We start from the raw sequence: 55483 nt of genomic DNA, 5'->3' as shown, positions 1-55483 counted from the left end.
CGGACGCCACCGCGCCCGGCCAGGATCGACACCATGAACCGCGCACTCCTCGTCATCGACGTCCAAGATTCCTTCCGCCGCCGCCCCAACTGGGTCGCGGTCTCGGCGCCCGACATCGCCGCCCGCGCCGCGCGCCTGGCCGCCGCCGCCCGCGCCGCCGGCGACCTGGTCGTGTGGGTCCTGCACGCCGAACCCGGCACCGGCAACGCCTTCGACCCCGCACTCGGCCACGTCCGCCTCATGAACGGCCTGGCCCCCGCCGCCGGCGAACCCGTCATGACCAAGACCTCCCGCAACGCCTTCACCACCACCGGCCTGCAGCAGCTGCTCACCGAGCGCGGCGTCGGCGAGGTCGTGATCTGCGGCATCCAGACCGAGCAGTGCTGCGAGACCACCGCACGCCTGGCCGCCGACCTCGGCTACCGCGTCACCTTCGTCACCGACGCCACCGCCACCTTCCCCATCGAGCACCGCGACGCCCCGCCCGGCCGCCCCCTCGCCGAGATCCTCGCCGACCCCGCCACCCTGCCCACCGACCAGATCATCGCCCGCACCGAGTACGCCCTGGCGCGGCGGTTCGCCGAGATCGCCTCCCTCGACGACCTCGCCCCCGCCCCGGTAGGCTGACCGGATCGTGACCCGCGTCGTCTTCCTGCTCGTGCCCGGCCTGCACCTGCTCGACCTGGCCGGGCCCGCCCAGGTGTTCGGCACCGCCGCCGACGCCGGCCTGCCCTACCGGCTCGCCTACGTCGCCGACCTGCCCGCACCCGGCGGCGGGCAGGAGACCCGCCCCGCCGGCGCGCCCGTCACCGTGCCCACCGCGCAGGGCGTCCCCCTCCAGGCGCCCACCGCCTGGCCCGCCCTCACCGCGGACGACATCGTCCTGGTCCCCGGATGGCGCTGGGGCACCGGCGAACCCCACGCCCCGCCCGTCTCCGCCCACGCCGCCCGCCGCCTGGCGGGCCACCACGCCGCCGGCGGCACCGTCGCCTCCGTCTGCGCCGGAGCGTTCGCCCTCGCCCACGCCGGGCTGCTCGACGGGCGCCGCTGCACCACCCACCACGAACTCCAGGACGCCCTGGCCCGCCGCCACCCCCGCGCCACCGTCGTCCGCGACGTCCTGTACGTCACCGACGGCCGCGTCATCACCTCCGCCGGCATCGCCTCCGGCATCGACCTCGCCCTGCACCTGGTCGCCTCCCGGCACGGCCCCGGCGCCGCCGCCCGCACCGCCCGCGCCATGGTCGTGTACGCGCGCCGCAACGGCGACGAGCCCCAGGCCAGCGCGCTGCTCCGGCACCGCGCGCACGTCAGCGACGCCGTCCACCGCGCCCAGGACCTCATCGACGCCCGCTACACCCGCACCCTGCCCCTGCACGTCCTGGCCGCCGAGGCCGGCGTCAGCGAACGCACCCTCACCCGCCGCTTCACCGCCGCCACCGGCCTCACCCCGCTGCGCTACCAGCAGGAACTGCGCCTCGAACGCGCCGAGCACCTCATCGGGCAGGGCGCCACCACCGACGCCGCCGCCCGCGCCGTCGGCTTCACCGACGCCCGCATGCTCCGCCGCCTGCGCTCCCGCACCTGACCCACCCCACCCACGCCGCCCTGCCGCGGCGCGCGCCACCGGCCGCCTGCTCGCCCCGCGGCCCCGGCGGGCCGCCGCGTCCGCCGCCCACCGGACGACTCAGCCGCGCAGCGCCACATACGGTGCCAGCACCAGCAGGCTCACCACCAGCGCCGCCTTCAGCGCCCCCGCCGGCACCGCCCGGGCGATGACCCACCCCGCCAGCACCCCCGCCAGCTCCGGGACGCCCACCAGCGCCGCCAGCGGCCAGTCGACCGCGCCCGCCGCGACGTACCCGACCGTCCCGGCGCCGGCGATCACCACCGACTGGGCCTGCGCCGCCGCCAGCGCCGACAGCACCGGCACCCCCAGGCCCACCAGCAGCGGCACGCACAGCATCGGCCCCCCGACCCCGAACATCGCGCCCGCCGCCGCCACCCCCGCACCCGCCGCCGCGGTCACCGGCCACCCCGGCCCGCCCGCCGCGGACCCCCTCCCGCCCGGTCGCCGGACCAGCACCAGCACCGCCGTCACCGCGACCAGCGCCCCCAGCAGCACGCCGAACACCCGGCCCGTCACCAGCCCGTTCAGCACCACCCCCACCGGCGTCCCGGCGGCCGCGCCCGCGCACAGCAGCACCGCGGTCCGCCGCGTCCGCGGCTCGCGCAACTGCCCCGACCGCGTGTACACCGCCGTGCCCAGGACCCCCGTCGCGACGTTGGTGACCAGCGCCGTGCCCGCCACCTGCGCCGGAGACAGCGGCGTCAGCGCCACCAGCCCCGCGGTGACCAGCACCCCGCCCGGCCCCACCGCCGTGATCCCGACGCCCGCGGCCACCGCCAGCAGCACCAGCCCCGCCACCACCCCCGGATCCAGCCCCGTCACCGGCCCGCCCCCCGCAGCGCCGCCGACGCGCCCCGGCGCGCCCCGAACCCGTATGGAGTGCCCATCCTCGACATTCTGCGAGTTCCCGACCCCCGGTCAACGAACGGCGAACGCGGGCTTCGGCAGTTCACCGCCGGGGACGCTCAGGAGGTCACGGCCTACGCGGAGGTCGTACGGCGTGCTCGTCAGCAGGTCGATCGAGCGCAGCTCCGGATCGTTCGCGTGTGCCCGCCGGAGTGCCGCCGGCCGTTCGGCCGCCCGGGGGTCTCCTCCGGCGGCGCGGACGCGGAGGAGGGCGAGCGGAGGAGGAGGGCCGGTGCCGCGGGTCGAGGGCCCGCGGCACCGGCCGCGCCTCATGCACGCGTCAGCCGGCGGGGGCCAGTTCAGCGGCGTGGTCGGCCGCCCACTGCGCGAGCGTGCGCCCCTTCCTTCCCGTGACCTGCTCGAACACGGGCGAGACCGCCGGGGGCTCCTCGGCGTACTCGGCCTGGTAGCCCAGGATGAACTCGGCGACCTCCATCGGCATCCCGGCCGCGATGTAGGCCTGGCGGGCCTGCCCGTACGTCAGGGCCTCGAACGCGAGCGGACGGCCGAGGCCGGCGCCGATCGCCTCCGCCTGCTGCCGGTGGGTGAGCGGCTCCGGGCCGGTCAGCGAGTACGCCCGGCCCGCGTGGCCGTCCTCCAGCAGGGAGATCACGGCGACCTCGGCGATGTCGGCCTCGTGGACGGGCACGCCGACGCCGTCGGGGTAGGCGTTGCGGACCACGTTCTCCGTCCGGATGGACTCGCCCCAGACGTCGAGCTTGTTGACGGCGAACTCACCGGGCCGCACGTGGGTCCAGGCCGCCCCGGACTCCTCGACGACCTGTTCCACCGCGCGCAGCCTCTCGTAGCCTCGCCGGATCGTGACGGCGGCGCTGGTCATGGTCACGATCCGCGCGGCCCCGGCCGCCACGGCGCGACCGACGAAGTCCTCCGCGAGGACGGTCGTGCGCTCCGGGTCGAAGAGGCCGGCGATGAGGAACACGCTCCGCACCCCGTCGAACGCCAGGTCGCCCGGTCGGTTCAGGTCGCCCTTGACGACGTCGACGCCCTCGGGCAGCCCGGCGGCCTCCGGGGCGCGGGTGACCGCCCGGACGGAGCACCCGGCCGTGACGAGGCGATCGACCACGTGCCTGCCCACGGTGCCGGTCGCTCCGGTAACGAGGATGGTCATGGAGAACCTCTCTCTGTGAACGAAACGATCGATGCGGGCCCGCTGCCGAAGACGCTAGACAGGTCCGGCGGAGCTCGCACATGGAACGTTCCTACCTGGGCCTTTACCGCCGTTCGCGCGGAGGCTCGGCCGATGGGCGGCACGGCGTCGCCGGCACTCGCCGGTCCGGCGCCGACGGGACGGCCGCCGGTTCCGCGGGATCGCCTTCACCCGCGTATCGGCAGGGCCGGGGCGGGTCTGGGATGCTGCTGTGCGGACGGGCACCCGTCCGAGGACGACCCCGGTCAGCGGAGGAACCGTGCGCTACGTGCTGATGATCTGCAGCGACGAGACCGCCGGCACCGATCCCGAGCAGGCCGCCGCCACCGGCTGCGGCGGCTGGTCGCAGGAGATGGCGCGGCGCGGCGTCATCCGCGGCGGCGCCGGGCTCGCGCCCAGCGACCAGGCCACCACCGTCAAGGTCCGCGGGGACGAGGTCCTGCTGACCGACGGCCCGTTCGCCGAGACCAAGGACCAGATCGGCGGGTTCTCCCTGATCGAGTGCGGCGGTCTGGAGGAGGCCGTCGAGATCGCCGCCCGCCACCCGTGGGCCGCGCTCGGCCAGATCGAGATCCGGCCCGTCGAGGAACCCGGCCCCGAGACGACGTGACCGGCACGGCCCCCACACCTCCCGAGCCCCCGGCGTCCCCGGCGAGCGGCGCGGCCGGTGCGGCGGACGCCGCCGCGCGGGCCTTCCGCGCCGAATGGGGCCAGGTCGTGGCGACGCTGATCCGGGTGACCGGCGACTGGGACCTGGCCGAGGAGTGCGCGCAGGACGCCTTCACCGCGGCGCTGGAGCGCTGGCCGCGCGACGGCGTCCCGTCCCGGCCGGGGGCCTGGCTGACCACCACCGCCCGCAACCGCGCCGTGGACCGGCTGCGCCGCGACGCCGCCGGCGCCCGCAAGCTCGCCCAGGCCGCCCGCACCGCCGCACCGCCCCCGCCGCCCGAGCCGGACGCCTTCGGCGACGACAGGCTGCGGCTGATGTTCACCTGCTGCCACCCCGCGCTGCGGCTGGACGCCCGCGTCGCCCTCACCCTGCGGACGCTCGCCGGGCTCACCACCGGCGAGATCGCCCGCGCGTTCCTGGTCGAGGAGGCCGCGATGTCCAAGCGGATCACCCGCGCCAAGCGCAAGATCCGCGACGCGCGCATCCCCTACCGCGTCCCCCCGCCCGACCTGCTGCCCGAACGCACCACCGCCGTCCTCGGCGTGCTGTACCTGATGTTCAACGAGGGGTACGGCGCCGCCGGCGGCGAGCCGCAGCGCCGCGCGCTGTGCGGGGAGGCGATCCGGCTCGCCCGGCTGCTGGTGTCGCTGCTGCCCGGCGAGCCCGAGGCGCGCGGGCTGCTGGCCCTGATGCTGCTGCACGACGCCCGCGCCGGCACCCGCGTCGACGGCACCGGCGCGCTGGTCACCCTGGAGCACCAGGACCGCTCCCGCTGGGACGCCGCCGAGATCGCCGAGGGCGTCGCCGTGCTGGAGGACGCCCTGCGGCCCGTGCCCGGCAGGCCCCCGCCCGGCCCGTACCAGGTGCAGGCCGCCATCGCCGCCTGCCACGCCACCGCTCCCGACGCCGCCGCCACCGACTGGCCGCAGATCGCCGTGCTGTACGGGCGGCTCGCGGCGCTCGTCCCGTCCCCGGTGGTGCGGTTGAACCGGGCCGTGGCGGTCGGCATGGCCGACGGGCCCGCCGCCGGCCTGGAACTGGTCGAGGACCTGGAGCGCTCCGGCGGCCTGGACGGCTACCACCTGCTGCCCGCGACCCGCGCCGACCTGCTGCGCCGCCTGGGCCGCGACGCCGAGGCCGCCGCCGCCTACCGCCGCGCCCTGGACCTGGCCGCCAACGACGCCGAGCGCCGCTACCTGGCCCGGCGCCTCAGCGAGACCGCCCCGGACGGGCAAGCCTGAAAAGTCGTCCCCCGGGAGGTGTCCGTTCCGGCGCGGCGCGTTCGTCGGTTTGGGGAGAACGGCCGCACAAGGCCGGTCACCTGGGAAGGAAACCTTCATGGAAACCACGCACTCCAAGGACGGCACGAGCATCGCGGTCGAACGGACCGGCGAGGGGCCCGCCCTGGTCCATGTCGGCGGCGCCCTCAACGACCGCGGTTCCGGGGCCGCGCTCGCCGGGCTGCTGGCCCCGCACCACACCGTGTTCACCTACGACCGGCGGGGACGCGGCGACAGCGGCGACACCCCGCCCTACGCCGTCGAACGGGAGATCGAGGACCTGGCCGCCGTCATCGAGGCCGCCGGCGGGTCCGCCGCGGTGTACGGGATGTCGTCGGGCGCCGTCCTGGCGCTGCGCGCCGCCGCGCACGGGCTGCCCATCACCCGCCTCGCGCTGTTCGAACCGCCCTTCAACCCCGCCCACGACGAGCGGATCACCCACGCCCGCGCCTACAACACCGAGCTGACCGGCCTGCTGGCCGACGGGCGCCGCGGGGACGCCCTCGCCCTGTTCATGACCGCCGTCGGGATGCCGGAGGAGATGATCGGGCATATGCGGGGCGCGCCGATGTGGCCCGCGCTGGAGGCGCTGGCGCCCAGCCTCGCCTACGACTCGGCGGTCATGGACGACGCCGCGACGGGCGCCGTGCTGCCGGAGGACCTGCTCGGCCGCGTCACCGTCCCGGCCCTGGTGCTGGACGGCGGCGACAGCCCCTCCTGGATGCGCGACATCGCCCGCCGCACCGCCGCGCACCTGCCCGCCGGGACGCACCGCACCCTGGAGGGCCAGAACCACGACGTCGACCCGGCCGTGCTCGCTCCCGCCCTGGCCGAGTTCCTCAGCGGCTGAGCCGACGCTCCCGGCCGGCCGGCGCCGGGGCTCGGCCTGCCCCCGCCCCGCGGGCAGGGGTCCGCCGGGGGCATCGCGCCGGCGGGCCGGTCACGGGACGGGCACCTCGATGTGGCCGGGCGCGCCTCGCCGCACCGACGCGCGCCCGGCGGTGACCTCCGCGGCCCACGCCTCGAACGCCTCCAGCTCGGTGACGGGCACCGCCACGTCGGCCTCCACGCCCGTCCCGTAGCGGACGTCGCCGGGCTGGTGCCCGCGGGCGTGCAGGTCGCCCAGGAACCGCCCCGCCAACGCGTGGTCCACGGCGACGGTGAGCGTCACCACCGGGCGAAGCTCCACCACCCCGACGGCGTCGACGGCGTCGGCGACCGCCTGCCCGTAGGCGCGCACCAGCCCGCCCGCGCCGAGCTTGACCCCGCCGAAGTAGCGGGTGACGACCGCGGCCGTGCCGGTCAGCCCGCGCCGCAGCAGCACCTCCAGCATCGGGATCCCCGCCGTCCCGGCCGGCTCGCCGTCGTCGCTGCTCTTGGTGATCTCGCCGTGCTCGCCGACGACGTAGGCGGTGCAGTTGTGGGTGGCGTCGCGGTGCGCCCGCCGGTGCGCGGCGATGAACGCGGCCGCCTCGGCCTCGTCGGCTGCGCGGGCGAGCGTGCAGACGAACCGGGACCTGCGGATCTCCAGCTCAACCGAGCCGCCCTGTCTGATCGTGCGCATGGCGTCTGCGAGTCTACGGCCGCCCCGGGCCCGCCGCGCGGGACGCGGGGGCGCGGGGTGCCGGGGCGACCGGCGCGGTCAGACCAGGTCGATGAGGTCGGCGATGGACGGCACGACGCGGTGCGGGCGGAACGGGAACCGTGCGATCTCCTCCTTGCGGGTGACGCCGGTCAGCACCAGGACCGTCTCCAGCCCCGCCTCGACCCCGGCGACGATGTCGGTGTCCATGCGGTCGCCGATCATCGCGGTGCTCTCGCTGTGCCCGCCGACCACGTTCAGCGCCGTGCGCATCATCAGCGGGTTCGGCTTGCCGACGAAGTAGGGCTCCACCCCGGTCGCGCGGGTGATCATCGCGGCGACGGCGCCGCAGGCCGGCAGCGAGCCCTCCGGGGACGGGCCGATCGGGTCGGGGTTGGTCGCCACGAACCGGGCGCCGCCCTCGATCAGCCGGATCGCGCGGGTGATCTGGGAGAAGCTGTAGGTGCGGGTCTCGCCGAGCACCACATAGTCGGGGTCGATGTCGGTGAGGACGAAGTCCGCCTCGTGCAGCGCCGTCGTCAGGCCTGCCTCCCCGATCACGTAGGCCGAGCCCTCGGGCCGCTGGTCGGCCAGGAACCGGGCGGTGGCCAGCGCCGAGGTCCAGATCGCCTCCGCCGGCACGGCCAGCCCGGCCGCCGCCAGGCGGGCCGACAGGTCCCGCCGGGTGTAGATCGAGTTGTTGGTCAGGACGAGGAACGGTTTCCCCGACGCCGCCAGGCGGCGGATGAACTCCTCGGCCCCAGGGACGGGGCGGCCCTCGTGGACCAGGACGCCGTCCATGTCCGACAGCCAGTACTCGATCGGCTTGCGCTCGCTCATGTCCCCATTGTCGCAGGCAGGGATCTTCCTCCGGACCGTTCGGCCGGACCCGTTCCCCGAGGTCCGCGCGGCGCCGGGGCGTTGACCCGCGTGTGACGCGGGCCATACATTTTCCGGCACGGCGCACCGAATCGTGTTCGGCGGACGGCCCGCCCCGACGGTGCGCCGCCACCCCGCGGGAGGCGCGACGTGCAGGACCGGGATGTGCAGGACCGGGACGTGCAGGAGGCCGGGCGGCCGCTGCCGGGCATCGCCGAGGTCCGGGCGGCGATGACGGCGCCGGGGCAGCTGTTCGAGATGGAGGAGGTGCGGATCCGCGGCGTGCGGACCCGCGTCTGGAAGAACGCCCCGACCACCCTGCGCGACATCCTGGAGATCTCCCGCGCGCACGGCGGCAAGGACTTCCTGGTCTACGAGGACGACCGGCTCACCTTCGCCGGGCACTACGCGCGGGCGGCCGCGTTCGCGCGGCTGCTGGCCGACCGGTACGGGATCGCCAAGGGCGACCGGGTCGCGATCGCGATGCGCAACTACCCCGAGTGGTCGGTGGCGTTCTTCGGCGCGGCCGTCGCCGGCGCCGTCGTGGTCCCGCTGAACGCCTGGTGGAGCGCCGCGGAGCTGGAGTACGGGCTGGCCGACAGCGGCGCCAAGGTCCTGGTCGCCGACGCCGAGCGCGCCGAGCGGCTCGCCGGCGTGCTGCCGGAGCTGGGCGTGGCGTGCCTGGTCGCGCGGCCGGACGGCGCCGTTCCCGCGGGCATGGAGGCGTTCGAGGACGTCGTCGGCGACGGCGGCGACCCTGACGCCGCCTCCCTGCCCGGGGTGCCGCTCGACCCCGAGGACGAGGCGACGATCTTCTACACCTCCGGCACCACCGGCCGCCCCAAGGGCGCCCTCGGTACGCACCGCAACATCGCCGGCAACCCCGTCGGGCTCGCCTACGGGATCATGTCGGCAGGCGTGCGCGCCGGCCGCACGGTCGAGGATCTCGCCGCGCCGCAGCCGCGCGTGACGCTGCTGAGCGTCCCGTTCTTCCACGCCACCGGCTGCCACTCGGTGCTGGTGACCAGCGCCCTGCAGGGCGGCACCGTCGTGCTGATGTACCGGTGGGACGTCCGCACGGCGCTGGAGCTGATCGAGCGGGAGCGCGTCACCGGGTTCGGCGGCGTGCCGACGATGGCCTGGCAGGTGCTGACCTCCCCCGACTTCGGCGACTACGACACCTCCAGCCTGACCGGCGTCAGCTACGGCGGCGCGCCGGCCGCGCCCGCCCTCGTCGACAAGATCAAGGAGCGGCTGCCCGACCGGGTGCCCGGCAACGGGTACGGCCTGACCGAGACCTCCTCGGTCACCACCTACAACGGCGGCGTGAACTACCTGGAGCGGCCCGAGAGCGTCGGCCCGCCCGTCGCGGTCTGCGACGTGCGGGTCGTCGGGCCCGCCGGGGAGGACCTGCCGACCGGCGAGGTCGGCGAGCTGCTCATCAAGGGCCCCAACGTGATCAAGGGCTACTGGAACAGGCCCGAGGCGACCGCCGAGGCGTTCGTGGACGGCTGGTTCCACAGCGGCGACCTGGCCCGCCTGGACGCCGACGGGTTCGTCTACATCGTCGACCGCGCCAAGGACATGCTGATCCGCGGCGGCGAGAACATCTACTGCGCCGAGGTCGAGGCCGCCCTCTACGAGCACCCGGCCGTCGCCGACTGCGCCGTGATCGGCGTCCCGCACGAGGTCCTCGGCGAGGAGGTGGGCGCGGTGGTCGTGCCGCGGCCCGGCGCCGCGCTGACCGGCCGGGAGCTCCAGGAGTTCCTGGACGGGCGGATCGCCGCGTTCAAGGTCCCCGCGCACTTCTGGTTCCGCGCGGACGGCCTGCCCCGCAACCCCGGCGGCAAGATCCTCAAGACCCGGCTGCGCGAGGAGCTGCTCGCCCGCCCGCCGGTATCGTGATCTTGTGATGAGCGACGAACCGCGCCCCGCCAACCGCCAGATCGACGCGCCGGGCCTCGCGCCGGGCCCCGGATACAGCCACGCCGTCTCCGTCGACGTGCCCGGCCGGCTGGTGGTGGTGAGCGGCCAGATCGCGCTGGACTCGGCCGGGAACCTGGTCGGCCCCGGCGACCTGGAGGCCCAGACCCGTCAGGTGTTCGCCAACCTGGAGACCGCGCTCACCGCCGCCGGCGCCCGCTGGGAGCACGTCGTGCGGCTCGGGTACTTCCTGCGGGACGTGAGCGGCGTCGGGGTCGTGCGGGCCGTGCGCGCCGAGTTCGTCCCCGAGCACGTCGCGCCCGCCGCGTCGCTGGTCGAGGTGTCGCGCCTGGTCCGCGACGACCTGCTCGTGGAGATCGAGGCCCTCGCCGTCGTCCCCGCCCGCTGACCCGCCCGCCCCGCCCCTCCGGCAGGACGTGAAAGGGGCGCCCCCGCGATGGGGGCGCCCCTTTTCACGTGCGGGCAGATCAGACGTTGACCCCGAAGTCGGAGGCGATGCCCGACAGGCCCGAGGCGTAGCCCTGGCCCACCGCGCGGAACTTCCACTCGGCGCCGTTGCGGTACAGCTCGCCGAACACCATCGCGGTCTCGGTCGAGGCGTCCTCCGAGAGGTCGTAGCGCGCGATCTCGCTGTTGTCGGACTGGTTCACCACGCGGATGAAGGCGTTGCGGACCTGCCCGAAGCTCTGCTGGCGGCTGTCGGCGTCGTAGATCGACACCGGGAACACGATCTTGGCGACCTCGGCCGGCACGGCCGTCAGGTTCACCTTGATCGCCTCGTCGTCGCCCTCGCCCTCGCCGGTGAGGTTGTCGCCGGTGTGCTCGACCGACCCGTCGGGGCTCTTGAGGTTGTTGAAGAACACGAAGTGCTGGTCCGACAGGACCTTGTTCTCCGCCGAGCACAGCAGGGCGCTGGCGTCGAGGTCGAAGTCGGTACCGGTCGTGGTCCGCACGTCCCACCCGAGTCCGACCACGACGGCGGTCAGTCCGGGGGCCTCCTTGGTCAGCGAGACGTTGCCGCCCTTGCTCAGACTGACTCCCACTGTGTCTACCTCCGTATCGGCTGCGGGCGCCATCACCCGCGTTCGGTCTGTCTAACGAGAACGGTAGCCACCTTGCGCTGGTTCCCCCGCCTCCTTCGCGAATTAGGGGCGTGGCGTGCCGTTTCTTCCCGCGCCGGGGGCTTTCAGACCAGGAACGCGGCGGGCGCGGTGACGGGGGCGGGCAGCTCGAACGCGGCGGCCAGCTCCGCCGCGCGCGGCGCCAGCTCGTCGCAGGTGCGGCGCCGCGCGGCCCACACCTCGTCCAGGAACCCGGGCGGGACGACCCCCTCGTTGAGCAGGCCGGCCGCGCGGCGCTCCAGCCGGTCCAGGGCGTGCAGGCGCAGGACGGGCCCGAGCGCGCGCGGCCCGGCGCCGTCGGCCGCGGCGAGGATCTCCAGGATGACCCGGTCGGCGCAGGCGGTGGCGGTCCGCGCGGCCAGCGCCAGGTTGCCGTTCCAGGCGGTGAAGGCGTCCTCGCCGCCGCGCAGGGCCGCCTCGACCCGGCCCGCGAGCCGGTCGCGCATCCGGCGCTCGGCGTCGCGGGCCAGGAACAGCCACACGCGCGGGGAGTCCAGGTCGCCGTCGTCGGGCGGCCCGAGCCCGGGTTCGGGCGGGACGTAGCGGTCGAGGTCGGCCATCGCGCGGGCGGTGTCGTAGAGGATCAGCTCGTTGTCGCCGCCGGCGTTCTGGTAGGCGTGCGTGAGGCCCCGGTAGGCGTTGAGGCGCTCCACGGCTGCGAAGCCGGGGGCGCCGCTGTGCACCCGGCATGCCGACACCGTCTCCTGCGCCTGGACGGTCGCGGCCGCCTTCAGCAGCGCCAGGTCCCGGTCGACCGCCGACCAGGGCGCCCAGGCGGTCGACGGGCCGCCCTCGGCGGCGGCGCCTTCCGCGGCCCCGCCCGCCGCCGGGCCCGGGGTGGTGACGTGGGCGGCGACGGCGGTGAGGGCGTAGGCGGACGCGATCGCCCCGAGCACCGCTTCCTGCTGGTTGCGGTAGTCGGTCAGCGGGCGGCGCGGCGCGAGCCGGCCGAGGGTAGCGCGGCCCGCCGAGTGGGCCAGCAGCATCTCGGCCGACGCCCGGGTGATCGCGGCGGAGGCGGAGATCACCGCCCGCCACACCGGCGGGGCGATGCCCATCGAGCGGGTCAGCCGCGCCGCCGCGGACCCCGCCGGGTCGTGGAAGGCCCCGTCGGCGCCGATGCTCGCGCCGTCGCGCAGCCACGCCTCGTAGGGGACGCGGACGTCCTCCAGGAGCACGGCGGCGTAGTCGACCTGCAGGCCGGTGGTCTCCGGCGCCGGGACGATCCGCACGCCGGGCGGGACGGCGCCGCCGGGCCCGCGCAGCGGGACCGCGAACACGAACACCCCGCGCTCCTCGCCTCCGTGGACGAGGGTGGCGTAGACGGCGGCGGTCTTGGGCAGGTCCGGGTGGGCGGTGTTGGTGGGGAACTTGGCGGCCCGGGAGTCCGGCGTGCTGAGCACGAACCCGCCCGTGGCGGGGTCGTGGCGGGCGACGGTGCGGGGCGACAGGTGGCTGTTGCTGCGTCCGACCTCGGTCATCAGCAGTGTCCCGAACGAGGCCATCGACTCCAGGGACTCGCGCGCCCGCCGCGCCCCGTCCTGCCCGGCGCCGAACCGCAGGATCGGGCCGAGCGCGAGGGTGTAGTGCAGCAGCATCAGGTGGAACAGCGGCGGGTCGGCGACCGCGGCGCGCTCCAGCAGCGCGCACAGCGCCGGAGGGTCGGCCAGCAGCTCGCCGGCGGGCGGGGCGGCCAGCCCGGCGCGGCGCAGCCGCTCGTAGGTGAGCGCGTGCCGGTCGGGCGCGGTGAGCCCGCCCGGGACGGTGAAGAACTCCTCGGGGACGGCCTCCTCCAGGCGGGCGCGCGCCTTGGCGTCCAGGGAAGCGCCGTGCACGAACTGGCGCAGGTCCTCGGCGTCGGTGTTCACGCGGGGTCCTTTCGCTCGCCGGACGGGCTGGCGGCGGGGGCGGCCTTGCCGGTCAGGCCGTGGCGGGGGCGGTCGCGCAGCGGCGCCAGCGTCCGCACGTCCGGGATGGTCAGCCGCGCGCACTGGCACAGCGCGTTGCCGGCGCCGGCCTCGGCGAACACCGTCGCGCCCGCCGCGTGGACGGCGCTCAGGGCCTCGGGCAGCCGGACGGGTTTGACGATGCAGTCGGCCATGGCGCGGTGCAGGTCGTCGTCGTCGCGGTAGGCGCGGCCGCGCACCGGGGAGTGGACCGTGAGCTCCAGGGGCCGCTGCGGGAAGCCGCGGATCATGGCGTACCACTCGTCGTCGGCGCCGGCCATCGCCGGGTGGTGGGACAGGTAGGGCACGGCGAGCCGCACGGCGTTCACGCCCTGGCCGCGCGCGGCCTCCAGGACGGCGTCCAGCGGCCCGTCGGGCCCGGACACGACCGTGACATGCGGGGCGTTCAGGCAGGCGACGACCACCTCCGGGGCGCCCGCGGCGTCGATGCAGGCGAGGGTGCGGTCCTCGCCGGCCTCCAGCAGGCCCATGCCGCCGCCTCCGCCGTGCCGGGCCAGGACGCCGACCGCCGCGACGGCCATGCGGGCGCCGTCGGTGATCGCGAACGCGCCCCCGCAGACCAGCGCGGCGATCTCCCCGAAGCTCTGCCCGACCGCGAACGCGGGGTGCACGCCGTGCGCCCGCAGGGCGCGGTCCACGGCGACGGACGCGGCGTAGCCGGCGAGCTGGGCGACGCCCGGGGTGCGGGCCGCCTCCCGGTAGCCGCCGGGATCGTCCATGAGGATCGAGCGCAGGCTCGGCCATCCGTGGCGCGGCAGGCCCTCCTGCACGGCGTCCAGGACGTCGGCGACGGCGCGGGCGGCGCCGGGGCCGGTGCGGGCCAGGGCGGGCAGGTCGGGTACGCCCGCCGCGCCGGTGCCGGGGAACAGGAATGCGCAGGTGTCGCCGGGTTCGAGCTCGTCGGCCGGACGGAACGGGGGTGCGGGCACGCGGGGTCTCCTTACCTTGAAGGAAGGCTGCCTTTTCTATTAAGCCAACGGCCGCTTATTACTCGGTTATGGACCAAAACCCTGAAATGGGATTATTCACTTATGGGATGGGGCTGACAACCATCAATGGGGCGATAGGGAGGACACATGACCGTGCCCGACGCGCACCGGACGTCCCCGGCGGACGGCGGCCGAGCAGCGCGCGACGGCGGGCGGGGGTGGACGATCCTCGGAACCGGCGCCCACCTGCCCCGCGAGGTCGCGCACAGCGCCGACCTGTCCCGCTCCCTGGGCCTGGAGCCGGACTGGATCGAGCGGCGCACCGGGATCCGGCGGCGGCACGTCGTCGCGCCCGGCGAGGCCGCCTCCGACCTGGCCGCGGCCGCCGCCGACGCGGCGCTGCGCGCGGCCGGGCTGCGGGCCGCCGACATCGGCCTGATCGTGCTCGGCACCTCCACGCCCGACGTGATCGCCCCGTCCACCGCCTGCCGCGTGCAGGCGATGCTGGGCGCCGGCCGCGCCGCCGCGTTCGACATCTCCGCCGCCTGCACCGGGTTCGTGTTCGGGTTGCAGACCGCGATCGGCTGGCTCGCCACCCAGCGCGGCTCTTCCCCCTACGTGCTGGTCATCGGGGTGGAGGTGTACTCGCGGTTCCTCAACCGCGCCGACCGCGCCACCGCCGCGCTGTTCGGGGACGGCGCCGCCGCCGCGGTCGTCGGCCCCGCCCCGGCCGGGCACGGCATCGGCCCGATCACCCTCGGATCGGACGGCTCGGGCGTGGACGACGTGCTCATCCCCGCCGGCGGCAGCCGGCTGCCCGCCAGCGCCGAGACCCTCGCCGGGCTCGGCCACACGATCCACATGGACGGCCGCGCGGTCCGCGACTTCATCACCGCGGTCTTCCCTCGGCTGGTGGCCGAGGCGACCGAGAACGCCGGGGTCAAGCCCGCCGACCTGGCCCTGGTCATCCCGCACCAGCCGAACCCGCGGCTGGTCGCCTCGCTGGCCGGGGAGGCCGGGCTGGAGCCGGGCCAACTGGCGATCGTCGGGGACCAGGTCGGCAACATCGGCGCCGCCAGCATCCCCTACGCCCTCGACCGGGCCGTGCGGACGCACCGGATCGGCCCCGGCGACCTGGTGCTGCTCGCCGGCTTCGGCGCGGGCCTGACCTGGGGGCACACCCTGCTCACCCTGCCGCCGCCCTGACCCTCTCATGCCTTGCCAGTTATATGCTGTTCCGGCTATGTTCGGTGGGGCGCGGGGCCCCGGGCGCGGCGTCCGCGCGTCCGGGCCCGAACCACCGACGAGAGGCGAGGCGAGATGAGCACCGGCGACCCGCACGCACCCGACGGCACCGCCACCCAGCGCGACGGGCGCGCCCTGCTGCGCTTCGAGCGCCGCCTGCGCCACCCGCCCGAGCGCGTCTGGAAGGCCCTCACCGACCCCGCCGAGCTGTCGGCCTGGCTCGCCGAGGCCGTCCTGGAGCCCGCCGTCGGCGGCAAGTTCGAGCTGCGCTGGCTCAACGCCGGCGACGCCGCCGAGGAGGCCAGCGCGCGCGGCACCGTCACCGAGTTCGACCCGCCGCGGCTGCTGGAACTGGACTCCGACCTGCACGGCAGGCTGCGCTGGGAGCTGGCGCCCGCCGCCGAAGGGACGCACCTGGTGTTCACCAGCGACGTCCAGCTGCCCGGCGAGTTCCTCATCCGCACCCTCGCCGGATGGCACCTGCACCTGGACTACCTCGCCGAGGCCCTCGACGGCGCCCGCGTCGACTGGCCGAACTGGACCACCGCCCGCTGGCAGGTCCACCACGACCGCTATGCCGAGCGGCTCGGCGCGCTGGAGGCCGTCCGCGACCTGTACCGGCGCGTCCTGGACGGCTGGAACGCCCGCGACGGCGCCGCGTTCGCCGCCCCCTTCCGCGACGACGGCGAGGCGGTCGGGTTCGACGGCACCCTGCACTCGGGCCGCGCGCGGATCGCCGCGCAGCTGGACCGGATCTTCGCCGACCACCCCACCGCCCACTACGTCGGCCTGGTGCGCGACGTCCGGCTGATCGCCCCCGGCGCCGCCGTGCTGCGCGCCGTCGCCGGGATGGTCCCGCCCGGCTCGGCCGACCTGAGCCCCGCCGCGAACGCGGTGCAGACCCTCACCGCGTCCCAGCTCATGGGCGAATGGCGAGTCGAGCTGTTCCAGAACACCCCGGCCGCCTACCACGGCCGCCCCGAGGAGGCCGAGGCCCTCACCGCCGAACTGCGCGCCCTGCTGCCCGGGAACGGCTGACGGCCGCCCCGCCGAGGGCACGCCGGACGGCGGACGGCCCGGAGCCCCTCGGGCTTCCGGGCCGTCCGCCGAACGGAGGTGTGCCGCGTCAGCGCTTCAGCGAGCGCAGCACCTCGCGGGACTCGGCGCGGCGGTCCCAGGCGACGGCGGCGAACACGACCGCGAACCCGACGGGCAGCAGCGCCCACGCCGGCTCCAGCACCAGCAGCTGGGTGAGGGCGGCGCCGGCCATCAGGCCGATCAGCCCGGTCGCGGCGAGCCCGGCCAGCCGCGGGACCACCAGCCCGATCGCGCCGGCCGCCTCGACGGCCCCGGTCACGTACCGGAACCACTGGCCCCAGCCGATCTCGTCGAAGGTGGCGACGGCGTCGGCCTGCCCGGCGAACTTCGGCAGCGCCGAGGCGAAGAACAGGAACGCGGCGAGCAGGATCTGCGCGCCCCACAGCACCTTGCGCAGCGTGCGGCGCTCCCCGGCGGAGGCGGCGGTGACGCGGGCGGCGGGGGCGGCGGTGTGGGTCTGGGCGCTCATGGCGGTGGTCCTTCCGTGCGGGTGTCTCATCGGCCTTTCACTGACGCGTCGCACGGGCGGCCGCCGGATCGACATTCCGCCGAAGATTTCCTCAGATATTTTTCGCGGCGGCATCAGCGCAGGTGAGAGGCGGTGAACGCGGCCGCGGCGGCGGTCGTGGCGCGCACGAACGCGGCCAGTGCCCGGGACCGGGACGCCTCGGACCAGGCGAGCACGAGCGTGGTCGGCGCGGCGTCGCGGACCGGCATCGCCGCCAGGTCGTCGCGCAGCAGCCCGCGCATCGACTCCGGCAGCACCGCGACCATCCGCCCGAGCGCGATGAGCTGCATCAGCTGGCCGCCGTCCCCGATCACGGGCCCGTCACCGGGACCCGCACCTGGCCCCGCGCCGGGCGGGCGCCGCGGCAGCACCTCGCCGTCCAGGTCGGCCATCGACACCTCGGCGCGGCCCGCCAGGCGGTGCCCCTTGGGCACGACCACCACCTGCCGCTCCTGCATCAGCTCCTCGGTGGCCAGGCCCGTGACGTCCTGGCGCGGCGCGTACAGCAGGGCGGCGTCGGCGCGGCCGTCGCGCAGCGCGTCCGCCGCCCCGTACCCGAACAGCATCTCCACCGGCAGCGCCTGCGGCTCGCGCTCGTAGGCGGCCAGGATCCGTGGCAGCAGGCCGCCGCCGTCCCCGCCGGGCTTCATCGCCAGGACGAGCCTGGGCTCGTCGGCGCCTGCGCGCCGCGTCCGCCGGACCGCCGCCGCGACGGCCTCCAGCGCGGCGCCGCCCTCGGCCAGCAGGGTCTCCCCCGCCGGGGTGAGCGCCACCCGGCGGCTCGTGCGCTCCAGCAGCGGCACGCCCAGGCGCCGCTCCAGCCGGCCGATCGCCCGCGACAGCGGCGGCTGCGCGATGCCGAGCTTCTCGGCCGCCCGGCCGAAGTGCAGCTCCCGCGCCACCGCCAGGAAGTAGGTCAGCTCCCGCGTCTCCACCACATCCATACCCTCAGGGTATTGATTGCGGCGGGATCGGTGTTGGCCCCGGCGCCGCCACCGGTGGTGGGCTTCAGGGCATGAGCGCCACACCTGAGCACACCACCGAGACCGCCCTGGTGACCGGAGCCAACAAGGGCATCGGGTACGCCGTCGCCGAAGGGCTCGCCGCACGCGGCATGACCGTCCTGATCGGGTCCCGCGACCCGGGGCGGGGCGAGAAGGCGGCCGCGTCGCTGCGCGAGGCGGGGCACGACGCCCGCGCCCTCGTCCTCGACGTCACCGACCAGGCCGCGGTCGAGGCGGCGGCCCGTGCGATCGCGGCGTCCCCCGGGCGCCTGGACGTGCTGGTCAACAACGCCGGCATCTCCGGCGGGGCGCTGCACTTCCCGGACGAGGCCGACCTGGACGTCGTGCGCCGTGTGTTCGACACCAACCTGTTCGGCGTGATCAGGGTGACCAACGCGATGCTGCCGCTGCTGCGCCGGGCCCCCGCGGCGCGGATCGTGAACATCTCCAGCGGCACGTCCTCGATGGCCGCCATGACCGACCCGGGCCACTACTTCTGGGACGTGCCGGGCTCGGCCGCCTACCCGGCCTCCAAGGCGGCGCTGAACATGCTGACGATCCAGTACGCCAAGCGGCTGCGGGGGTCGGGGATCCTGGTCAACGCCGCCGCGCCCGGCGCGTGCGCGACCGACTTCACCGTCGAGTTCACCCGCGCGACCGGCCGGACGACCACGCGCACCGCCGCGCAGGGCGCCGCCGTCGCGATCAAGCTCGCGACACTGGACGGCGACGGCCCCACCGGCGGGTTCTTCGACGACGACGGTCCCGTCGCCTGGTGACGACCGCGGCGGGCGCGCGGTCCATCAGGCCCTGACGGGTCGGGCGCCGGCGGGGTCGGGCGCCGGGCGCGGGTAGCGGGCCCGCACGGCGTCGATGCACAGGTCCCGCGACACCGGGCCCCCGAACCGCAGCCGGTCGTAGGCGGTGAACGGCGGCTCCAGCGCGTCGAGCTCGTCGACCAGCGCGTGCAGGCGGCGCGTCCAGGCCGGCGTCCCGGCGTCCGGCTCTCCCGGCGCCGCCTCGATCGCGGCGACCAGGGCGTCCTTGTACTGGATCGTGCTGGGTGTCACTGAGCGCAGGCACACGTACTGGCCCGACAGGTAGGCGGACCACTCCTGCCCGGCGGTGGTCTCGTCGTCCCAGTGCGCGCGGAACCACCCCTCCAGCGCGTCGACGCCGCCCGCCTGGTCGGCCAGGTCGAACAGGTCCGCCGGCACCATCTCGGCCCCGTCGGAGCGCAGATAGCCGGGCAGCGGCAGCCGGCCCTCCAGCATCAGCCGCCGCACCTCGTCGGCGTCGCGGCCGGCGGCGCGGCACAGGCCCTCCAGGTCGGTGTACCACGCGGTGGCGTAGGCGTCGTCGGCGGCGGTCATCGGGTGGTCGCCGTTGACCTCCCGGAACCGGTCGGCCAGCCGCTCCTTCAATTCTGTGTCGCTCATGCGCGGACGCTAACGCGCCATCGCTTCGGCGCCCGCCGAACCATGACCGCGCGGGGGCTCACCAGGGGGACAGCACGAGCGCCTGGAGGGCCAGCGCGGTCGCCGCCTGCGCGGCCAGCCAGCCCCTCGCCCCCGCGGAGGGGCGGTCCACGGCGGCGGCGACCGCGAGCCAGGCGGCGAACGGCACCCAGATCCGCTCGACCTCGCCCCGGGTCACGCCCGACAGGTCCAGGACCAGCACACCGAGCAGCGCCGCGCCCGCCAGCGCCGCCACCGCCGCCGCGGGCGGGACCGTCCGGGCCCCCGCGTCCCGCCTCAGCACCTGCCGCCACGGCACGCCTCGCCGCAGGACGGCCAGGGTGCGCGGCAGCGCGTGCGCCACCGCCGGACCGGTCAGCAGACCCAGCACCGCCAGGTTGGCCGGCAGGAAGTAGGCGTAGGAGCGCTGCGCCGACCCGCGGCTGACCAGGTAGGTGTCCAGGGTGGCGCGGACGCCGTCGGGCCACCAGAACCCCAGCAGCGTGAAGGCGGCCGGGGTCACCGCCAGCCCCGCGCCGGCGGCCGCGAGCACCCGCGCCCGGGGACGGAGCAGCAGCACGACCGCGAGCGGCACCGCGTACAGCGGCAGCAGCCCGTAGCTCAGATACGGCAGGCACCCGAGCAGCAGTCCGCCCCCCACGGCCGCGGCGAGCGCCCGCGCCCCCGACCCCCGCGCGGCCAGCGCGAGCAGGGCCGTCCCCCAGGCCGCGACCGCGAGGAAGAACGCGTCCATCGCGGTGGCGACCCACACCGCCAGCGGCGCCAGCACCAGGAAGGGCACCGCGGCCCGCGCCGCCCGCTCCCCCGCCACGCACCGCACCGTGACCGCGATCGCCGCGACCGACGACGTCCCCGCCGCGATGACGAGCGCCGCCGCCCACCCGGTGCCGCCGAGGCCGGCCTTCTCCAGCGCCCACAGGACGAGCATCGGCAGCGGCGGATGCCCCCGCACGTGCGTGGTGTAGCCGCCGAGCCGCTCGGTGAAGGTCCGCAGCCACTCCAGCGGGTCGGGGCGCAGCTGCGCCAGGCCCGCCGGGTACTCGGTCGGCGCCTCCAGCGGCCCGGCGAGCGCGCCCCACCCGTCGGAGGCGGCCAGCGCCACCGTCCACGCGGCGGCCGACGCCCACGCGACCGGCGGCAGCGCCCGCCACGGCAGCCGGGCCGCCAGCGCGGGCAGCGCCGCCGCGGCCAGGGCCGCCAGCGCCGCCGCCGGCAGCAGCCGCCAAGGCGGCGGCCAGCCCCGCGCCCGCGCGTGCAGCGGCGGCAGCGCGTCCTCGGTGGACAGGCCCGCGCGGCGCAGGTACCAGCCCACGGCGAAGGCCGCCGCGATCCCGGCCGCCCACACCGCGACGGCGACCCGTCCGGACCGGCCGCGCCCCTTCGGCGGCCCGGCCGCCTCCACCCGGCCGTGCGCGTCGGTGAGCGTCATCGCCCAGGCTCCTTCCGCGAGGGCTTCGGAGCGCGCGTCGCCCCGCCGTGTCTCCCGTGTCTCCCGTCTCCGGCCGTGCGGTGCGCGGTGACCGCGCGGACCACGAGGGCGCAGGCCGCCGCGGCGGCGATGGCGCCCAGCACGATCGCCAGGTTGCGGCCGTAGGGCAGCGGCAGCCGGGACGGCTCGTCGGCGCGGCGCCCGTAGGCCAGCACGACGGGGATCGCGACGGCGGTCACGCAGGCGCCGACGACGAGCGCGGCGCGCACGATGCGCCGGTGCCCGGCCGGCACCAGGCCGGTGAGCGCGCCCGCGGCCAGCACCGCCGGGACCAGGACGGCGTCGTGCAGGACCGCCGCCCCCGCGAACCACTTCGCCCACCGGGTCACGGGGACATCGGTCACGATGCCGCGCAGCCCGTAGGCGATGAGCGCCAGCCCCACCGCGTACGCGGCCGCCTTCGACGCGGTCCGCGCGTTCACGAGACCACCAGCCGGTGGATCCATTTGGTCTGCATGACCCCGGGCCGGTTCGGGGCGATGAGGCGGCAGGGGTGGCCGTGGTCGAGGGCGAGGGGCGCGCCGTTCATGCCGAGGGCCAGCAGCGTCAGCGGGTCGTGCCAGTGCGGCGGAGCGACCAGGGAGGTGCGGTAGAGGCCCTGCCGCTGCAGCGACTCGACCAGCACCTGCGCGTCGTCGGCGACGCCGGCCAGGCGCAGCACGTCCCGCAGCCGCACGCCGTGCCAGGACGCCTCCACGCTCCAGCCCTCCACGCACGAGATCGGCAGCCGCACGGTGTGCTGCGGCAGCGCACGCAGGTCGGCCAGGGACAGGGTGACCTCCCGCGCGACGCGGCCGGTGACGGTGAGCCGCCAGCGGGGGTCGCGGGCCCGGGCGGTGACGCCGGTCGCGGCGGCCGACTTGTTGACCGGGACGTCCTGCGGCCCGGTGCCGGGGCGGCGGGGCGCCAGCACCGCCAGCGGCGCCAGCGGCGTGACGGCCTCCCCCACCGTGGCGAGCGCGACGACGCCGCTCGCGCCGGCGACGGTGAGCAGGAAGCCGCGCCGCCCGACGCCGTCCTGCGGGCGGGTCATCACGGTGCGGCGCGCTTTGGACCACTGGTCGGCGATGTGGACGACCAGCGCGCCGACCAGGATGTAGGCCGTCCAGTAGTGCGCGGTGGTGAAGTAGAACCGGAACGCGTACCAGTAGGCGACGTTCATCACCCCGGTGACGAACTGGAACAGCGCCGCGCCGACCAGGACGAACACCAGCAGCCGCTGCGCGCCGTGCACGACCGAGCGCACCGGCGGCCACTGCCACAGCCGCGGGTAGACCGTCCACAGCTTGGCCAGCAGGAGCGGGACGGTCGCCATCCCCCCGATGACGTGCACGCCCTGGGTGACCCGGTACAGGTTCACCGGCCGCGACGGCCACCGCATCCACCCTGCGGGCTGCTGCATGAAGTGGCTGACCAGCCCGGTCCCGAAGCAGACCAGCACGGCGGCGCCCAGGGCGATGCCGAGCCAGGAGGCGACCCGCTCGTCGTGCAGGCGGCTGGTGAACCGCCCCGGGACCGCGCGCAGCGCGGCGGCCGGGCCGCTCCTGCCGAGCGCGGTCCTCATGAGCGCGCGTCCCCGGAGCGCAGCGCGACGAACCACCGGTCCGCCTCCTCCCAGAACTCCGTCACGGTCGCGGCGCACGCGGCGGCCAGCCCGGTGACGGCGTCGGCGGACACGTGCGCCCAGGTGAACCACTCGCCGACCGACCGGTCCGAGCGCAGCCGCAGCGGCTCGGTGCGCGAGGCCGAGCCGGGCGGCCCGACCTCCGCCAGCACCTGCCCGCCGGGCGCCAGCAGCGCCAGGACGCGGCGCAGCAGCGCGGCGGGGTCGCCGCCGATGCCGATGTTGCCGTCGGCGAGCAGCACGGTGCGCCAGCGTCCGGTGCCCGGGACGCGGCCGAACACGTCCCGGCACAGGGCCGGGCCGCCCGCCGCGACCGTGAGCGCGACCGCGTAGGGGGCCAGGTCGATGCCCAGGACCGGCAGGCCGCGGCGGGCGAGCGCCACCGTCAGCCGGCCCGGCCCCGAGCCGACGTCCAGGGTGGCGCCGTCGCAGCGGTCCAGGAGGCCGCCGTCGCCGGGCCGCACGGCCAGCCAGTCGTGCACGGGCAGCGGGCGGCGGCGCCCGTCGGCGTGCTCGATCTCCACGGGGGCGCGGCCCTGCAGCGCCTCCTCGTACAGTTCGCCGATCATGCCGGGACGGTCCGGTGGCCGAGGGCCCGCACGGCGGCGGCGAACCGGCTCCCCGGCGCGGCCGCGGCGACGGCCTCGGCGTCGGCGGGGGTGTCGACGTCGGTCAGCTCAGGCAGCGCCGCGATGCGCAGCCCGGCGGCGCGCAGCCGCGCGAGCTGGACCGCCCCGGTGTCGGGACGCGACATCGGGACGCCGCGCAGCAGCGCCGCGCTGGGGCGCCGCAGCCCGAGCAGCCAGAACCCGCCGTCTCGGGCGGGCCCGAACACCGCGTCGCGGCGGCCGAGCCCGCGGCGGGCGCGGTCGAGCAGCGCGGGGGTGACCTGCGGGGTGTCCATGCCGATCAGCACCACCGGGCGGCCGGCGTAGGCGTCGTCGAAGGCGTGGGCGAGGCGCTCGTCCAGGCCGCCGCCGCGCTGGGCGATGACGGTGAAGCCGTCCGGCAGCCACGGCCCGGGGTCGCCGGCGAGCGCGAGGATCCGGCGGGCCGCCGGTGCGGCGGCGACGGCGGCGAGGGTGTCGCGCAGGGACGCCTCGGCGAGCGCGGCGGCCTCGGCGGGCGTGTAGGCGGGGGTCAGGCGGGTCTTGACCCGGCCGGGGACCGGCTCCTTGGCGATGACGACGACATCGGCGGAGCCGGGCTCGGGGCCGTCGGCCGCCTGCGTGCCGGTCATCGGGCGACCTCCGCCAGGACGCGCCGCATGTCGCGGACGGCGCGGGCCGTCCCGCCGAGCGTCCCGGTCACCTTCGAGGAGCCGGTGCGGGGGCGGTAGGCGACGTCGGTCTCCTCGATCCGCCACCCGGCGCCGGCGGCGCGCAGCACCATCTCCAGGGGGTAGCCGAACCGGCGGTCCCGCAGGCCGAGGTCGAGCAGGCCGTCGCGGCGGGCGGCGCGCATCGGCCCGAGGTCGCGCAGCCGGGTCCCGGCGCGCCGGTTCAGCGAGCGGGCCAGCACGGCGTTGCCGAGGCGGGCGTGCGGCGGCCACGCGCCCGGCCCGGTCGGGCGCCGCCGCCCCAGCACCAGCGCGCGGTGCCCGGCGGCCTCCAGGGCGTGGAGCCGCGCGACCAGGCGGGGCAGTTCGGCGGGGTCGAGCGAGGCGTCGGCGTCCATCACGCAGACGATCTCGGTCTCGGCGGCGCGCAGCCCGGCGTGGCAGGCGGCGCCGAAGCCGCGCTGCGGCGCAGGGACGACGCGGGCGCCGTGGGCGGCGGCCACGCTCGCGGAGTCGTCGGTGGAGGCGTTGTCGACCACCAGGGCCCGGAAGCCCTCGGGCATCCGGGTCAGCACCCAGGGCAACGCCTCGGCCTCGTCGAGGCACGGGAGAACCACATCGATCACAGCTCAGACGCTACTTTCGGTGACGGGGGAACGACCCTTACGAACTGGTGACGGGCGGCCGGGCGAACTCGGCCATGCCCTCGGCGAACGTCACCGCCGGGGAGAACCCCAGCTCGCGGCGGGCGCGGTCGGGCCGGGCGACGATGTGGCGGACGTCCCCGAGCCGGTAGCCGCCGGTGACGCGGGGCTCGGGGCCGCCGAACGCGCCGGACAGCGCGGCGGCCATGTCGCCGATGGTGCGGGGCTCGCCGCTGGCGATGTTGTAGGCGCGCAGCCCGCCGGGTTCGGGCGGCGCGGTGGCGACCCGCTCCAGCGCCAGCACGTTGGCGCGGGCGACGTCGCGGACGTGGACGAAGTCGCGGCGCTGCGCGCCGTCCTCGAACACCAGCGGCTCGCGCCCCTCCATCAGCCGCGACCGGAAGATCGCGGCGACGCCGGCGTAGGGGGTGTCGCGCGGCATCCGCGGCCCGTACACGTTGTGGTACCGCAGCGCGGCGACGGACCCGCCGGTGGAGCGCGCCCACGACGCGGCGAGGTGCTCCTGGGCGAGCTTGGTGTCGGCGTAGACGTTGCGGGGGCCGGGCGGGGTCTCCTCGCCGACGGCGCCGGGGGCGAGCGGATGCCCGCACGCCGGGCACGGGGGCTCGAACCGCCCGGCGCGCAGCGCGTCCTCGGGACGGGGGCGCGGGCGGACGATGCCGTGGGCGGCGCAGGTGTAGGCGCCCTCCCCGTAGACGACCATCGAGGAGGCCAGCACCAGGACGCCGACGCCGGCGCGGGCCATCTCGGCCAGCAGCACGGCGGTGCCCTGCACGTTGACGGAGGTGTAGTCGGGCAGGTCGGACACGTCCACGCCGAGGCCGACCTTGGCGGCCTGGTGGCAGACGGCGTCGACGCCCTCCAGCCGCCGCGCGACGGCCGCGGCGTCGCGGACGTCGGCGGCGGGGCCGCCGAGCCCGTCGGGGCGCAGGTCGAGGCCGCGGACGCGGTGGCCCGCGGCGGTCAGGGCCTCGGCGATGTGCGAGCCGATGAATCCGGCCGACCCGGTGAGCAGTACGTTCATGCGCACGAACGTAGGGCGCGCGGCCCGGCAGGGACCGCGTGGAAGGGCCGGTCAAGGCACCTTGTTCGAACCTTGTAAGAACTTCACCCGGCGGCGCGGACGAGCGGGGCGAGCAGCCCGACGGCCTTGTCGACGTCGGCCTCGGTGGTGCTGAGGTGGAAGGCGCAGCGCAGCCGCCCGGCGCGGACGGCGGCGGCCACCCCGCCCCGGTGCAGCAGGTCGGCGGTGCCGTCCGGGACGGGCACCGACACGATCGCCGAGTCGCCCGGCGGGAGGCCGAGCCCGGCGGCGAACCGGCGCGCCAGCGCGACGTCGTGGTCGTGGATCGCGGGGACGCCGACCCGCTCCAGCAGTTCCAGGGCGGGGGCGTGCCCCGCCCAGCACTGCCACGCCGGGGACAGGTCCAGGCGGCGGGCGCCGCCTGCCAGGCGCAGCGGCAGCCCGTAGATGGAGTCCCAGATGTCGGCGCCGGCGTACCAGCCGGCGCCGATGGCGGGCAGGGCGTCCAGGGCCTCGCGGGTGCCGGTGAGGAAGCAGGTCCCGCGCGGGCCGAGCAGCCACTTGTAGCCGCCGGCGACCAGCCAGTCGACGCGGCCGGCGGGCAGCGGCAGCCATCCGGCGGCCTGGGTGGCGTCCAGCAGGACGCGGGCGCCGTGCGCGCGGGCGGCGTCGACGATGGCGTCCATGGGGGCGATGCGGCCGTCGGCGGACTGCACCGCAGACACCGCGACCAGGCCGGTGCCCGCGCCGACCTCCTCGGCGACGCGCTCCAGCGGGACGGAACGGACGCGCAGGTCCGCGCGGGCGGCGAAGGGGAACAGCAGCGAGGTGAAGTCGCCGTCGGCGACCAGCACCTCGGCGCCGGCGGGCAGCGACGCCGCGACCAGCCCGGTGAAGTAGGACACCTGCGGGCCGCACGCGACCCGCTCGGCGGGGACGCCGATCAGCCGCGCGAACGCCTCCCGGGACCTGGTCACCGCCTCGTCCAGCGCGTCGGGGGACAGCAGCCCGGCGGCCCGGTCCCGTTCGGCCGCGAGCATCGCCTCGTGCGCGGCGCGCGGCGGCAGCCCGTAGGTGGCGGTGTTGAGGAAGGCGATGCCGGCGACGAACTCGCGCTGCGCGTCCCGCAGGGAAAGGCTCATGCCCCGATCGTGGCGCACCGCCCGCCCATAGCACAAAGTACGGTTTTCTTGGCGACCCATCAGTTCCGTTGATACCTTGCGGCGATGCTCGACCTGCACCGGGGCCGGATCCTGCGCGAGGTGGCCCGGCTCGGCTCGATGACCGCCGCCGCCCGGTCCCTGTCCTACACCCAGCCCGCGGTGTCGCACCACATCGCCCGGCTGGAGGCCGAGGTCGGCACCCCGCTGGTGGTCCGGCACGGCCGCGGCGTGCGGCTGACCGAGGCGGGCCGGATCCTGGTGGAGCACGTCGAGGACGTCCTGGCCCGCATGGACGACGCCGAGGAGCAGATCGCCGCGATCGCGGGGCTGCGCGCCGGGCGGGTGCGGGTGGCGGTGTTCCCGACCGCGGCGGGCGGGCTGCTGCCCGACGCCCTGGCGCGGCTGCGCGCCCGCGCGCCGGGGGTGTCGGTCACGCTGGTGGACGCCGAGCCGCCCGAGGCGATGGCGCTGCTGCGCGCCGGGGACACCGACATCGCGGTGGTGTTCCGGCACGCGTCCGCGCCGCCCGACACCGACTCCCGGTTCCGGGAGGTCGTGTTGTGCGACGACCCGCTGCGGCTGCTGGTCCCGGCCGCGCATCCGCTGGCGTCGGCGGAGCGGCCGCGGCTGGAGGACCTGGCCGGGGAGACGTGGGCGTCGGGCTGCGCGCGGTGCCGCGACCACCTGCGGTGGGCGTGCCGCAAGGCCGGGTTCACCCCCGACATCGCGTTCTCCACCGAGGACCATGTCGCGATCCAGCGACTGGTAGCGCGGGGCCTGGCCGTGACGACGCTGCCGGCGCTGGCGCTCGGCCTGCACACCGAGCCGGGCGTCGCGGTCCCCGGCGTGCGCGGCGTCGGCGGCCGCCGCATCAGCGCGGTCGTCCCGGCGGGCCCGCGGCCGCCGGCGGTCGCGGCGCTGCTGGACGAGCTCGCCGCCACCTCCCCCGGCGCGGACGGCCCGGGTGGCTGAGCGGCGGTCAAGGCGGCCGGGCGGCGGTCAGGGTCGGGCGGCGGTCAGGGTCGGGCGGACGCCTAGGACAGGTGGCGGTGCAGGTCGGTGAGGCGGCCCGCGGCGGCGAGCACGGCCTCGGCCAGCACGGGCAGCCGGTCGTCGCCGAACCGCACCGACGGGCCCTGCAGCGCGACGGCCGCGAACACGCGCCCGCCGCCGTCGCGGACCGGCGCGGCCACGGCGCGGACGCCGGCGAGGCGCTCCTCGTCGTTGACGGAGTAGCCGCGCTCGCGGACGCCCTCCAGGTCGGCCTCCAGATCGGCGCGGGTGGTGAGGGTCGCCGGGGTGTGGCGGGCGAACGGCTCGTCCATCGCGACCGGGTCGTCGTCGAAGGCCAGCAGCGCCTTGCCCATCGCGCACGCGTGGACGGGGTTGCGGTCGCCGGGCGGCTGGTCGTAGCGCAGGGGATGCACCGACGGCAGGTGCAGCAGCACCGCGACCTCGTCGCCGGCCCGCACGCCGAGGCTGACCGCCTCGCCCGTCCCGTCGCGCAGCGCGGTCAGCTCGGGCTGCAGGAGCGTCGCGCCCATCCGCTCCAGCGCCAGGCGGCCGAGGATGGCGGTGGTGGGGCCGAGGAAGTACCGCTCGGTCGCGGGGTCCTGCGCGAGCATCCCGGTGTCGTGCAGGGCCCGCACGATGCGGTGCGCGGTGCTGACCGACAGGCCGAGGTGGTGCGCGACCTCGGTGGGGGTCTGCCGTTCGGCGTCCTCGAAGGAGCGGAGCACCGCCACGCAGCGGTCCACCGTCTGGGTGCCCGGCTTCGGTCGGCGGGGCCCTTCCGCGCGGTCGTCCGTCACGCGTCCCATCCTCCCACCGGGCCCGGCCCGCGCCTCGCCGGGGCGTGCCATAGTGGGCGCGTGGCACCCGAGATCCCGGTACGCGCGCCCCGTCCCTCCAAGGCCCGCACGGCGGGCGGAAGGGCCCGGGGGCCCTCGCCGTCGCTGACGGTCCGGCACGGGATCGGGTTCACGCTGAACCCGTGCGCGAGCCTGCTGCGCCTGCACGCCGCGGCGGGCCCGGTCGCGGTCGTCGGGACGCGCCGGATGCCGTTCGTGCACCTGTTCGGCCCCGACGCCAACACGTTCGTGTTCGCCAACTCGGGCCTGTTCCGCTGGCGGGAGGCGTTCGACCTGCTGGTCCCGGTGAACGGGGAGACCGCGCTGATCGTCAGCGACGGCGCCGACCACCGGCGGCGGCGCCGGCTCGTCCAGCCGGCGTTCCACCACCGGCGCGTCGCCGGGTACGTGGCGCGGATGGCGGCCAACACCGACGCGGCGCTGGAGTCGTGGCGCCCCGGCCGGACCCTGGACGCCTACGCCGAGCTGCGCGCGGTGATCCGCCGCAGCACCGTCGAGGTGCTGTTCGGCGACCGGCTCGCCGCCGACAGCGAGGTGATCGGGCGGCGCCTGCAGGTCGCGCTCGCGGCCGTGGACCGCAACTTCGTGCTGCAGATGGTGCTGCGTTCGGTCCCCAACCCCTACATGCGGCGCGTCGCGGCCTCCCGGGCGCTGGTGGCCCGGCGGGTGGACGAGGAGATCGAGCGGCGGCTGCGGGAGGGCGGCGAGCACGACGACGTGCTGGGCATGCTGCTGGCCTCGCGCGACGAGGACGGCGCGGGCCTGACCCGCCAGGAGCTCCAGGACCAGGTCATCAGCCTGATCTCGGCCGGCTACGACACCACCAGCGCCGCGATGGCGTGGGCGGTGTACGCGCTGCTGGCCCATCCGGAGGCCGAGGAGCGGGCGCGGCGGGAGGTGGCCGAGGTGGTCGGCGACCGGCCGGTCGAGGCCGCCGACCTGCCCGCGCTCGAGTACCTGGACGGGGTGGTGAACGAGACGCTGCGGCTGTTCCCGCCCGCCGTGCTCAGCGCCCGCGTCCCGGTCGAGGACTTCACCTACGGCGGGCACCGGGTCCCGGCGGGCGCGATGGTGTTCTACTCCCCGTTCGTCACCCACCGGATGCCGGAGGTGTGGCCGCAGGCGGGGCGGTTCCGGCCCGAGCGGTGGGACCGGTCGTCGGCGCTGTACCGCCCCACCACGCCCGCGACGTACCTGCCGTTCGGCGGCGGTCCGCACCGCTGCATCGGCTCGACGCTGGCGACGGTGGAGATCAAGACGATGCTGGCGTGCCTGCTGCGCCGCACCCGGCTGTCCCTGGTCTCCACCGCCGCAACGCCGACGAGCGTGACCGCGATGCGGCCGCGCGGCGGCCTGCCGGTGCGGGTGCTCGGCTAGTTCTGGCGGAGGCAGACGCAGAACGGGTGCCCGGCGGGGTCGGTGAGGACGCGCCAGCGGTCCCCTCCGGGCTGGAAGTCGGGCCTGCCGCCGCCGAGGCCGGTGACGGCCTCCTCGGCCTTGTCCAGGTCGTCGACGTAGAAGTCGAGGTGGAACTGCTGGGGCCGGTCCCCTTCGGGCCAGGTCGGCGCCTGGTGCCCGGCGACGCCCTGGAAGTAGACGTCCAGGCCGTTGGGCAGCTTGACGGCGGAGGCCTCGGGGGTGTCGTAGGTGACCTCGCCTCCGGTCACCGCCGCGTAGAACGCGGCGAGCGCCGGCGGCTCCGGGCAGTCGAGGGTGACGGCGGCGAATTCCGCGATACCGGGCATCTATCGGCTCCTTCGTGATCGGTATGCCCTCAGTCTTTCAGGGGAAGCTGACACCTTCTGTCAGGTACAGGGAACGCGTCGGCACCGGTGTCAGCGGGCGGCGCGGGCCAGGCGGTCGGCCATGGCCGCGACGCGGTCGCGCAGTTCGGCGGGCTCGCGGATCTCGAAGGCGATGTCGAGGTAGGCGATGCGCAGCGCCGTCCACTCCAGGGAGTCGGCGGAGGTCCGCAGCACGCAGGTCCGGTCGTCGACCGGTTCGACCTCGGTGCCGGTGACGCGGAACCGGTCGGCCAGTTCCCGCGCGGAAGCGTGCACGAGCAGCACCGCCCGCGTCGCCGGCTGCGACCCGGCCAGGAAGCGGGTGACGTACTCGGCGGTGTCGGCGGCGGGCAGTTCGCGCGGCGGGCGGCGGACGCCGGTCGGCAGCGGGGCGGACACGCGGTCGACGCGGAAGACCCGCCAGTCGTCGCGGCCGGCGTCGAACGCGACCAGGTACCAGCGCCGCCCCGCCGACACCAGGCCGTGCGGCTCGGCCAGGCGCCGGGTCTCCTCGCCGGCGTGGTCGCGGTAGGCGAAGCGGACGCGCTCGTGGTCGCGGCACGCCGCGGCCAGCACCGCCAGGGTCTCGGGGTCGGCGACCGGCCCGGCGGGCGGCGCGCCCAGCGTGGTGGTGGCGGCGTGCAGGGCCGTGACACGGCGCCGCAGCCGCGCGGGCAGCACCTGTTCGAGCTTGGCCATGGCGCGCACGGACGCCTCGGCGATGCCCTCGACCGCTCCGCCGGTGGCGGCGCGCAGCCCGACCGCGATCGCGACGGCCTCCTCGTCGTCCAGCAGCAGCGGCGGCATCGCGGCGCCGGCCTCCAGCACGTACCCGCCGGCCGCGCCGAGCGTGGCGTGCACGGGGTAGCCGAGGCCGCGCAGCCGGTCGATGTCGCGGCGGACGGTCCGGGGGCTGACGCCCAGGCGCTCGCACAGCTCCGGCCCGCTCCATTCCCGGCGGGTTTGCAGCAGGGACAGCAGCCGCAGCAGACGTTCGGAGGACATGCCCCCAGTATGCGGAGAACGCGGCCAGGTTCTGACCTCTTTGGCGCCTAGCTTGGCGGCCATGAGAGGGGACCACATCGTCATCACCGGCGCCAGGAACAACAACCTCAAGGACGTCTCGCTGCGGATCCCGAAGGACCGGCTCGTGGTGTTCACGGGGGTGTCGGGGTCGGGCAAGTCGTCGGTGGTGTTCGGGACGGTCGCGGCGGAGTCGCAGCGGCAGCTGAACGAGACGCTCAGCTGGTTCGCCCGCGACCGGATGCCCCGCCACGAGCGGCCCGACGCCGACGTCATCGACCATCTCACGCCCGCGGTCGTGGTCGACCAGCGGCCGATCGGCGGCAACGCCCGCTCCACGGTCGGCACGATCACCGACATCTCCCCCGTCCTGCGGGTCCTGTTCTCCCGGCACGGGACGCCCGGCGCCGGGGAGGCCGCGGCCTACTCCTTCAACGACCCGCGCGGCATGTGCCCCGAATGCGACGGCCTCGGGCACGTCGCGCGGGTCGACCTGGACCGCTTCCTGGACACCGACCGGTCGCTCAACGAGGGCGCGGTCCACTTCCCGCCGTTCGGCGTCGGGACGTTCGTGTGGCAGCTGTACGCCGAGTCGGGGCTGTTCGACCCGGACAAGCCGCTGCGGGACTTCACCCCGCGGGAGTGGGACCTGCTCCTGCACGGCAAGGGGTTCCGGGTGCCGCGCCTGAACCGGACCGGGTCCATGGGGCACAACGCCTACGAGGGCATGCTCGAGCGCTTCCACCGCCTCTACATCAAGCGGGACCTCGGGTCGCTGCCGCCCAAGGTGCGGGACGCGGCCCGCCGCGTCGTGCGCGAGGACACCTGCCCGGCTTGCGGCGGGGCGCGGCTCAACGCGGCGGCGCTGGCCTCGCGCATCGGCGGCCGCACCATCGCCGACCTGTCACGCATGGAGATCGGCGACCTGGTCGCCGCGCTCGGCGAGATCACCGACCCGGTCGCCGCGCGGGTCGCCGGGGAGGCGGTCACGCGGCTGCGGCGGCTGGAGGACATCGGCCTGTCCTACCTCACCCTGGACCGCCCGACGCGCACGCTGTCGGGCGGGGAGGCGCAGCGGCTCAAGGTCGTCCGGCACCTGGGGTCGAGCCTGACCGGGATGACCTACATCTTCGACGAGCCCAGCGCGGGCCTGCACCCCCGGGACGTCGACCGGCTGAACGCGCTGCTGCTGCGGCTGCGCGACAAGGGCAACACGGTGCTGGTGGTCGAGCACGACCCGGCGGTGATCGGCGTCGCCGACCACGTGGTCGACATGGGGCCCGGCGCGGGCGTGCGCGGCGGCGAGATCGTCTTCACCGGGACGGTCGAGGGGCTGCGCGCCGCCGCGACGCCGACCGGGCGGGCGCTGCGCCGCGCGGCGCCGGTCAAGACCCGGTTCCGGGAGCCGACCGGGTGGCTGGTGGTGGCCGGCGCCCGCGCCAACAACCTCAAGGGCCTGACGGTGCGGTTCCCCACGGGGGTGCTCACGGCGGTGACCGGCGTGGCGGGGTCGGGCAAGAGCACCCTGGTCATGGACGAGTTCGCCGCCCGGCACCCCGACGCGGTGGTGGTGGACCAGTCGGCCATCGCGGCGTCCCGCCGCTCCAGCCCCGCGACCTTCGTCGGCGTGATGGACCCGCTGCGGCGGCTGTTCGCGCGGGTGAGCGGCGCGCCCGCGGCCCTGTTCAGCCACAACTCCGAGGGCGCGTGCCCGGAGTGCGACGGCAACGGCGTCATCGTCACCGACCTGGCGTTCATGGACCCGGTCACCACCACGTGCGAGGCGTGCGGGGGCGGCCGGTACCGCCCGGAGGTCCTCGCCCACACCGTGCGCGGCCGGACGATCGCGGACGTCCTGGCGATGACCGCCGAGGAGGCCCTGGCCTTCTTCACCGGGCCCGCCGCCCCGTCCCCCGGCGGAGGGGACCCGGCCGGGACGGCCGAACGTGCGATCGCCGAGCGGCTGCGGGCCCTCAACGACGTCGGGCTCGGCTACATGACGCTCGGGCGGCCGCTCGGCTCGCTGTCGGGCGGCGAGCGCCAGCGGATCAAGCTGGCGACCCGGCTGCACCGCGCAGGCACCGTCTACGTGCTGGACGAGCCGACGACGGGGCTGCACATGTCCGACGTCGGGGCGCTGCTGGCGCTGCTGGACCGGCTGGTGGACGGCGGCGGCACCGTCATCGTCGTCGAGCACGACCAGCAGGTGGTCGAGCACGCGGACTGGGTGGTCGACCTCGGGCCCGGCGGCGGCCGGCACGGCGGCGAGGTCGTGTTCGCCGGCACCCCCACCGAGCTGCTGGAGGCGCCGTCGTCGGTCACGGCCGAGTTCCTGCGCCGCGGCCTGCCCGAGCGGGCCGCCGCCGGCCGCTAGTCGCCGGCGGCGAGGCGGGCGGGGAACCCGCCGGTCGCGATCGGGCCCCACCGGTCGATGGTGACGCGGATGAGGGACTTGTCCTGGCGGCGCATCGCCTCCCGGTACTCGTCCCAGTCGGGATGCTCCCCGGCGATGCAGCGGTAGTAGTCGACGAGCGCGTCGGCGGCCTCGGGCATGTCGATGACCTCGGCGGTGCCGTCGACCTGCACGTAGGGGCCGTTGAAGTCGTCGGACAGCACGCACACCGACACGCGCGGGTCGCGGCGGGCGTTGCGGGCCTTGGCCCGCTCGGGGTAGGTGGAGACGACGATCCGGCCCTCGCCGTCGACCCCGCACGTCACGGGCGACATCTGGGGCCGCCCGTCGGCGCGGGCGGTGGACAGCAGCGCGTGGTGCCGGGGGCGCAGGAACTCCAGCAGTTCGGGACGGTCGACGCGGTTCGCGGTGGCGATCGAAGGAGCCATGCCCGCCACTCTAGGAACCGGGCGCCGATGAGTTCGCCGCCGCCGCGCCGTCTACCCCCGCGAAGGCTGTTTCGCGAAGGAGGCGGAGATGAGCGACCGCGAACCCGTCGAGGCACGCGACCTCGACATCTACGGCGCCGGTGAACTGGCGTGGGACGGCGTCCGCGACGCGCTGAAGGCGGCGCTGCCGAAGCCGGAGACGCCGGTGTTCCTCGGCACGGTCCGTCCGGACGGGCGCCCGCACTCGGCGGGCGTCGGCGCGCTGTGGCACGACGGGGACCTGTACGTCGTCAGCGGCCCGGGCACGCGCAAGTCCCGGAACCTGGCGGCGAACCCGGCGTGCACGGTCTCGGTCCGCACCCCGGTCGGGGACGTGGTGCTGGAGGGCGAGGCCGAGCGCGTCACCGACCCGCCGGTGCTGGAGGCCGTCGCGGCCGGGTACCGGGAGGGCGGATGGCCGGCGCAGGTGGACGGCGAGGCGTTCACCGCGCCGTACAGCGCGCAGAGCGCGGGCCGGCCGCCGTGGTACCTGTACCGGATCGTCTTCCACACGGTGTTCACGGTGGGCACGGTGGAGCCGTTCGGCGCGATGCGGTGGAGGTTCGCGCGCTGACCCCGCGGGCGCCCGGCGTCCCGCGCGTGCGTCGTCTCTGGTCTCCGGCGGCGCGGGGCGTCAGCCGCTGAGCAGGGCGAACAGGCCGGCGCAGGTGAGCGCGACCATGACGGCCGCGATGGGCAGCTGCCCGCGCGCGGCCCGGCCGGGGCCGCGCAGGGCGAGGTCGTGCGCGGCGATGGTGCCGGCGATGTGGCCGAGGACGATGGCGTTGACCTGGACCTGCGCGATGAGGGTGGGCCCGGCGAGGTCGTAGTCGACGCGGTTGCCGGTGGAGCCGAGCAGGTCCAGCCCCGTCCCGAACGGGTCGCTGGCGAGGATGGCGGTGGTCTGGCCCTCCAGGACGAAGAACGAGAAGTAGTGGGCGACGGTGTAGCCGAGGGCGATCGGCAGGAGCGTCGCGGCGAACCGCGCGGGCATGGTGCGGGCGTCCTGGCCGGTGAGCCGTGCGCTGAGCCGCAGCGCCGCGGCGTACAGGAGCGCGACGGCGCCGACGGCGGCGGCGAGGCCGAGGGTTCCGGCGGGGACGCTGGAGGGGTCGACGTTGCCGCGCCAGTAGGTGGTGCGGGTGACGCCGTCGAACCCCGTCGAGCCGATCAGCACGCAGGCGGTCGCGGTGAGGCCGGGTTCGGGGCCGCCCCTCATGAGGCCGGTCAGGGGGGTGCGCAGGACGAGGGCGCCGTCGCCGCGCCGCCCGATCGGGCACATGCGGGCCAGGAGGCTGGAGTAGGCCTCGAACCCGTCCCCGCGGGTGAACCAGTCGCGGCCGAACCACCAGGCCAGGGCCAGGTTGCAGGCGGCGTAGGCGAGGATCAGGGCGCCGACGAGGCGCGGGTCGGAGCGGTGCGGGGCGACCAGTTCCAGCCAGACGAACCCGGTGAGCCAGGCGGCGGCGGGCCGGTAGCCGACCCGCTCGGGCAGGGCGCGGCGTCCTGACGGCGGGGTGCGGGTGGCGCGGCAGAGGGCGGCGTGCAGGGTCCGCAGCGGGTTCACGCGCCGCCACACGGGACCGAGCAGGACGCTGGCGGGGACGAGGCCCACCCAGAACGTCACGAACAGCGCCCACGGGGCCAGGTTGCGGGTGTCGGACGCGGGTCCGGCGAACGCGACGGCGACGACCAGGGCGGTCGCGGCCAGCGCGAGGGCGCGTCCGGCCGCGGTGAGGGCAGGCGCGGCCGGCAGGCGGGCGAGCGCGGGCGGCAGGGGGCGTCCGGCGTCCGGATGGAGCCGGGGCCGCTTCCACGCGACGGTGAGGGCGAGGAAGGAGGCCGCGACGGCCAGGCCGCCGCCGGCGATGGCGGCGACGGCGTCCAGGGGCAGGTCGGTGCGACCGCCGAGACCGTGGGCGAGCACGTGCACGGGGGTCACCCGACCTGCAGTTCGAGGACGCGGGCGCCGGAGTGGTGCAGTTCGGCCTCGAACACGCCCGGGGTGTCGGCGGTGAACCGCAGGACGGCGGGCCGTCCGGGGGCGATCTCCACCTCGCGGTCGTAGCCGTGCAGGTGGAAGGCGTCGGCGGTGTCGCCGGTGACGGTGATCTCGACGGCGGCGCCGCGCGGGACCTTCACGCGGCGCTGCGCGGTGTGCGCCTTCCCGCCGGTCACGGTCACGGCGATCCGAACGGCGGACGGCCCCAACGCGGCCGGAGCGGGCGTACCTGAAGGCGCGGAGGACCGGGCACTGGGCGGGGCCTCGGGCGCGGGCTCGCCGCACCCTGCCGCCACCGTCAGAACCGCCGTCAGAGCCGCCGTGACCGCCGCGATCGCTCCCGTTCGTGCCCGCCGCCGCATGGCTCCCCTTCCGTCCCGGTGTTGCACACCACAGATTGTGACACTAGACAATGACACATTATGAAGTGACATACTCCGGGCGAGGGGGCGTCCCGGTCGGTAGCGGGTCGTCCCGGTTCCTGCGTCGAGGGAGCAGTGGTGGTGGAGCACGTGACGGGCATGGGTGCGCGGTTCTGCGGCGCGGGCGGTGCCGCGGCGCGGCTGGCCGCCGAGGCGCCGGCGAAGCCGGCGGGCGGGGCGGCGCTGGACCAGATCCTCATCGCCTCCGGCGCCGCGGCCGCCCTGACGGCGGCGCTGCTGGTGCTCGGATGGGGGCACCGCAGCGGCCGCATCACGGTCCTGGCGCGCGCGGCGGACCTGGCGGCGCGCGGCCCGGGACGCGGCACGCCCGGCTGGGCGGCGCTGCCGATCCCGGTCGCGATGGTGTCGCTGATGGTCGCGCTCGTCGGAATGTACTGGGACATCTCCCTGCACATCTCGCACGGCCGGGACGAGGGGCCGCTGGCCAACATCGCCCACTACCCCATCCTGATCGGGCTGTTCGGCATCTTCACCGCCGGCGTGCTGGCCGTCGTGCTGCCCAAGGGCGAGCGCCCGGGCGCGGCGTCGGTGCGGATCACCCGCGACTGGTACGCCCCGGCGGGCGGGGTGCTGCTGGCCGGCGCCGGCTTCTACGCGCTGCTCGGGTTCCCCCTCGACGACGTGTGGCACCGCATCTTCGGGCAGGACGTGACGCTGTGGGGGCCGACGCACCTGATGCTGATCGGCGGTGCGGGGCTGTCGCTGGTGGCGATGATGGTGCTGGAGCGGGAGGGCCGCCGGGCCTGCGGGGACGCCGGGCAGCCGCCGGGGTGGCTGCGGTACGTGCGGCGCTGCATGCACGCGGGCGGGCTGCTGATCGGGCTGTCGGTGTTCCAGGCCGAGTACGACTTCGGGGTGCCGCAGTTCCGGCTCGTCCACCAGCCGCTGCTGATCGCGCTGGCGGCGGGCTGCGCGCTGGTGGCGGCGCGGCTGTGGGCGGGCCGCGGCGGCGCGGTGTTCGCCGTGGTGTTCTACATGCTGGTGCGCGGCGGGGTGTCGGTCCTGGTCGGCGGGGTGATCGGGGAGCTGTGGGCGGCGGTGCCGCTGTACTTCGCCGAGGCGGTGTGCGTGGAGGCCGCGGCGCTGGTGCTGGCGCGGCGGCCGCCGGCGCTGGGCGCGGTGTCGGGCGTGCTGATCGGCACGGCCGGGTTCGGCGCCGAGTACGCCTACGGGCAGGTCGCGTTCCGGCTGCCGTGGACGCCCGACATCGTCGCCGAGGGCATGGCGATGGCCGTGGCCGGCGGCGTCGCGGGCGGGGTGTGCGGGGCGCTGCTGGCCGAGGGGCTGCAAGGGCGGATGCCGCGCCCGGCGGTGGCGCGGGGCGTGTTCGCGGCGGCGATCCTGGCGGTGGCGGCGGCGGTCGCCAACGGCCTGGTGTTCACGGTCCCGCAGGGCCGCACCGCCACGGTCACCCTCACCGGCGTCCGCGGCGACGCCGCGCACCGCACCGCCGAGGCGCGGGTGGAGTTCTCCCCCGCCGACGCTGTCGACGGCCCGGCGTGGGTGACGGTGACGGGCTGGCAGGGGCAGGGCCTGCACGTCGACCGCCTGGTGAAGGTGCGCGAGGGCGTCTACCGGACGAGCGGGCCGATGCCGTTGCACGGCGAGTGGAAGACGCTGATCCGCGTGCACGACGGGCGGACGCTGGCGGGCGTCCCGGTCTACCTGCCCGACGACCCGGCGATCGGGGCGAAGGAGCTGGCGGCCCCGCCGCGCTTCACCCGGGACCTGCAGGGCGAGCGGTCGATCCTGCAGCGGGAGCTGAAGACCGACGCGCCGGCCTGGCTGTGGGCGGTGTGCTCGGCGGTGGTGCTGGCGTGCACGCTGGCGCTGGTGCTGTCGCTGGGCTGGGGCGTGGCGCGGATCGCGCGGCGGCTGCCGGACCGTCCGGAGCCCTCCGCGCCCGGCCGGGACGAGGCCCGCGCAGCGGCCCGCACGGAGGCGGGGCCGGAGGCGGGCGCGTGACGGTCGCGGCGGGGGTGCTGGCGTCCCATCCGATCATCACGGCGGTGCCGTTCTTCGTGCCGACGTTCGTGGTGGTCGCGGTGATCGTGTTCGTGGTGTGGCGGGACCGCCGCCGCGGCGACGACCCGCCGGGCGGGGTGCCCGGCCCGCCCGCCGACCGGGCGGACGGGCCGCCGCGGGACGGCGGTACCGGCGCCCCGTAGACTCTGCGATCATGAGCGACCGCCCCTCCCCCGCCCCGTACCTGTCGCAGCTGTTCTCGCTGGAGGGCAGGGTCGCGGTGGTGACGGGCGGCAGTTCGGGGATCGGCCGGGCGATCGCCGAGGCGCTCGCGCGGGCCGGGGCGTCGGTGGTGGTCGTGGCGCGGCGGGAGGCGGAGCTGGCGGCGACCGTCCGGGACCTGGAGGGGCACGGCTGCCGGGCCGCGCCGGTGAGCGCCGACCTGGGGTCGCGGGACGCGGTCGCCGCGGCGGCCGAGGCGGCGGTGGAGCCGTTCGGCGAGCCCGACATCCTGGTCAACGCGGCGGGGGTGAACCTGCGGCCGCCGATGGACGAGCTCGGCGCCGACGTGTGGGACACCACGATGGCGGTGAACCTGGACGCGCCGTTCCTGCTCGGGCAGCGGTTCGGGCCGGGGATGGCCGAGCGCGGCTTCGGGCGGCTGATCCACATCGCCTCGCAGCAGGCGTTCCGGGCGTCGGTGACCAGCGGCGCCTACGGGGTGTCCAAGGCGGGGCTGGTGGCGCTGGCCCGGTCGCAGGCCGAGGCCTGGTCCAGCCGCGGCGTCACCGCCAACACCCTGGTGCCGGGGTTCGTGATGACGCCGCTCAACGCGCGCCTGTCGTCGGACCCGGTCAAGGTGAGGGCGCTCGCCGAGCGGACGATGGTGGGCCGCAACGGCCTGGCGGAGGACTTCGCGGGCGCGGCGGTGTTCCTGGCCTCGCCGTCGGCCGCCTACGTGACGGGGCAGTCGGTCTTCGTGGACGGCGGCTTCTCCGCCCACTAGGGGGCACGGGGCCACGGCAACTTAGCGGATCAGTTCGATTACTCCTTGTGGTCAGGTTGGTATATCTCAGCCAGCAAGTCCATCCCCGACCCCCCGGCGCCCTTCGGGACGCCTTGGCGAAGGAGCGCGCATGGCGAAGAACCGCCCCGTCATCACCGAACTGGCCGCAGGAGAGAACGGCAACAACCAGGGGCACTTCGGTCAGACACTCGTCATCTCCGGCACGAATCTCGAAGGAGCCGACCGGGTCAACTTCGGTGCCAGGACGGTGGCCGGCACCCCCGATACGGCCGGGACGACCGTCACCTGCACGGTGCCGTCGGGCTTCGGTCTCGTGAACGTCACCGTCACCGGTCCCGGCGGCACCAGCAACGCGCTGCCGTTCTACTACATCCTCGCGCCGATCGTGCTCACCCGTGGCGCCGGCGGCGGGATCGGCCGCGGACCCGCCCGTGCTCACGGTGCTCGGCCAGAACCTGCTGACGACGCGCCGCGTGCGCATCGGCCCCACGCCGGAGGAGGCCGTGGAGGTCCCGTTCACCTCCGTGTCCGACGGCGAGGTCACCGCCGCGGCCAATCCCGTCACTCCGCTGGGCGGGCCTCCATGGACGCAGCTGGAGAATGTCTACGTCACCACCGCGGGCGGCACCGTCGTCCACCCGACGGTCCCCACGCTGCCGGCGGGCTTCACCTACTACGACATCCCCGTCATCACCTCGGTCGTTCCCAACAGCGGCATCCCGGGCGCCCAGGTCCTCGTCAACGGGACCGCCTTCGTGAGCCCGATGATCGTCGCCCACTTCGAGAACTCCGGAGCGCCGGTCCCCGGGGAGGTCTTGATCAACTCCAGTGCGCAGTTGCTCGTCACCGTGCCGTTCGGGCTGACCACGGACCCCACTTTCATCCGCATCATCACCCTCGGCGGGGAGAGCAACCGCGTCCCCTTCACCTACATCCCTCCACCGCCGCCGATCTGATCAGGGGCCGCTCTCTTCGTGCCAGACCGGTTCGGCGCTCTCCTGGACGCGGCCGTCGGCGCGGAAGAGCAGGTAGCGGTCGAAGTCGGCGGCGAACCAGCGGTCGTGGGTGACGGCCAGCACGGTGCCGGCGTAGTCGTCCAGGGCGTCCTGCAGGGCCTGGGCGCTGGCCAGGTCGAGGTTGTCGGTGGGTTCGTCCAGGAGCAGCAGCGTGCAGCCCGACAGCTCCAGCAGCAGGATCTGCAGGCGGGCCTGCTGCCCGCCGGACAGGGTGTGGAACGGCCGGCGCCCGGCGGGGGCGAGTTCGTAGCGGGCCAGGGCGCGCATCGCGTCGTTCAGGGTGCACGCGTGCCCGGTCGTGATGATCTCGGCGGGGGTGCGGCCTTGCAGGTCGGGGCGGGCGTGGGTCTGGACGAAGTGGCCGGGCACGACGCGGGCGCCGAGCCGGGCCAGGCCGCGGTGCGGCACCTCGGGGGCGGGCAGGCCGGCGAGCAGGCGCAGGAACCGGGACTTGCCCGAGCCGTTGGAGCCGAGCACCGCGACGCGCTCGCCGTAGCGGACCTCCAGGTCGAAGGGCCTCATCAGGCCGGTCAGTTCGAGGCCCTCGCAGACGACGGCGCGTTTGCCGGTGCGGCCGCCGCGCAGCCGCATGCGGACGCGCTGCTCGGGCGGGGCGCTCTGCGGCGGCCCGGCCTGCTCGAACCGGGCGAGGCGGGTGCGCGCCGCCTGGTAGGAGGATGCCACGGCGTCGTTGTTCGCCGACCGCTGCCGGAGGGTGTGCACGAGGCCCCGCAGGCGGGCGTGCTCCTCGTCCCAGCGGCGGCGGCGCTCGTCGAGGCGGGCGGCCCGGTCGCGGCGCGCGGCGGCGTAGGTGGCGAACCCGCCGCCGTGGACCCAGGCGGTGCGGGCCTCCACGGTGATGACGCGGTCGGCCGCGCGGGCGAGCAGCCAGCGGTCGTGCGAGACCAGCAGCACCGTCTTGGCGGCGGCCCGCAGCCGCTCCTCCAGCCACTGCTTGGCGGGGACGTCCAGGTAGTTGTCGGGCTCGTCCAGGAGCAGGACCTCGTCGGGGCCGCGCAGCAGCGCCTCCAGCATCAGCCGTTTCTGCTCCCCGCCCGACAGGGTGGCGGCCTTGCGGTCGCGGACCCGGTCGTAGGGCAGGCCGAGCGCCGCGGTGGTGCAGGCGTCCCAGACGACCTCGATGTCGTATCCGCCCGCGTCGGTGTAGTCGTTGAGCGCCTCGGCGTAGGCGAGCTGGCCTGCCTCGTCGCCGCCCAGTGCCCTCTCGGCCGCCGCCAGCGCCGCGGCGGCCGCGCGGACCCGGCCGGGGGCCACCGACAGCAGCAGTTCGGTGACGGTGCGGTCGCCGGGGATGAACTGCCGCATCACGCCGAGGCCGCCGGAGTGGGCGACGATGCCCGAGGAGGGCCGCGTCTCGCCGGCGATGAGGCGCAGGAGTGTGGTCTTGCCCGCTCCGTTCGGCCCGACGAGCGCCGCCTTGGCGCCCTCGCCGACGCGGAAGGACACCGCGTCGAGCAGGGGCCGCCCGTCCGGCAGGACGTAGGTCAGGTCGCTCACCTCGATGTGGCCCACGGCCGCCCTCTCGATCGTTGTACGGGTACCGGATCATTGGTCTAGTCGTAGCACAACGTACTAGGGTGGCGGGCATGGGATCGAGTGAGGCGGAGCGCATCTGGTTCCGGGACGCCAAACCCCGCCGCGAGGGGCCGCCGTTGAGCCGGGAGCGCATCGTGGCCGAGGCGGTGGCGCTGCTGGACGAGGAGGGCATCGGCCGGTTGACGATGCGGCGACTGGCCGAGCGGCTGGGCACCGGTTCCACGACGCTGTACTGGCATGTCCAGACCAAGGACGACGTGCTCGACCTGGCGCTGGACACCGTGTTCGGGCAGGCGCGGCTGCCCGAGGTCCCCTCGGGCGACTGGCGCGCGGACGTCACCGCCCTCGCCGGGGAGTGGCGGTCGGCGATGCTGCGCCACCCGTGGGCGGCCGGGCTCCTGGGGCGTCCGCTGATGGGCCCGAACGTGCTGGAGCGCACCGAGTTCCTGCACGCGGCGCTGGTGCGGGCCGGGCTGGGCGGCGCGGAGCTGACCGCGGCGGCCTACGGCCTGGCCAACTACGTCATCGGGTCGTCGATGATGCAGGCGGCGTGGCAGGGGCGCGACGAGGCGGCCGTGCGGCGCGCCGCCGACGAGCACCTGCGGGAGCGGCGCGACCGGTACCCGGTGCTGGCCGAGCACGGCCACGTCAGCGGCAACGACTGGGACGCGACCTTCGCGCACGGTCTGGCCTACCTGCTCGACGGCATCGCCGCCCGGCTCCCGGGCGCCGCGCCGTCCCCGTGAACGCTCAGCCCTCCCCCGGGGGGCCGGGGCCGCGGGGCCACAGGCCGGTGGCGTCGACGGCCGCGGCGGGGTCGGCGGCGTGCACGATGCCGCCGACGGGCCGCCCGTCCTCGTCGTGGACGCGCCAGCCGCCGAGCTGGACGACGGGGACGCGCCCGGCGCGCATGGCCAGGGCGATCTCCGAGAGCGTCCCCCAGGATCCGCCGACGGCGATGACGGCGTCGGCGGCGTTGACGACGACGTTGTTGCGGGCCTGCCCGAGGCCGGTGGGGACGGCGACGGTGAGGTCGCGGGACGCGGCCGCGCGGTCGGCGGCGGGCAGGATCCCGACCACGACGCCGCCGGCGGCGCGGGCGCCCGCGGCCGCGGCGGCCATCACACCGCCGTGCCCTCCGCACACGACCACGGCGCCGCGTCCGGCGAGGATCCGGCCGGTCTCGTAGGCGTGGTCCCACTCGCGCTCGGTGCACTCCCCCGGCCCGCACACCGCGACCTGGACGGCCACGGCGCGCCCCTACCCGGCGCCGTGCCGGGCGGCGATCCGGTCGATCGCCGCGGCGAGGTCGAAGTCCTTGCCGGTGAGGCCGCCGGCGCTGTGGGTGGTCAGGGCGAAGGTCAGGGTGCGCCAGCGGATGTCGATGTCGGGGTGGTGGTCAGCGTCCTCGGCGGCGCGGGCGACGTCGTCGACGATCTCGATCCCGGCCATGAAGGAGGGCGCCTGGACCCGCCTGCGGATCAGGTCGCCGTCGCGGCTCCAGGCGGGCAGGCCGCGCAGGCGGTCGGCGACGTCGTCGGCGTCGAGCGTGTCGGCCATCGGGTCACTCCCTGGTCGCTGGTGCCGTTCCCCCTTCCTCTTCCCCCTGCGGGACGCCCGGTCACCCCGCGCCCGGGGTCAGGTCGTACAGGACGGTGCCGCCGACCGTGGCGGGGGTGTAGTGCGCGGCGACCCATGCGCTGATCCGCTGGGCGGCGTCGCTGCCTCCGGTGCTCGCCGCACGGCCTCCTCCGCGTCCCTGAACTCCTCGGCCGTCGTCGCCGCCGATGAAGTAGTGGATCCTGCCCTGACCGGCGAGGCGCTGGAACTCGGCGAGGGTGGGGGCGGGGTCGGTGCCGTTGAACCCGCCGACCGCCATCACGGGCCTGCCGGCGGCGAGCTGGTAGCCGGCGGCGGTGTTGGATCCGACGGCCGCCGCGGCCCAGGTGTAGGAGGCGGCGCCGGCTCGGAGGGCGGCGGTGACGGCGGCGCCGGGGGTCCCGGCGTTCAGGAGGCCGCCCGGTCCCCCGCCCGGCCCTCCGGCCTGCGGTCCTGCCTGCAGGCCTCCGCCGCCTCGGAGGCCCGCGGGGCCGCCGGGCATGCGCGCCGCCGCCCCCGGGCCTTGGGGCGGGGGCCCGCCGGGGCCCCGGATCCGGCCGCCGGGCCCGGAGCGTCCGGGACGCCCGCCCGGGCCGCCGCGTCCAGGGCCGAACCCGGTGGAAGTCGCGGGGCCCGCGGTGACGATGGCGCCGGTGTGCGGGGTGCGGGCGGTCTCGGCGGCGTAGGCGGCGGGCCCGGCGAGGCAGGCCAGGACCGCCAGGGCGGCGGCGCCGGCCAGGACGGGGCCGCGCAGCAGCCGCACGGCCGCCAGCGCGGCGGCGGCGAGCAGCCCGCCGGCCGCGACCGCGGGCGCGAGCCAGGGGTGCCAGTCCGGGGAGCGGCCGAGCAGCACGTAGGCCCACATGGCGGTGGCGGCGACGGTCGCCGACAGGACCGCGGCGGCTTCGGGGGTGCGGCGCCGCTCCCACATCAGCGCGGCGCCCATGCCGGTGAGCGCGGCGACCGCGGGCGCGAGCGCGACGGTGTAGTACTCGTGGAAGATGCCCTGCATCCAGCTGAAGACCGCGGCGGTGAGCAGGAGCCATCCGCCCCACAGCGCCAGGGCGGCGCGGGCGGGGTCGGTGCGGGGCGCGCGGCGCGTCGCCCACAGCCCCGCGGCGAGCAGCGCGAGCGCGGCGGGCAGCAGCCAGGAGATCTGGCCGCCGACGACGGGCCCGAACATGCGGCCCCACCCGGCGTCCTGGTCGAGGTTGCCGAGGCCGCCGGTCTCCTCGCCGTTGAGACGTCCGAGCCCGTTGTAGCCGAGCGCCAGTTCCAGGACCGAGTCGTGCTGCGATCCGCCGATGTAGGGGCGGGCGGAGGCGGGCACCAGCGCCACGGCCGCGACCCACCACCCGGCCGAGGCCAGCAGCGCTCCCCCGGCGGCGGCCAGCTGCCACAGCCGCCGCCGCAGGGGTGCGGGCGCGGCGGCCAGGTACACCAGCGCGAACACCGGGACGACCAGGAACGCCTGGAGCATCTTGGCCAGGAACCCGGTCCCGGTGAAGGCCGCCGCGAGCAGCAGCCAGCGGGTGCTCGCGGTCTCCTGCGCGCGCAGCAGGGCGTAGGCGCCGAGGGTCAGCAGCAGCACCAGCAGGGCGTCGGGGTTGTTGAACCGGAACAGCAGCGCGGCCACCGGCGTCAGCGCGAGCGCGGCGCCGGACAGCAGCGCCGCCCACGCCGGGAAGCGGCGCCGGACGGCCGCGTGGAGGGTCGCGACGGTCGCCACGCCCATGAGCGCCTGCGGGACGAGGATGCTCCAGGTGTTGACGCCGAAGGCGCGGGCCGCCAGGGCCATCGGCCACAGCGCGGCGGGGGGCTTGTCGACGGTGATGGCGTTCGCGGCGTCGGAGGAGCCGAAGAAGAACGCCTTCCAACTGGCGGCACCGGCCTGGACGGCGGCGGAGTAGTACGCGTTGGCCCATCCGGACGCGCCGAGCCCCCAGACGTACAGGACGCCGGTGGCGGCGAGCAGGGCCAGCAGCGCGGGCCGGGCCCAGGCGGGGTCGGCGTCGGGGCCGCGCAGCAGCCGCCGCGGGAGGCCGCCCCGCCCGCGCGGGGTGCGGGGCGCGGGCGGGGCGGCCGGGATCGTGGAGGTCATGTCGGTGCTCCCTAGTCAGCCGAGCTTGTAGAGGCGGGCGCCGGTGGAGCCGGACGCCGCGTCCGGCGAGGTGCCCGAGGAGGTGCCGGTGCCGGTGCCGCCGTAGGCGCTCGGGTCGACGGGGGTGGCGTTCTTCTGGACCCAGGCGGTGACGGCGGTGTCGCCGCCGCCGGGGCCCATGCGGCCGCCGAGCAGGATGTAGCGGAGCTTGCCCTCCTTGACGTACTGCTGGAGTTTGGCGACGGTCATGGCGGGGTCGCTGCCGGTGAAGCCGCCCATGGCGATGACGGGGCGCCCGGTCCGCAGGATGATCGAGGAGGCCTCCTGGGCGCTGGAGACGGCGACGAGCCAGGCGGCGCCGCCCTGGTTCTTCTCCAGATAGGTGATCATCCGGGTGTCGACGCTTCCGCCGGGACCGCCGCCGGTTGCGCCGAATCCGCCGGGGCGCTGCCCGCGCCCGTCCGCCCGCCCCTCGGGCGCCTGCCCGTTCTGGGGCTGCCCGTTCTGGCCGCCGGCCGCCCACGGGGGCCGCTGCCCGCCGGGTGCCTGCCCGCCGGGCGGCTGGCCGCCGGGCATGGCGGGGGGTGCGCCGCGTCCGCCGGGGAAGGCGCCGGGGCGGCCGAAGCCGTCGCCGGTCACCGGCCCGGCCAGCGGGTTGGTGCCGTTGGAGGCGGTGGCGGCGGCCGAGGCGGCGTAGGCGCCCGGGCCCGCCAGTGCCGCGACGGCGGCGAGGGCGAGCCCGGCGGCGGTGGCGCGCGTCCCGGCGCGGCGGACCACCCGTCCGGCGATCAGGGCGGCGACGGCGAGGACGGTGGCGGCGGCGACGGCCCACCGCAGCCACGGGTGCCAGGACGGTGTGCGGTCCAGCAGGACGGACGCCCACGCGCCGGTGGCGGCGACGCCCGCGGGCAGCGCCCACGCCCAGGCCCGCGAGTCGCGGTGGGCGCGGGTCAGCAGGACGGCTCCGGCGCCGGTGAGCGCGGCGATCGCGGGGGCCATGGCGGTGGAGTAGTAGGGGTGGAAGGTGCCCTGCGCGAAGCTGAACACGACGTAGTGGACGGTGAGCCATCCGCCCCACAGCAGCAGCGCGGCGCGTGCGGTGTCGGTGCGGGGGCGGCGCCGCAGCAGGACGAGCCCTGCGGCCAGGGCGAGGACGGCGAACGGGATGAGCCAGGAGATCTGGCCGCCGAGGATGTCGTTGAACAGCCGTCCGGCGCCGGCCTGGCCGCCGAATCCGCCGCCGCCTCCGGGGCCGCCGCGTCCGCCGGGGCCGCCCTGGCCGAGGATGCGGCCGAGGCCGTTGTAGCCGACGACGAGGTCCCAGGCGGTGCCGTCGGTGCTGCCGCCGATGTAGGGGCGGGAGCGGGCGGGGATGGCGTCGACCAGCAGCGTCCACCACAGGGAGGACGCGGCGAGGACGGCGCCGGCGGCGAGCAGGTGCCATACGCGGCGCGCGAGGCCGGGCCGCGCGGCGACCAGGTAGGCCAGGGCCAGGGCGGGGACGACGAGGAACGCCTGCAGCATCTTGGTGTTGAAGCCGCAGCCGACGAGGAGCGCGGCGAGCAGCAGGGGCCGCAGCCGGCCGGTGTCGACGGCGCGCTGGCAGGCCCAGGCGGCGGCGACCAGGAACAGCACCAGGAGGGTGTCGGGGTTGTTGTCGCGGTTGATCGCGACGGTGATCGGGGTGAGGGCGAGGACGGCGGCGGCGGTGAGCGCGGCGGCGTGCCCGAAGGCGCGGCGGACCGTCGCGTACAGCACGGCCACGGCGGCGACGCCCTCGGCGACCTGCGGGAGCAGCAGGCTCCAGGTCCCGAATCCGAGGACGCGGGCGGTCAGCCCCATGGCCCACAGGGCCATGGGCGGCTTGTCGACGGTGATGAAGGAGCCGGCGTCCAGGGCGCCGAAGAAGAACGCCTTCCAGCTCTGGGTGCCGCTCTTGACGGCGGCGGAGTAGTAGGCGTTGGCGTCTCCGGCGTCCGACAGCCCCCACGCGTACAGGGCGGCGGCGAGGAGGAGGACGCCCCACAGGGCGGGGCGCGCCCAGCGGGGGTCGCCGTCGGGGCCGAGGAGGAGGCGGCGGGCGCGGTCGCGGGGGGCGGCGGGGCGCCCGGTGGCGGGCGGCGGGGTGAGGGTGGAGGTCATGCCGGGGTCCCTCCGGTGTTGTCGGCCGCGGGCTGGGCCGCGGGCTGGGCGGGGCGGTCGCCGAGGCGGCGGGGGTGGAAGATCCAGGCGCGCATCAGCAGGAACCGCGCGAGGGTGGCGACGGCGTTGGCGGCGACGACCGCGGCGACCTCGACGGCGCGTCCGGCGCCGGGTGCGGCGGCGTGCAGCGCGGCCAGGCCGCCGGTGCTGAGGGCCAGGCCGAGCAGGAACGCGGCGCCGCCTTCGAGCTGCTGGCGCAGGGCGCGGCCGGGGCCGGTGACGCCGAAGGTGAAGCGGCGGTTGGCCGCGGTGTTGCCGACGGTGGTGACGACCAGGGACAGCGCGTTGGCCCACAGCGGCCCCATGACCAGGCGCAGCAGGACGAACAGGATGAGCTGGGCGATGGTGCTGACAGCGCCGATGACGGCGAACACCGGGAGCTGGCGGGCCATGCCGGCGGGGAGCGCGGCGGCGGGGCCGGGGCGTCCGCCGACGGGGGCTCGGAACGCGCCGGTGAGCATGCGGCGCGCGACGCGGGCCATGCCGCGCAGGTCGTCGCGGGCGGTGCGCAGGACGTCGACGCGGCTGTCGGGGTCGTCGACCCAGTCGACGGGGACCTCGTGGATGCGCAGCCCGTTGCGTTCGGCGAGCAGCAGCAGCTCGGTGTCGAAGAACCACTCCTCGTCCTCGACCGAGGGCAGCAGCGCCTGGACGATCTCGGTGCGGGCGGCCTTGAAGCCGCACTGGGCGTCGGTGAAGCGGGCGGCGAGCGCGGTGCGCAGCAGCAGGTTGTAGCAGCGGGAGATGATCTCGCGGCGGGGGCCGCGCACGACGGCGGAGCCGCGGGTCAGGCGCGAGCCGATGGCGAGGTCGCTGTGCCCGGAGATGAGCGGGGCGACCAGCGGCAGGAACGCGTCGAGGTCGGTGGACAGGTCGACGTCCATGTAGGCGACGACGTCGGCGTCGCTGGTGCTCCACACGTGGCGCAGCGCCCGGCCGCGTCCCTTGTCGCGCAGGTGGACGGCCCGCACGCGCGGGTGCCGGGCGGCCAGGTCGCGGGCGATGGGCCAGGTGGCGTCGGTGCTGGCGTTGTCGGCGACGGTGATGCGGAAGGGGTAGGGGAGGCTCTCGGCGAGGTAGGCGTGCAGGCGCTCGACGCTGGCGGCCAGGACGCGCTCCTCGTTGTGGACGGGGACGACCACTTCGACGAGCCGTCCCCGGCCGCCGCGGTCGGGCGGGGCCGGGGGCGGCGCGGCGGGCGTGCCCGGTTCGGTGGTGAGGCGACTCATGGGACCGAGGTTCGGGGGCGGGTGTGGGAGGGCGGTGAGCCGTGTCTTAACGCCCCATGAGAAACGCGCCGCGCCCGCCCGGGCCGGGTCCGGGGGGCGTGTTCAGTCGCCGGGGGCGGGGGTGCCGGGCAGGTGGAGGCGGGCGAGGGTGCCGCCGCCGGGGGCGGGCTCGAGGGCGACGCGTCCGCCGCATTCGGCGACGACGCGGGCGACGATGGACAGTCCGAGGCCGGAGCCGGGCAGGCTGCGGGCGGACGGGGACCGCCAGAACCGCTCGAACACGTGCGGGAGGTCGGCGGCGGGGATGCCGGGCCCGTGGTCGCGGACGGTGAGCTCGCCGTCCTCGAGGCGGACGGTGACGGCGCCGCCGGGCGGGCTGAACTTCACGGCGTTGTCGAGGAGGTTGACGATGGCGCGTTCCAGGGAGGCGGGGTCGCCGTGGACGTGCCAGGGCCGGGTGTCGCTGGTGATGGTGAGGCCGGGTCCGCGCAGGCGGGCGCGTTCGACGGCGCGTTCGACGACCTCGTGCAGGGCGACGGTCTCGCGGACGGGTCCGGTCTCGGCGGGGCGGGCGAGCTCCAGCAGGTCGCCGACGAGGCTGGTCAGTTCGCGCAGCTGCGCCCGGACGGAGGCGAGGAGGTTGCGGCGGGTTTCGGGGGGCAGGTCGCGGCCGGTGGCCTGCGAGCGCAGCAGCAGGTCGATGTTGGTGCGCAGGCTGGTGAGGGGGGTGCGCAGCTCGTGGCCGGCGTCGGCGATGAGCTGCTGCTGGCGTTCGCGGGACGCGGCCAGGGCGGCGGTCATGGTGTTGAAGGAGCGCGACAGCCGCGCGATCTCGTCGGTGCCCTCCTCGGGGATGCGGGTGGCGAGGTCCTCGGTGCGGGCGATGTGCTCGACGGCGCCGGTGAGCTCGTCCACGGGCCGCAGCGACGCGCGGGCGATCATGAGGCCGGCGGCGGCCGACACCACGACGCCGAGGGCGGTGACGGCGGTGAGCAGCAGCGCGAGGTTGTCCAGGGGGCCCTGGACCTCGTCGAGGGAGATGGCGTAGGAGACGGCGGCGGGGGTGCCGTCGCGCAGCCGGAACGAGCGGGTCAGGACGCGGACGTCGTCCTCGGTGCCGGAGGCGGTCACGCCGGCGCCGTCGTGGTAGGCGTGGCCGCGTTCGCCGCGGGCGACCCGCGCGTCCTGTGCGGTGACCTCCAGCGCGCCGGCGCCGGGGACGGTGCAGCGCCGCCCGTCGGCGCGGACCAGCTGCATGATCTCGTAGGGGCCGGGCGGCGGGTTCTGCGCGCCGGTGCCGGTCGGCTCGGACGAGCAGGCGGCGAGGAGGGCCTCGGCCTGGCGGGGCAGGCGGGGCGTGCGGGGGCCCTGGCCGGGCGGGCCGGGGCGGTAGCCGTCCGGCGCGGTGGGCGGGCCGCCCGACACCGCGCCGAGGCGGCGGTCCAGCTCGCGGTACAGCTGGTTGCGGGTGAGGAGCCAGCCGGCGCTGGCGCAGGCGGCGACGGCGAGCGCGACGGCCGCGGCGGTGAGCAGCGCCATGCGGGCGCGCAGCGTGAGCCGCCGGGTGAGGCGCCGCGTGACCGGGGCGCGGGTGCTCATGGGGACGCCGCCGCGCGCAGCACGTACCCGACGCCGCGGACGGTGTGCACCAGCCGCGGCATTCCGCCCCGCTCGGTCTTGCGCCGCAGGTACATCACGTACACGTCCAGGGAGTTGGAGGCGGGTTCGAAGTCGAATCCCCAGACGGTCTCCAGGATCTGCTCGCGGGTGAGGACCTGGCGGGGGTGGGCGAGGAACATCTCCAGCAGCATGTACTCGGTGCGGGTCAGCTCCAGGGGCCGCCCGGCGCGGGTGACCTCGCGGGTGCGGGTGTCCATGCGCAGGTCGTCGAAGGCCAGGACGTCCGCGGGGGCGGCGGCGCCGGGGGCGTTCATGGCGGCGCGGCGCAGCAGGGCGCGGACGCGGGCGAGCAGCTCGTCGAGCTCGAAGGGCTTGGCGAGGTAGTCGTCGGCGCCGGCGTCAAGTCCGGTGACGCGGTCGCCGACCATGTCGCGGGCGGTGAGCATGAGCACCGGCATGGTGGCGCCGAGGGCGCGCAGCCGCCGGCAGGTGGTCAGGCCGTCCATGCGCGGCATGAGCACGTCCAGGACGACCAGGTCGGGGGCGTCGCGCTCGACCCGGTCGAGCGCGGCGACGCCGTCGGCGGCGCCGGTGACCCGGTAGCCCTCGAACTCCAGGCTGCTGGTCAGCGACTCGCGGACGGCGGGTTCGTCGTCGACCACGAGGATCCGCGGGGTCGGTGTCTCCAGCGGGCCGGGTTCCATGTACTCACGGTAGACAGCGCAGGTGGGAGGCCCGGCCGCCGGCGGCGGTTTCTCATGGTTCTTTCAGGATCTTCTGAGCGCCCGTTCAGCGGGGGCGGTCGGCGTCGGGGTCGGCGGTGGCGTCGGCCCACGCGTCCCCGGACGGTCCGGCGGTCTCGACGGTGCTCGCTTCGACGATGACGACGGCGGTCGCGCGGCCCGCCGGGGCGGGGCGGGTGGCGGTGCTCCAGGTGGTCTTGGCGACGTCGACGACGACGTCGCGGGACACCTCGACGATGATGCCGCGCAGGGAGTCGCGCAGGGCGAGTTTGAGGGCGTCGCGGAGCAGTTCGCGCAGGACGGCCTCGACGGCGGCGGTGGCGGCGCGGGCGGCCAGGTCGCGGGCGGTGCGGGCCAGGGCGCTGCTGGCGGCGGCGGTGAGCAGGCCGGTGGCGGTGCGGGCGGCGCCGCGCACGGCGGGGTCGCGGCCGGCGCGGGCGGCCAGGTCGGCCAGGGGCGCCAGGTCGGCGGCGAGGCCGGTGGTCTCGGCGGCGCCGCGGGCGGTGTCGCGCAGGGCGACGGCCAGGTCGCGGGCGGCCTGCTCGGCGGTCTGGCGGACGACGCGGGCGACGACGTCGCGGCCGGCGGTCATCAGGGCGTCCACGGCGGCGTCGGCGACGGTGTCGACGGCGGCGTCCACGACCATCCGGGTGGCGGCCTGCACGACGGGCGCGGAGGCGGTGCGCCCGGCGACGTCCAGGGCGGTGGCGGTGGCGGCGCGGGCGAGAGGGCTCTGGGCGGCCAGGCGGCGCGCGGCGGCGGCCATGGGGTGGCGGGCGGCCTGCTCGGCGAGGGTCATCGCGGCGGTGGCGGCCTCGAACGCGCCGGCGGTGGCGGGGTTGGCCGCGGCGGCGGCGCGGGCCTCGGTGACGGCGCGTTCGGCGGCGGCGCGGGCGGCCTTGACGGCGGCGTCCCGCGCGGCCTGCTCGGCCGCCCTCATCACCGGCGTGCCCGCGACCTGCTGCAGGATGCGGTCCGCGGCGATCGCGGCGGCGCCGCGGGCCGCGTCGCGGACGGGTTCGCTCGCGGTGGCGATCCGGGCGGCGGCGGGGGCCAGCCCGTCCCAGATCTCCTCGACCCGCCGGGCGGCGGCCCGGTCAGCCCGCGCGGCCCTGCCGCCCCGGTCGGCCGCGCCGGTCCTGTCGAGCCCGGTCGGCCGGTCGTCGTTGTCCTCCACGGTCACGCCCCCTCATCGCGATCCCGCCCCAAATCACCATAACTGCCGACGACGCCTGCCGGTTCCGGTCAACGCCCCGCAATCCCCCACCGACCCGCCTGCGAGCGGGCCGTCCGCGTGCTCGGCTGAGGCTGGGGCCGGGCGGTCAGCGGCCGCAGGACGGGCAGGGGGTGCGGGTGCGGCGGGCGTAGGCGCGGGCGGCGGCGGCCATGCCGGCGCCCCAGGCGAAGTAGGCGGGGACGGCGACCCAGAAGAACGCCTCGGGCAGGTCGAGGCGGCCGTCGGGCGGGAACGGGTTGCGGCCGTGCAGCCGCTCCCAGGACATCTGCAGCAGCATCAGCCCGAAGTAGACGACCAGGCCGCCGGAGATCGCGGCGCCGGGCCACAGCACCAGCCGGCGCGGGACGCCGCGCCCGGCCAGGCCCGGCACCCAGCGCGGCCACGTCCGCCCGAAGGAGTGGACGAGCGCGAGCGGCAGCAGGCAGCCTCCGAGGACGAACCCCGCCTCGAACAGCACCGCCGACACGCCGCCCGCCAGCGGCGACTCGGCGAACCCGACGGCGGCCTGGGCGGCGATGCGGATCAGGCATCCGGCGACCGCGAGGTAGGCGGCGCCGTAGGCCCAGGCGGGCGTGCGGGCCAGCGGCCCGGGGCCGGTCGCGGGGCGGGCGCACGCGGCGCAGACCGGTCCGGTGCGGGTGCGGGCGGTGTAGGCGCGGGCGGACAGCGCGGTCATGATCCCGGCGGTGACGGCCGCGGCCCGCGACAGCGCGCCGAGCGGGTAGAGGCCCAGGCCGAGCCCGGGCAGGACCGCGCCGACCACGTCCAGCAGGAGCATCGCGCCGGAGGCGACCAGGCATGCCGCGGCGGTCCAGGCGGCGGCCGCCAGCGCCAGGCGCGGCGCGCGGGCCAGGCGGTCGGCGCGCGGGTGCGCGAGGACGGCCAGGGCGAGCGCGGCGGCCCCGCACAGCGCGGCGCTCCCCCACCCGGTGAACACGACGAGGTCGGTGCCGATGGGCGACATCTGGTGCGGCCGGTGCCCGGACGCCCAGTACGCGCGCAGGGCGCCGTAGGCGGCGACCCAGGCGAGCGCGGCCGCGGGGAGGCGGCGTCCGAGAGTGTGCGGCGAGAGGTGTCCGGTGAGCGTGGCCATGCCTGCGATCGTGCCCGCGGCGGGCCGCGCGGGGCCTCCCCGCAGCGGCCGAGGCCGCTCCCCCGCGCGGGTGAGAAAAGCCGTTGGCCGCGCGGGCCGGGAGGGGTAGAGTCCCGCGCGGAACCGAATGGGAGGTGAGGACGCATGGCCGTCGCCTCGGTGGCTGCTGCCCGCGGCAGCACTCAGCCCGTCCTCCTTTCCCGGGCCTCATCCGGCTGATCGATCTCACCGCGCGCCGACTGCGGCGCCGTCACGCCGGGGCCCTTTCACGCGAAGGTTCCGATCCGTTGTCTTCCTCTTTCACGGGGTCGTCTCCTCTGGCCGCCTACGGCTGGGACGACGCCCTGGAGCATGAGTTCACCTCTCACCGCGCGGCGGGGCTGATCCCCGCGCGGGTGGCCGCGGTCGACCGCGGCCTGTGCGACGTGGTCACCGAGAACGGCCCGGCGCGGGCCTCCACCGTGTCCGCCGTGTCCGGCGGCGGTGCGGCGGAGGCGCCGTGCACGGGCGACTGGGCGGCGCTGGGCGCCGGCGGCCCGGACGGGCGGCCGGCGGTGGCGGCGCTGCTGCCGCGCCGGACCGCGATCGTGCGGTCGTCGGCGTCGCGGGATTCGCGCGGCCAGGTGCTGGCCGCCAACGTCGACACCGTCGCGGTCGCGGTGTCGCTGGCCGCCCCGCTGGACCTGGGCCGCGTCGAGCGGCTGCTCGCGCTGGCCTGGGAGAGCGGGGCGCGGCCGGTCGTCGTGCTCACCAAGGCCGACCAGGTGCCTGGCACAGACGCCCAGCAGGGCGAGGTCGCCGCCGCCGCGCCGGGCGTGGACGTGGTGGCCTGCAGCGCCGCGACCGGCGACGGCGTGGACGTGGTCCGCGCCGTCCTGTCGGGGACGGTGGTGCTGGTCGGCCCGTCGGGTGCGGGCAAGTCCACGCTGGGCAACGCGCTGCTGGGCGGTCAGGCGCTGGCCACGGGCGAGGTCCGGGAGTCCGACGGCAAGGGCCGGCACACCACGGTGCGGCGGGAGCTGCTGCCGCTGCCGGGCGGCGGCGTCCTGATCGACACGCCGGGCCTGCGCGGCGTGGGCCTGTTCGAGGCGTCGCACGGGCTGGAGCGCGCCTTCGCCGACGTCGAGGAGCTGGCCGGGCTGTGCCGGTTCGGCGACTGCGCGCACCGGTCCGAGCCGGGCTGCGCCGTCCTGGCCGCGGTCGAGGACGGGACGCTGCCGCGCCGCCGCCTCGACAGCTACCGCAAGCTGCTGCGCGAGAACGCGTGGGCGGCCTCGCGCACCGACCAGCGGCTGCGGGCCGAGCGCGAGAACCGCACCAAGGCGATCAGCAAGTGGCAGCGGCAGATGTACCGGGACCGCGGCCGGTGAGCCGGGCGGCCCGGCGTAGGGCGGCGTCCGGTCCGGCGGCGCGTGCTGGCCTGCTGAGACGCTGA

54 protein-coding genes and 1 pseudogene are annotated in these 55483 nt (G+C 76.4%); 21 read left to right on the top strand and 34 right to left on the bottom strand.

The genetic code is table 11. The features are described 5' to 3' along the window. Positions 1 to 33 precede the first annotated feature (33 nt). Together K4S16_RS08975 and K4S16_RS08970 are read left to right on the top strand one after the other, a co-directional pair. Positions 34 to 627, top strand: coding sequence for a cysteine hydrolase family protein (locus K4S16_RS08975; protein WP_149258387.1), 594 nt, complete (start codon positions 34 to 36; stop codon positions 625 to 627). 7 nt (positions 628 to 634) lie between these two features. Further along, positions 635 to 1588 (top strand): GlxA family transcriptional regulator, encoded by a 954-nt coding sequence (locus K4S16_RS08970; RefSeq protein ID WP_149258386.1) that lies wholly within the window; start codon positions 635 to 637, stop codon positions 1586 to 1588. 99 nt (positions 1589 to 1687) lie between these two features. On the opposite strand, the gene K4S16_RS08965 is transcribed toward K4S16_RS08970, so the two are convergent. Then, positions 1688 to 2452, bottom strand: coding sequence for a sulfite exporter TauE/SafE family protein (locus tag K4S16_RS08965; RefSeq protein ID WP_149258385.1), 765 nt, complete (start codon positions 2450 to 2452; stop codon positions 1688 to 1690). Positions 2453 to 2816: 364 nt separating this feature from the next. After that, positions 2817 to 3668 (bottom strand): NAD(P)H-binding protein, encoded by an 852-nt coding sequence (locus K4S16_RS08960; RefSeq protein WP_149258384.1) that lies wholly within the window; start codon positions 3666 to 3668, stop codon positions 2817 to 2819. A 298-nt stretch (positions 3669 to 3966) separates the two neighbouring features. Between K4S16_RS08960 and K4S16_RS08955 the strand changes: the two genes are divergently transcribed. The 3 genes from K4S16_RS08955 to K4S16_RS08945 all read left to right on the top strand — a co-directional run bounded on the left by K4S16_RS08955 (position 3967) and on the right by K4S16_RS08945 (position 6507). Further along, complete coding sequence (locus K4S16_RS08955) at positions 3967 to 4317, top strand: YciI family protein (protein WP_149258383.1); 351 nt, start codon at positions 3967 to 3969, stop codon at positions 4315 to 4317. Beyond that, complete coding sequence (locus tag K4S16_RS08950) at positions 4314 to 5618, top strand: RNA polymerase sigma factor (RefSeq protein ID WP_149258382.1); 1305 nt, start codon at positions 4314 to 4316, stop codon at positions 5616 to 5618. Before K4S16_RS08955 ends, K4S16_RS08950 begins: the two co-directional genes overlap by 4 nt. Before the next feature lie 97 nt (positions 5619 to 5715). Further along, a complete protein-coding gene (locus tag K4S16_RS08945) occupies positions 5716 to 6507 on the top strand; it encodes an alpha/beta fold hydrolase (protein WP_149258381.1) in 792 nt (263 codons plus the stop codon). Positions 6508 to 6597: 90 nt separating this feature from the next. Here K4S16_RS08945 and K4S16_RS08940 read toward each other — a convergent pair whose 3' ends face one another. Next, on the bottom strand, positions 6598 to 7221 hold the full coding sequence (locus K4S16_RS08940) for a YigZ family protein (protein ID WP_149258380.1): 624 nt from the start codon (positions 7219 to 7221) through the stop codon (positions 6598 to 6600). A 78-nt stretch (positions 7222 to 7299) separates the two neighbouring features. Further along, on the bottom strand, positions 7300 to 8079 hold the full coding sequence (locus tag K4S16_RS08935; protein ID WP_149258379.1) for an HAD-IIA family hydrolase: 780 nt from the start codon (positions 8077 to 8079) through the stop codon (positions 7300 to 7302). Positions 8080 to 8268: 189 nt separating this feature from the next. On the opposite strand from K4S16_RS08935, the gene K4S16_RS08930 reads away from it, so the two are divergent. Together K4S16_RS08930 and K4S16_RS08925 are read left to right on the top strand one after the other, a co-directional pair. Further along, on the top strand, positions 8269 to 10023 hold the full coding sequence (locus K4S16_RS08930; RefSeq protein ID WP_235036666.1) for a class I adenylate-forming enzyme family protein: 1755 nt from the start codon (positions 8269 to 8271) through the stop codon (positions 10021 to 10023). Between the two features lie 7 nt (positions 10024 to 10030). Further along, positions 10031 to 10450, top strand: coding sequence for a RidA family protein (locus K4S16_RS08925; protein ID WP_149258378.1), 420 nt, complete (start codon positions 10031 to 10033; stop codon positions 10448 to 10450). A gap of 79 nt (positions 10451 to 10529) precedes the next feature. Here the strand turns inward: K4S16_RS08925 and K4S16_RS08920 are convergent, their stop codons facing one another. The 3 genes from K4S16_RS08920 to K4S16_RS08910 form a co-directional block, all read right to left on the bottom strand. Then, on the bottom strand, positions 10530 to 11105 hold the full coding sequence (locus K4S16_RS08920; protein WP_149258377.1) for a TerD family protein: 576 nt from the start codon (positions 11103 to 11105) through the stop codon (positions 10530 to 10532). Positions 11106 to 11248: 143 nt separating this feature from the next. Continuing rightward, entirely contained in the window at positions 11249 to 13051 is a 1803-nt protein-coding gene (locus K4S16_RS08915; protein ID WP_149258376.1) for an acyl-CoA dehydrogenase, read from the bottom strand. Further along, positions 13048 to 14079, bottom strand: coding sequence for an ACP S-malonyltransferase (locus K4S16_RS08910; protein ID WP_149258375.1), 1032 nt, complete (start codon positions 14077 to 14079; stop codon positions 13048 to 13050). Before K4S16_RS08910 ends, K4S16_RS08915 begins: the two co-directional genes overlap by 4 nt. A 147-nt stretch (positions 14080 to 14226) precedes the next feature. On the opposite strand from K4S16_RS08910, the gene K4S16_RS08905 reads away from it, so the two are divergent. Both K4S16_RS08905 and K4S16_RS08900 read left to right on the top strand, forming a co-directional pair. Further along, the gene (locus tag K4S16_RS08905) at positions 14227 to 15285 is read left to right on the top strand and encodes a 3-oxoacyl-ACP synthase III family protein (RefSeq protein ID WP_200841759.1); all 1059 of its coding nucleotides are present in this window, start codon (positions 14227 to 14229) and stop codon (positions 15283 to 15285) included. A 114-nt stretch (positions 15286 to 15399) separates the two neighbouring features. Beyond that, entirely contained in the window at positions 15400 to 16362 is a 963-nt protein-coding gene (locus K4S16_RS08900) for an SgcJ/EcaC family oxidoreductase (RefSeq protein WP_149258374.1), read from the top strand. 88 nt (positions 16363 to 16450) lie between these two features. Here K4S16_RS08900 and K4S16_RS08895 read toward each other — a convergent pair whose 3' ends face one another. Together K4S16_RS08895 and K4S16_RS08890 are read right to left on the bottom strand one after the other, a co-directional pair. After that, positions 16451 to 16891, bottom strand: a complete 441-nt coding sequence (locus K4S16_RS08895) for a DoxX family protein (RefSeq protein WP_149258373.1) — start codon at positions 16889 to 16891, stop codon at positions 16451 to 16453. A 113-nt stretch (positions 16892 to 17004) separates the two neighbouring features. Next, positions 17005 to 17874: a LysR family transcriptional regulator gene (locus tag K4S16_RS08890; RefSeq protein WP_200841758.1), complete on the bottom strand. Its 870-nt coding sequence runs from the start codon at positions 17872 to 17874 to the stop codon at positions 17005 to 17007. A gap of 71 nt (positions 17875 to 17945) precedes the next feature. Here K4S16_RS08890 and K4S16_RS08885 point away from each other — a divergent pair, with 71 nt between their 5' ends. Then, positions 17946 to 18713, top strand: a complete 768-nt coding sequence (locus tag K4S16_RS08885) for an SDR family NAD(P)-dependent oxidoreductase (protein ID WP_149258372.1) — start codon at positions 17946 to 17948, stop codon at positions 18711 to 18713. Between the two features lie 24 nt (positions 18714 to 18737). Here the strand turns inward: K4S16_RS08885 and K4S16_RS08880 are convergent, their stop codons facing one another. The 9 genes from K4S16_RS08880 to K4S16_RS08840 form a co-directional block, all read right to left on the bottom strand. Then, positions 18738 to 19373, bottom strand: a complete 636-nt coding sequence (locus K4S16_RS08880) for a DUF6058 family natural product biosynthesis protein (RefSeq protein WP_149258371.1) — start codon at positions 19371 to 19373, stop codon at positions 18738 to 18740. Between the two features lie 58 nt (positions 19374 to 19431). Continuing rightward, entirely contained in the window at positions 19432 to 20841 is a 1410-nt protein-coding gene (locus K4S16_RS08875) for a hypothetical protein (protein ID WP_149258370.1), read from the bottom strand. Next, entirely contained in the window at positions 20838 to 21323 is a 486-nt protein-coding gene (locus tag K4S16_RS08870; RefSeq protein WP_149258369.1) for a hypothetical protein, read from the bottom strand. The genes K4S16_RS08875 and K4S16_RS08870 overlap by 4 nt, the downstream gene beginning before the upstream one ends. After that, positions 21320 to 22465 (bottom strand): molybdopterin-dependent oxidoreductase, encoded by a 1146-nt coding sequence (locus K4S16_RS08865; RefSeq protein ID WP_149258368.1) that lies wholly within the window; start codon positions 22463 to 22465, stop codon positions 21320 to 21322. The genes K4S16_RS08870 and K4S16_RS08865 overlap by 4 nt, the downstream gene beginning before the upstream one ends. Next, positions 22462 to 23094 (bottom strand): methyltransferase domain-containing protein, encoded by a 633-nt coding sequence (locus K4S16_RS08860; protein WP_149258367.1) that lies wholly within the window; start codon positions 23092 to 23094, stop codon positions 22462 to 22464. The genes K4S16_RS08865 and K4S16_RS08860 overlap by 4 nt, the downstream gene beginning before the upstream one ends. Beyond that, positions 23091 to 23765, bottom strand: a complete 675-nt coding sequence (locus tag K4S16_RS08855; RefSeq protein WP_149258366.1) for a TIGR04282 family arsenosugar biosynthesis glycosyltransferase — start codon at positions 23763 to 23765, stop codon at positions 23091 to 23093. Before K4S16_RS08855 ends, K4S16_RS08860 begins: the two co-directional genes overlap by 4 nt. Beyond that, positions 23762 to 24430: a glycosyltransferase family 2 protein gene (locus K4S16_RS08850; RefSeq protein ID WP_200841757.1), complete on the bottom strand. Its 669-nt coding sequence runs from the start codon at positions 24428 to 24430 to the stop codon at positions 23762 to 23764. Before K4S16_RS08850 ends, K4S16_RS08855 begins: the two co-directional genes overlap by 4 nt. Positions 24431 to 24467: 37 nt before the next feature. Then, a complete protein-coding gene (locus K4S16_RS08845; RefSeq protein WP_149258365.1) occupies positions 24468 to 25493 on the bottom strand; it encodes an NAD(P)-dependent oxidoreductase in 1026 nt (341 codons plus the stop codon). A gap of 83 nt (positions 25494 to 25576) precedes the next feature. Then, positions 25577 to 26635 (bottom strand): aminotransferase class V-fold PLP-dependent enzyme, encoded by a 1059-nt coding sequence (locus tag K4S16_RS08840; RefSeq protein WP_149258364.1) that lies wholly within the window; start codon positions 26633 to 26635, stop codon positions 25577 to 25579. An 84-nt stretch (positions 26636 to 26719) separates the two neighbouring features. Here K4S16_RS08840 and K4S16_RS08835 point away from each other — a divergent pair, with 84 nt between their 5' ends. After that, entirely contained in the window at positions 26720 to 27628 is a 909-nt protein-coding gene (locus tag K4S16_RS08835; RefSeq protein WP_149258363.1) for a LysR family transcriptional regulator, read from the top strand. A 62-nt stretch (positions 27629 to 27690) separates the two neighbouring features. Here K4S16_RS08835 and K4S16_RS08830 read toward each other — a convergent pair whose 3' ends face one another. Then, positions 27691 to 28467: an IclR family transcriptional regulator gene (locus tag K4S16_RS08830; protein ID WP_160160870.1), complete on the bottom strand. Its 777-nt coding sequence runs from the start codon at positions 28465 to 28467 to the stop codon at positions 27691 to 27693. Between the two features lie 60 nt (positions 28468 to 28527). Here K4S16_RS08830 and K4S16_RS08825 point away from each other — a divergent pair, with 60 nt between their 5' ends. Further along, entirely contained in the window at positions 28528 to 29904 is a 1377-nt protein-coding gene (locus tag K4S16_RS08825; protein ID WP_235036665.1) for a cytochrome P450, read from the top strand. Here K4S16_RS08825 and K4S16_RS08820 read toward each other — a convergent pair. Next, positions 29901 to 30272 (bottom strand): VOC family protein, encoded by a 372-nt coding sequence (locus tag K4S16_RS08820; RefSeq protein ID WP_149258361.1) that lies wholly within the window; start codon positions 30270 to 30272, stop codon positions 29901 to 29903. The two genes, K4S16_RS08825 and K4S16_RS08820, sit on opposite strands and share 4 nt — an antisense overlap. A gap of 90 nt (positions 30273 to 30362) precedes the next feature. Further along, the gene (locus tag K4S16_RS08815; RefSeq protein ID WP_149258360.1) at positions 30363 to 31316 is read right to left on the bottom strand and encodes a YafY family protein; all 954 of its coding nucleotides are present in this window, start codon (positions 31314 to 31316) and stop codon (positions 30363 to 30365) included. Between the two features lie 61 nt (positions 31317 to 31377). On the opposite strand from K4S16_RS08815, the gene K4S16_RS08810 reads away from it, so the two are divergent. Further along, positions 31378 to 33708 (top strand): excinuclease ABC subunit UvrA, encoded by a 2331-nt coding sequence (locus K4S16_RS08810; protein WP_149258359.1) that lies wholly within the window; start codon positions 31378 to 31380, stop codon positions 33706 to 33708. Here the strand turns inward: K4S16_RS08810 and K4S16_RS08805 are convergent. Continuing rightward, positions 33705 to 34175, bottom strand: coding sequence for a PPOX class F420-dependent oxidoreductase (locus tag K4S16_RS08805; RefSeq protein ID WP_149258358.1), 471 nt, complete (start codon positions 34173 to 34175; stop codon positions 33705 to 33707). The two genes, K4S16_RS08810 and K4S16_RS08805, sit on opposite strands and share 4 nt — an antisense overlap. Positions 34176 to 34263: 88 nt before the next feature. On the opposite strand from K4S16_RS08805, the gene K4S16_RS08800 reads away from it, so the two are divergent. Continuing rightward, on the top strand, positions 34264 to 34788 hold the full coding sequence (locus K4S16_RS08800; protein ID WP_149258357.1) for a pyridoxamine 5'-phosphate oxidase family protein: 525 nt from the start codon (positions 34264 to 34266) through the stop codon (positions 34786 to 34788). A 60-nt stretch (positions 34789 to 34848) separates the two neighbouring features. Here K4S16_RS08800 and K4S16_RS08795 read toward each other — a convergent pair whose 3' ends face one another. Together K4S16_RS08795 and K4S16_RS45000 are read right to left on the bottom strand one after the other, a co-directional pair. After that, positions 34849 to 36156, bottom strand: a complete 1308-nt coding sequence (locus tag K4S16_RS08795; RefSeq protein ID WP_235036664.1) for a hypothetical protein — start codon at positions 36154 to 36156, stop codon at positions 34849 to 34851. Continuing rightward, positions 36153 to 36398: a hypothetical protein gene (locus tag K4S16_RS45000; RefSeq protein ID WP_200841756.1), complete on the bottom strand. Its 246-nt coding sequence runs from the start codon at positions 36396 to 36398 to the stop codon at positions 36153 to 36155. The genes K4S16_RS08795 and K4S16_RS45000 overlap by 4 nt, the downstream gene beginning before the upstream one ends. 321 nt (positions 36399 to 36719) lie before the next feature. Between K4S16_RS45000 and K4S16_RS08785 the strand changes: the two genes are divergently transcribed. The 5 genes and pseudogenes from K4S16_RS08785 (at position 36720) to K4S16_RS45630 (ending at position 40607) form a co-directional block, all read left to right on the top strand. Then, positions 36720 to 38624, top strand: coding sequence for a hypothetical protein (locus K4S16_RS08785; RefSeq protein ID WP_200841755.1), 1905 nt, complete (start codon positions 36720 to 36722; stop codon positions 38622 to 38624). Next, a complete protein-coding gene (locus K4S16_RS08780; protein ID WP_149258356.1) occupies positions 38621 to 38827 on the top strand; it encodes a hypothetical protein in 207 nt (68 codons plus the stop codon). Before K4S16_RS08785 ends, K4S16_RS08780 begins: the two co-directional genes overlap by 4 nt. A gap of 11 nt (positions 38828 to 38838) precedes the next feature. After that, the gene (locus K4S16_RS08775; RefSeq protein ID WP_149258355.1) at positions 38839 to 39630 is read left to right on the top strand and encodes an SDR family NAD(P)-dependent oxidoreductase; all 792 of its coding nucleotides are present in this window, start codon (positions 38839 to 38841) and stop codon (positions 39628 to 39630) included. 130 nt (positions 39631 to 39760) lie between these two features. After that, positions 39761 to 40009, top strand: a pseudogene (locus K4S16_RS46915) (IPT/TIG domain-containing protein); the annotation flags it as partial. Positions 40010 to 40082: 73 nt separating this feature from the next. Beyond that, on the top strand, positions 40083 to 40607 hold the full coding sequence (locus K4S16_RS45630; RefSeq protein WP_235036663.1) for a hypothetical protein: 525 nt from the start codon (positions 40083 to 40085) through the stop codon (positions 40605 to 40607). On the opposite strand, the gene K4S16_RS08765 is transcribed toward K4S16_RS45630, so the two are convergent. After that, positions 40608 to 42200 carry an ABC-F family ATP-binding cassette domain-containing protein gene (locus K4S16_RS08765; RefSeq protein WP_149258354.1) on the bottom strand — a complete coding sequence of 531 codons (1593 nt, stop codon included), beginning with the start codon at positions 42198 to 42200 and terminating at the stop codon, positions 40608 to 40610. Between the two features lie 74 nt (positions 42201 to 42274). Between K4S16_RS08765 and K4S16_RS08760 the strand changes: the two genes are divergently transcribed. Beyond that, positions 42275 to 42970 carry a TetR/AcrR family transcriptional regulator gene (locus K4S16_RS08760; protein WP_149258353.1) on the top strand — a complete coding sequence of 232 codons (696 nt, stop codon included), beginning with the start codon at positions 42275 to 42277 and terminating at the stop codon, positions 42968 to 42970. Between the two features lie 4 nt (positions 42971 to 42974). On the opposite strand, the gene K4S16_RS08755 is transcribed toward K4S16_RS08760, so the two are convergent. From K4S16_RS08755 to K4S16_RS08715, 9 genes are all read right to left on the bottom strand, one after another. Then, a complete protein-coding gene (locus K4S16_RS08755) occupies positions 42975 to 43475 on the bottom strand; it encodes a TIGR00725 family protein (protein WP_149258352.1) in 501 nt (166 codons plus the stop codon). A gap of 9 nt (positions 43476 to 43484) precedes the next feature. Further along, a complete protein-coding gene (locus tag K4S16_RS08750) occupies positions 43485 to 43784 on the bottom strand; it encodes a 4a-hydroxytetrahydrobiopterin dehydratase (RefSeq protein WP_149258351.1) in 300 nt (99 codons plus the stop codon). Between the two features lie 61 nt (positions 43785 to 43845). Then, positions 43846 to 45924 carry a glycosyltransferase family 39 protein gene (locus K4S16_RS46400; protein WP_149258350.1) on the bottom strand — a complete coding sequence of 693 codons (2079 nt, stop codon included), beginning with the start codon at positions 45922 to 45924 and terminating at the stop codon, positions 43846 to 43848. A gap of 15 nt (positions 45925 to 45939) precedes the next feature. Continuing rightward, a complete protein-coding gene (locus K4S16_RS46395) occupies positions 45940 to 48066 on the bottom strand; it encodes a glycosyltransferase family 39 protein (RefSeq protein WP_149258349.1) in 2127 nt (708 codons plus the stop codon). After that, the gene (locus K4S16_RS08735; protein WP_149258348.1) at positions 48063 to 49355 is read right to left on the bottom strand and encodes a bifunctional glycosyltransferase family 2/GtrA family protein; all 1293 of its coding nucleotides are present in this window, start codon (positions 49353 to 49355) and stop codon (positions 48063 to 48065) included. Before K4S16_RS08735 ends, K4S16_RS46395 begins: the two co-directional genes overlap by 4 nt. A gap of 102 nt (positions 49356 to 49457) precedes the next feature. Further along, positions 49458 to 50954 carry a cell wall metabolism sensor histidine kinase WalK gene (locus tag K4S16_RS08730; RefSeq protein WP_149258347.1) on the bottom strand — a complete coding sequence of 499 codons (1497 nt, stop codon included), beginning with the start codon at positions 50952 to 50954 and terminating at the stop codon, positions 49458 to 49460. Further along, complete coding sequence (locus K4S16_RS08725; RefSeq protein WP_149258346.1) at positions 50951 to 51679, bottom strand: response regulator transcription factor; 729 nt, start codon at positions 51677 to 51679, stop codon at positions 50951 to 50953. Before K4S16_RS08725 ends, K4S16_RS08730 begins: the two co-directional genes overlap by 4 nt. A gap of 85 nt (positions 51680 to 51764) precedes the next feature. Next, positions 51765 to 52901, bottom strand: a complete 1137-nt coding sequence (locus K4S16_RS08720; RefSeq protein WP_149258345.1) for a hypothetical protein — start codon at positions 52899 to 52901, stop codon at positions 51765 to 51767. Between the two features lie 139 nt (positions 52902 to 53040). Then, positions 53041 to 54048 carry a hypothetical protein gene (locus K4S16_RS08715; protein WP_149258344.1) on the bottom strand — a complete coding sequence of 336 codons (1008 nt, stop codon included), beginning with the start codon at positions 54046 to 54048 and terminating at the stop codon, positions 53041 to 53043. A gap of 287 nt (positions 54049 to 54335) precedes the next feature. Between K4S16_RS08715 and rsgA the strand changes: the two genes are divergently transcribed. Beyond that, positions 54336 to 55418, top strand: a complete 1083-nt coding sequence (gene rsgA / locus K4S16_RS08710; protein ID WP_149258343.1) for a ribosome small subunit-dependent GTPase A — start codon at positions 54336 to 54338, stop codon at positions 55416 to 55418. The last annotated feature ends 65 nt before the right edge of the window (positions 55419 to 55483 follow it).

It is taken from the genome of Actinomadura sp. K4S16, from assembly GCF_008327685.1.
In the GTDB taxonomy this organism is placed as follows: Bacteria; Actinomycetota; Actinomycetes; order Streptosporangiales; family Streptosporangiaceae; genus Spirillospora.
Note: the sequence above shows the minus strand (reverse complement) of the source record. Positions and strands in the feature narration are given on the sequence as shown.

Coding starts and splice junctions, on each gene's coding strand:
- K4S16_RS08900 (WP_149258374.1), top strand. CDS start 15,400: ATGAGCACCGGCGACCCGCACGCACCCGACGGCACCGCCACCCAGCGC.
- K4S16_RS08775 (WP_149258355.1), top strand. CDS start 38,839: ATGAGCGACCGCCCCTCCCCCGCCCCGTACCTGTCGCAGCTGTTCTCG.
- K4S16_RS08810 (WP_149258359.1), top strand. CDS start 31,378: ATGAGAGGGGACCACATCGTCATCACCGGCGCCAGGAACAACAACCTC.
- K4S16_RS08800 (WP_149258357.1), top strand. CDS start 34,264: ATGAGCGACCGCGAACCCGTCGAGGCACGCGACCTCGACATCTACGGC.
- K4S16_RS08725 (WP_149258346.1), bottom strand. CDS start 51,679: ATGGAACCCGGCCCGCTGGAGACACCGACCCCGCGGATCCTCGTGGTC.
- K4S16_RS08715 (WP_149258344.1), bottom strand. CDS start 54,048: ATGGCCACGCTCACCGGACACCTCTCGCCGCACACTCTCGGACGCCGC.
- K4S16_RS08865 (WP_149258368.1), bottom strand. CDS start 22,465: ATGAGGACCGCGCTCGGCAGGAGCGGCCCGGCCGCCGCGCTGCGCGCG.
- K4S16_RS08805 (WP_149258358.1), bottom strand. CDS start 34,175: ATGGCTCCTTCGATCGCCACCGCGAACCGCGTCGACCGTCCCGAACTG.
- K4S16_RS08845 (WP_149258365.1), bottom strand. CDS start 25,493: ATGAACGTACTGCTCACCGGGTCGGCCGGATTCATCGGCTCGCACATC.
- K4S16_RS08895 (WP_149258373.1), bottom strand. CDS start 16,891: ATGAGCGCCCAGACCCACACCGCCGCCCCCGCCGCCCGCGTCACCGCC.
- K4S16_RS08855 (WP_149258366.1), bottom strand. CDS start 23,765: ATGACCGGCACGCAGGCGGCCGACGGCCCCGAGCCCGGCTCCGCCGAT.
- K4S16_RS08750 (WP_149258351.1), bottom strand. CDS start 43,784: ATGGCCGACACGCTCGACGCCGACGACGTCGCCGACCGCCTGCGCGGC.
- K4S16_RS08960 (WP_149258384.1), bottom strand. CDS start 3,668: ATGACCATCCTCGTTACCGGAGCGACCGGCACCGTGGGCAGGCACGTG.
- K4S16_RS08760 (WP_149258353.1), top strand. CDS start 42,275: ATGGGATCGAGTGAGGCGGAGCGCATCTGGTTCCGGGACGCCAAACCC.
- K4S16_RS08940 (WP_149258380.1), bottom strand. CDS start 7,221: ATGCGCACGATCAGACAGGGCGGCTCGGTTGAGCTGGAGATCCGCAGG.
- K4S16_RS08820 (WP_149258361.1), bottom strand. CDS start 30,272: ATGCCCGGTATCGCGGAATTCGCCGCCGTCACCCTCGACTGCCCGGAG.
- K4S16_RS08735 (WP_149258348.1), bottom strand. CDS start 49,355: ATGAGTCGCCTCACCACCGAACCGGGCACGCCCGCCGCGCCGCCCCCG.
- K4S16_RS08935 (WP_149258379.1), bottom strand. CDS start 8,079: ATGAGCGAGCGCAAGCCGATCGAGTACTGGCTGTCGGACATGGACGGC.
- K4S16_RS46395 (WP_149258349.1), bottom strand. CDS start 48,066: ATGACCTCCACCCTCACCCCGCCGCCCGCCACCGGGCGCCCCGCCGCC.
- K4S16_RS08860 (WP_149258367.1), bottom strand. CDS start 23,094: ATGATCGGCGAACTGTACGAGGAGGCGCTGCAGGGCCGCGCCCCCGTG.
- K4S16_RS08945 (WP_149258381.1), top strand. CDS start 5,716: ATGGAAACCACGCACTCCAAGGACGGCACGAGCATCGCGGTCGAACGG.
- K4S16_RS08905 (WP_200841759.1), top strand. CDS start 14,227: ATGACCGTGCCCGACGCGCACCGGACGTCCCCGGCGGACGGCGGCCGA.
- K4S16_RS08975 (WP_149258387.1), top strand. CDS start 34: ATGAACCGCGCACTCCTCGTCATCGACGTCCAAGATTCCTTCCGCCGC.
- K4S16_RS08730 (WP_149258347.1), bottom strand. CDS start 50,954: ATGAGCACCCGCGCCCCGGTCACGCGGCGCCTCACCCGGCGGCTCACG.
- K4S16_RS46400 (WP_149258350.1), bottom strand. CDS start 45,924: ATGACCTCCACGATCCCGGCCGCCCCGCCCGCGCCCCGCACCCCGCGC.
- K4S16_RS08880 (WP_149258371.1), bottom strand. CDS start 19,373: ATGAGCGACACAGAATTGAAGGAGCGGCTGGCCGACCGGTTCCGGGAG.
- K4S16_RS08835 (WP_149258363.1), top strand. CDS start 26,720: ATGCTCGACCTGCACCGGGGCCGGATCCTGCGCGAGGTGGCCCGGCTC.
- K4S16_RS08840 (WP_149258364.1), bottom strand. CDS start 26,635: ATGAGCCTTTCCCTGCGGGACGCGCAGCGCGAGTTCGTCGCCGGCATC.
- K4S16_RS08875 (WP_149258370.1), bottom strand. CDS start 20,841: ATGACGCTCACCGACGCGCACGGCCGGGTGGAGGCGGCCGGGCCGCCG.
- K4S16_RS08890 (WP_200841758.1), bottom strand. CDS start 17,874: ATGGATGTGGTGGAGACGCGGGAGCTGACCTACTTCCTGGCGGTGGCG.
- K4S16_RS08885 (WP_149258372.1), top strand. CDS start 17,946: ATGAGCGCCACACCTGAGCACACCACCGAGACCGCCCTGGTGACCGGA.
- K4S16_RS08925 (WP_149258378.1), top strand. CDS start 10,031: ATGAGCGACGAACCGCGCCCCGCCAACCGCCAGATCGACGCGCCGGGC.
- K4S16_RS08815 (WP_149258360.1), bottom strand. CDS start 31,316: ATGTCCTCCGAACGTCTGCTGCGGCTGCTGTCCCTGCTGCAAACCCGC.